49 protein-coding genes and 7 pseudogenes (1 of these 56 cut by a window edge) are annotated in these 57190 nt (G+C 55.5%); 35 read left to right on the forward strand and 21 right to left on the reverse strand.

What is annotated here, in order from left to right; genetic code table 11:
• Nucleotides 1–296: 296 nt before the first annotated feature.
• From AC2FLZ_RS05175 to AC2FLZ_RS05190, 4 genes and pseudogenes are all read left to right on the forward strand, one after another.
• Nucleotides 297–1678 (forward strand): annotated as a pseudogene (locus tag AC2FLZ_RS05175) (IS1182 family transposase).
• A gap of 326 nt (nt 1679–2004) precedes the next feature.
• Nucleotides 2005–2952, forward strand: a complete 948-nt coding sequence (locus AC2FLZ_RS05180; RefSeq protein WP_480555852.1) for a DMT family transporter — start codon at nt 2005–2007, stop codon at nt 2950–2952.
• A 266-nt stretch (nt 2953–3218) separates the two neighbouring features.
• The gene (locus AC2FLZ_RS05185; RefSeq protein ID WP_496881908.1) at nt 3219–5246 is read left to right on the forward strand and encodes an oxidoreductase; all 2028 of its coding nucleotides are present in this window, start codon (nt 3219–3221) and stop codon (nt 5244–5246) included.
• A gap of 168 nt (nt 5247–5414) precedes the next feature.
• Nucleotides 5415–6250: pseudogene (locus tag AC2FLZ_RS05190) on the forward strand (IS5 family transposase).
• Nucleotides 6251–6318: 68 nt separating this feature from the next.
• Here AC2FLZ_RS05190 and AC2FLZ_RS05195 read toward each other — a convergent pair.
• The gene (locus tag AC2FLZ_RS05195; RefSeq protein ID WP_496881909.1) at nt 6319–6678 is read right to left on the reverse strand and encodes a winged helix-turn-helix transcriptional regulator; all 360 of its coding nucleotides are present in this window, start codon (nt 6676–6678) and stop codon (nt 6319–6321) included.
• 224 nt (nt 6679–6902) lie between these two features.
• Between AC2FLZ_RS05195 and AC2FLZ_RS05200 the strand changes: the two genes are divergently transcribed.
• From AC2FLZ_RS05200 to AC2FLZ_RS05210, 3 genes are read left to right on the forward strand one after another with little or no spacing between them, the layout of a single operon-like run.
• The gene (locus AC2FLZ_RS05200) at nt 6903–7679 is read left to right on the forward strand and encodes an SDR family NAD(P)-dependent oxidoreductase (protein ID WP_496881910.1); all 777 of its coding nucleotides are present in this window, start codon (nt 6903–6905) and stop codon (nt 7677–7679) included.
• 54 nt (nt 7680–7733) lie between these two features.
• On the forward strand, nt 7734–8885 hold the full coding sequence (locus AC2FLZ_RS05205; RefSeq protein WP_496881911.1) for a glutathione S-transferase N-terminal domain-containing protein: 1152 nt from the start codon (nt 7734–7736) through the stop codon (nt 8883–8885).
• A gap of 18 nt (nt 8886–8903) precedes the next feature.
• The gene (locus tag AC2FLZ_RS05210) at nt 8904–9683 is read left to right on the forward strand and encodes a methyltransferase domain-containing protein (RefSeq protein ID WP_496881912.1); all 780 of its coding nucleotides are present in this window, start codon (nt 8904–8906) and stop codon (nt 9681–9683) included.
• A gap of 79 nt (nt 9684–9762) precedes the next feature.
• Here AC2FLZ_RS05210 and AC2FLZ_RS05215 read toward each other — a convergent pair whose 3' ends face one another.
• Nucleotides 9763–10149 (reverse strand): DUF2267 domain-containing protein, encoded by a 387-nt coding sequence (locus AC2FLZ_RS05215; RefSeq protein ID WP_496881913.1) that lies wholly within the window; start codon nt 10147–10149, stop codon nt 9763–9765.
• Nucleotides 10150–10224: 75 nt separating this feature from the next.
• Here AC2FLZ_RS05215 and AC2FLZ_RS05220 point away from each other — a divergent pair, with 75 nt between their 5' ends.
• Nucleotides 10225–10620 (forward strand): GFA family protein, encoded by a 396-nt coding sequence (locus tag AC2FLZ_RS05220; protein ID WP_496881914.1) that lies wholly within the window; start codon nt 10225–10227, stop codon nt 10618–10620.
• A gap of 11 nt (nt 10621–10631) precedes the next feature.
• Here the strand turns inward: AC2FLZ_RS05220 and AC2FLZ_RS05225 are convergent, their stop codons facing one another.
• From AC2FLZ_RS05225 to AC2FLZ_RS05250, 6 genes and pseudogenes are all read right to left on the reverse strand, one after another.
• Nucleotides 10632–11117 (reverse strand): SRPBCC family protein, encoded by a 486-nt coding sequence (locus AC2FLZ_RS05225; protein WP_496881915.1) that lies wholly within the window; start codon nt 11115–11117, stop codon nt 10632–10634.
• Entirely contained in the window at nt 11110–11448 is a 339-nt protein-coding gene (locus tag AC2FLZ_RS05230) for an ArsR/SmtB family transcription factor (RefSeq protein WP_480477962.1), read from the reverse strand. Before AC2FLZ_RS05230 ends, AC2FLZ_RS05225 begins: the two co-directional genes overlap by 8 nt.
• A gap of 154 nt (nt 11449–11602) precedes the next feature.
• Nucleotides 11603–12358, reverse strand: a complete 756-nt coding sequence (locus tag AC2FLZ_RS05235) for an SDR family oxidoreductase (protein ID WP_496881916.1) — start codon at nt 12356–12358, stop codon at nt 11603–11605.
• Nucleotides 12359–12860: 502 nt separating this feature from the next.
• Nucleotides 12861–12950, reverse strand: a pseudogene (locus tag AC2FLZ_RS05240) (IS6 family transposase); the annotation flags it as partial.
• Between the two features lie 9 nt (nt 12951–12959).
• Nucleotides 12960–13388 carry a transposase gene (locus tag AC2FLZ_RS05245; RefSeq protein ID WP_480607809.1) on the reverse strand — a complete coding sequence of 143 codons (429 nt, stop codon included), beginning with the start codon at nt 13386–13388 and terminating at the stop codon, nt 12960–12962.
• 265 nt (nt 13389–13653) lie between these two features.
• The gene (locus AC2FLZ_RS05250; RefSeq protein WP_480473598.1) at nt 13654–14601 is read right to left on the reverse strand and encodes a LysR family transcriptional regulator; all 948 of its coding nucleotides are present in this window, start codon (nt 14599–14601) and stop codon (nt 13654–13656) included.
• 128 nt (nt 14602–14729) lie between these two features.
• On the opposite strand from AC2FLZ_RS05250, the gene AC2FLZ_RS05255 reads away from it, so the two are divergent.
• From AC2FLZ_RS05255 to AC2FLZ_RS05295, 9 genes and pseudogenes are all read left to right on the forward strand, one after another.
• Nucleotides 14730–15734 carry a TAXI family TRAP transporter solute-binding subunit gene (locus tag AC2FLZ_RS05255; RefSeq protein ID WP_496881917.1) on the forward strand — a complete coding sequence of 335 codons (1005 nt, stop codon included), beginning with the start codon at nt 14730–14732 and terminating at the stop codon, nt 15732–15734.
• 89 nt (nt 15735–15823) lie between these two features.
• A complete protein-coding gene (locus tag AC2FLZ_RS05260; RefSeq protein WP_496881918.1) occupies nt 15824–18037 on the forward strand; it encodes a TRAP transporter permease in 2214 nt (737 codons plus the stop codon).
• A 1-nt stretch (nt 18038) separates the two neighbouring features.
• Nucleotides 18039–19277: an NAD(P)/FAD-dependent oxidoreductase gene (locus AC2FLZ_RS05265; protein WP_480555838.1), complete on the forward strand. Its 1239-nt coding sequence runs from the start codon at nt 18039–18041 to the stop codon at nt 19275–19277.
• 28 nt (nt 19278–19305) lie between these two features.
• Nucleotides 19306–20049: an aspartate/glutamate racemase family protein gene (locus AC2FLZ_RS05270; RefSeq protein WP_480555837.1), complete on the forward strand. Its 744-nt coding sequence runs from the start codon at nt 19306–19308 to the stop codon at nt 20047–20049.
• A 156-nt stretch (nt 20050–20205) separates the two neighbouring features.
• Nucleotides 20206–20607, forward strand: a pseudogene (locus AC2FLZ_RS05275) (IS110 family RNA-guided transposase); the annotation flags it as partial.
• Between the two features lie 145 nt (nt 20608–20752).
• Nucleotides 20753–21652 carry a sterol desaturase family protein gene (locus AC2FLZ_RS05280; protein WP_480521439.1) on the forward strand — a complete coding sequence of 300 codons (900 nt, stop codon included), beginning with the start codon at nt 20753–20755 and terminating at the stop codon, nt 21650–21652.
• 91 nt (nt 21653–21743) lie between these two features.
• Nucleotides 21744–22142 (forward strand): IS110 family transposase, encoded by a 399-nt coding sequence (locus AC2FLZ_RS05285; protein WP_480521441.1) that lies wholly within the window; start codon nt 21744–21746, stop codon nt 22140–22142.
• A gap of 441 nt (nt 22143–22583) precedes the next feature.
• The gene (locus tag AC2FLZ_RS05290; protein ID WP_480607824.1) at nt 22584–22961 is read left to right on the forward strand and encodes a SnoaL-like domain-containing protein; all 378 of its coding nucleotides are present in this window, start codon (nt 22584–22586) and stop codon (nt 22959–22961) included.
• An 88-nt stretch (nt 22962–23049) separates the two neighbouring features.
• Nucleotides 23050–23895 (forward strand): universal stress protein, encoded by an 846-nt coding sequence (locus tag AC2FLZ_RS05295; protein WP_480555836.1) that lies wholly within the window; start codon nt 23050–23052, stop codon nt 23893–23895.
• 123 nt (nt 23896–24018) lie between these two features.
• Here the strand turns inward: AC2FLZ_RS05295 and AC2FLZ_RS05300 are convergent, their stop codons facing one another.
• Both AC2FLZ_RS05300 and AC2FLZ_RS05305 read right to left on the reverse strand, forming a co-directional pair.
• A complete protein-coding gene (locus AC2FLZ_RS05300) occupies nt 24019–24540 on the reverse strand; it encodes a flavodoxin domain-containing protein (RefSeq protein WP_209508037.1) in 522 nt (173 codons plus the stop codon).
• Between the two features lie 335 nt (nt 24541–24875).
• A complete protein-coding gene (locus AC2FLZ_RS05305) occupies nt 24876–26180 on the reverse strand; it encodes a ferredoxin reductase family protein (protein WP_496808255.1) in 1305 nt (434 codons plus the stop codon).
• A gap of 280 nt (nt 26181–26460) precedes the next feature.
• On the opposite strand from AC2FLZ_RS05305, the gene AC2FLZ_RS05310 reads away from it, so the two are divergent.
• The gene (locus AC2FLZ_RS05310) at nt 26461–26964 is read left to right on the forward strand and encodes an Hsp20/alpha crystallin family protein (RefSeq protein ID WP_480555835.1); all 504 of its coding nucleotides are present in this window, start codon (nt 26461–26463) and stop codon (nt 26962–26964) included.
• 1099 nt (nt 26965–28063) lie between these two features.
• Nucleotides 28064–28471: a c-type cytochrome gene (locus AC2FLZ_RS05315; RefSeq protein ID WP_480521453.1), complete on the forward strand. Its 408-nt coding sequence runs from the start codon at nt 28064–28066 to the stop codon at nt 28469–28471.
• Nucleotides 28472–28486: 15 nt separating this feature from the next.
• On the opposite strand, the gene AC2FLZ_RS05320 is transcribed toward AC2FLZ_RS05315, so the two are convergent.
• Nucleotides 28487–29644: a cation:proton antiporter gene (locus AC2FLZ_RS05320; RefSeq protein WP_480555834.1), complete on the reverse strand. Its 1158-nt coding sequence runs from the start codon at nt 29642–29644 to the stop codon at nt 28487–28489.
• Between the two features lie 121 nt (nt 29645–29765).
• Between AC2FLZ_RS05320 and AC2FLZ_RS05325 the strand changes: the two are divergent.
• The 4 genes and pseudogenes from AC2FLZ_RS05325 to AC2FLZ_RS05340 form a co-directional block, all read left to right on the forward strand.
• Nucleotides 29766–30014: pseudogene (locus tag AC2FLZ_RS05325) on the forward strand (transposase); the annotation flags it as partial.
• A 192-nt stretch (nt 30015–30206) separates the two neighbouring features.
• Nucleotides 30207–30656: a phasin family protein gene (locus AC2FLZ_RS05330; protein WP_496715647.1), complete on the forward strand. Its 450-nt coding sequence runs from the start codon at nt 30207–30209 to the stop codon at nt 30654–30656.
• Nucleotides 30657–30713: 57 nt separating this feature from the next.
• Nucleotides 30714–31121: a universal stress protein gene (locus AC2FLZ_RS05335; protein WP_209508050.1), complete on the forward strand. Its 408-nt coding sequence runs from the start codon at nt 30714–30716 to the stop codon at nt 31119–31121.
• 114 nt (nt 31122–31235) lie between these two features.
• On the forward strand, nt 31236–31691 hold the full coding sequence (locus AC2FLZ_RS05340; protein ID WP_496881919.1) for a hypothetical protein: 456 nt from the start codon (nt 31236–31238) through the stop codon (nt 31689–31691).
• Nucleotides 31692–31834: 143 nt separating this feature from the next.
• Here the strand turns inward: AC2FLZ_RS05340 and AC2FLZ_RS05345 are convergent.
• The 4 genes and pseudogenes from AC2FLZ_RS05345 to AC2FLZ_RS05360 all read right to left on the reverse strand — a co-directional run bounded on the left by AC2FLZ_RS05345 (nt 31835) and on the right by AC2FLZ_RS05360 (nt 35719).
• Nucleotides 31835–33106, reverse strand: a pseudogene (locus AC2FLZ_RS05345) (IS3 family transposase).
• Nucleotides 33107–33158: 52 nt separating this feature from the next.
• A pseudogene (locus AC2FLZ_RS05350) lies at nt 33159–33320 on the reverse strand (IS5/IS1182 family transposase); the annotation flags it as partial.
• Between the two features lie 178 nt (nt 33321–33498).
• A complete protein-coding gene (locus AC2FLZ_RS05355) occupies nt 33499–34788 on the reverse strand; it encodes a nucleotide disphospho-sugar-binding domain-containing protein (protein WP_496881920.1) in 1290 nt (429 codons plus the stop codon).
• 7 nt (nt 34789–34795) lie between these two features.
• Nucleotides 34796–35719, reverse strand: a complete 924-nt coding sequence (locus AC2FLZ_RS05360; protein WP_480474650.1) for a GntR family transcriptional regulator — start codon at nt 35717–35719, stop codon at nt 34796–34798.
• 178 nt (nt 35720–35897) lie between these two features.
• Between AC2FLZ_RS05360 and AC2FLZ_RS05365 the strand changes: the two genes are divergently transcribed.
• From AC2FLZ_RS05365 to AC2FLZ_RS05400, 8 genes are all read left to right on the forward strand, one after another.
• Nucleotides 35898–36968: a polyamine ABC transporter substrate-binding protein gene (locus tag AC2FLZ_RS05365; RefSeq protein ID WP_496881921.1), complete on the forward strand. Its 1071-nt coding sequence runs from the start codon at nt 35898–35900 to the stop codon at nt 36966–36968.
• 78 nt (nt 36969–37046) lie between these two features.
• The gene (locus AC2FLZ_RS05370) at nt 37047–37901 is read left to right on the forward strand and encodes an ABC transporter permease (RefSeq protein ID WP_480556018.1); all 855 of its coding nucleotides are present in this window, start codon (nt 37047–37049) and stop codon (nt 37899–37901) included.
• Nucleotides 37901–38683, forward strand: a complete 783-nt coding sequence (locus AC2FLZ_RS05375) for an ABC transporter permease (protein WP_496715651.1) — start codon at nt 37901–37903, stop codon at nt 38681–38683. The genes AC2FLZ_RS05370 and AC2FLZ_RS05375 overlap by 1 nt, the downstream gene beginning before the upstream one ends.
• Before the next feature lie 44 nt (nt 38684–38727).
• Nucleotides 38728–39741 carry an ABC transporter ATP-binding protein gene (locus tag AC2FLZ_RS05380; protein ID WP_496715652.1) on the forward strand — a complete coding sequence of 338 codons (1014 nt, stop codon included), beginning with the start codon at nt 38728–38730 and terminating at the stop codon, nt 39739–39741.
• 24 nt (nt 39742–39765) lie between these two features.
• Entirely contained in the window at nt 39766–41052 is a 1287-nt protein-coding gene (locus AC2FLZ_RS05385) for a glycosyltransferase (protein WP_496881922.1), read from the forward strand.
• On the forward strand, nt 41049–41414 hold the full coding sequence (locus tag AC2FLZ_RS05390) for a cupin domain-containing protein (protein ID WP_480556022.1): 366 nt from the start codon (nt 41049–41051) through the stop codon (nt 41412–41414). Before AC2FLZ_RS05385 ends, AC2FLZ_RS05390 begins: the two co-directional genes overlap by 4 nt.
• Complete coding sequence (locus AC2FLZ_RS05395; RefSeq protein WP_480474664.1) at nt 41411–41755, forward strand: cupin domain-containing protein; 345 nt, start codon at nt 41411–41413, stop codon at nt 41753–41755. Before AC2FLZ_RS05390 ends, AC2FLZ_RS05395 begins: the two co-directional genes overlap by 4 nt.
• A gap of 34 nt (nt 41756–41789) precedes the next feature.
• Complete coding sequence (locus AC2FLZ_RS05400; protein ID WP_480556023.1) at nt 41790–43307, forward strand: aldehyde dehydrogenase family protein; 1518 nt, start codon at nt 41790–41792, stop codon at nt 43305–43307.
• A 410-nt stretch (nt 43308–43717) separates the two neighbouring features.
• On the opposite strand, the gene AC2FLZ_RS05405 is transcribed toward AC2FLZ_RS05400, so the two are convergent.
• A complete protein-coding gene (locus AC2FLZ_RS05405; RefSeq protein WP_496715654.1) occupies nt 43718–44602 on the reverse strand; it encodes a LysR family transcriptional regulator in 885 nt (294 codons plus the stop codon).
• Nucleotides 44603–44692: 90 nt separating this feature from the next.
• On the opposite strand from AC2FLZ_RS05405, the gene glyA reads away from it, so the two are divergent.
• Nucleotides 44693–46000 (forward strand): serine hydroxymethyltransferase, encoded by a 1308-nt coding sequence (gene glyA / locus AC2FLZ_RS05410; RefSeq protein ID WP_496715656.1) that lies wholly within the window; start codon nt 44693–44695, stop codon nt 45998–46000.
• Between the two features lie 41 nt (nt 46001–46041).
• Here glyA and AC2FLZ_RS05415 read toward each other — a convergent pair whose 3' ends face one another.
• From AC2FLZ_RS05415 to AC2FLZ_RS05435, 5 genes are read right to left on the reverse strand one after another with little or no spacing between them, the layout of a single operon-like run.
• Complete coding sequence (locus tag AC2FLZ_RS05415; RefSeq protein ID WP_496881923.1) at nt 46042–47061, reverse strand: Ldh family oxidoreductase; 1020 nt, start codon at nt 47059–47061, stop codon at nt 46042–46044.
• A gap of 11 nt (nt 47062–47072) precedes the next feature.
• On the reverse strand, nt 47073–47702 hold the full coding sequence (locus tag AC2FLZ_RS05420) for a DUF3726 domain-containing protein (protein ID WP_496715658.1): 630 nt from the start codon (nt 47700–47702) through the stop codon (nt 47073–47075).
• Nucleotides 47699–49387, reverse strand: coding sequence for a hypothetical protein (locus AC2FLZ_RS05425; RefSeq protein ID WP_496715659.1), 1689 nt, complete (start codon nt 49385–49387; stop codon nt 47699–47701). The genes AC2FLZ_RS05420 and AC2FLZ_RS05425 overlap by 4 nt, the downstream gene beginning before the upstream one ends.
• Nucleotides 49388–49391: 4 nt before the next feature.
• On the reverse strand, nt 49392–50366 hold the full coding sequence (locus AC2FLZ_RS05430; protein WP_496881924.1) for a membrane dipeptidase: 975 nt from the start codon (nt 50364–50366) through the stop codon (nt 49392–49394).
• Nucleotides 50366–51808 carry an aldehyde dehydrogenase family protein gene (locus AC2FLZ_RS05435; protein ID WP_496881925.1) on the reverse strand — a complete coding sequence of 481 codons (1443 nt, stop codon included), beginning with the start codon at nt 51806–51808 and terminating at the stop codon, nt 50366–50368. Before AC2FLZ_RS05435 ends, AC2FLZ_RS05430 begins: the two co-directional genes overlap by 1 nt.
• Nucleotides 51809–51911: 103 nt before the next feature.
• Between AC2FLZ_RS05435 and AC2FLZ_RS05440 the strand changes: the two genes are divergently transcribed.
• The 3 genes from AC2FLZ_RS05440 to AC2FLZ_RS05450 all read left to right on the forward strand — a co-directional run.
• Nucleotides 51912–52817, forward strand: a complete 906-nt coding sequence (locus AC2FLZ_RS05440; RefSeq protein WP_480555321.1) for a LysR family transcriptional regulator — start codon at nt 51912–51914, stop codon at nt 52815–52817.
• Nucleotides 52818–52913: 96 nt separating this feature from the next.
• Entirely contained in the window at nt 52914–56189 is a 3276-nt protein-coding gene (locus AC2FLZ_RS05445; protein ID WP_496881926.1) for an ATP-binding protein, read from the forward strand.
• 20 nt (nt 56190–56209) lie between these two features.
• Nucleotides 56210–57190 carry the 5' portion of a hypothetical protein gene (locus AC2FLZ_RS05450; protein ID WP_496881927.1) on the forward strand. The gene runs 183 nt beyond the window's last position, so the window shows 981 of its 1164 coding nt (coding positions 1–981); it begins with the start codon at nt 56210–56212; its stop codon lies beyond the right edge, outside the window.

The raw sequence follows: 57190 nt of genomic DNA on the forward strand, positions 1-57190 counted from the left end.
CAGCGACGCTTGCGCTTCCTGTCTCGGTCCCATCATGGCTGATCCCTCCCTTTAGGAAGAATTGAATCAGCAACTTACCAACCGATCAAGCCCGAGTTTTTCAACAAAATAATCCCTTTCCCCCGACTTCGCCGCCACAGCCTGCCGCTTGCATACATGTTTTACGGAGTGAGGGATCTGGGTTGGTAGTTCCCGAAACTCCAATTTTGACAAAGAGCTGATTCCGTTGAGAAACTCTTCCTTGATCGTGGGGCAACTGGCTGATTCAATTTCGGTATTGATGGAGGCGGATCACGATGATGGGACCGAGGCAGGAAGCGCAGGCGGCTCTGTTTTACGAGTTTTCGCTGGAGGATCATGTCCCGCAAGATCACCTTCTGCGATCGGTTGACCGGTTTGTCGATTTGGGCAGCATCTGCGGTCACTTGTCGGGCTTCTACAGCCACACGGGCCGTTCTCCGGTCGATCCGGAGCTGCTGATCCGTATGCTCTTGTGGGCTATTGTTTTGGTATTCGCTCCGAGCGCCGTCTGTGCGAAGAGGTTCATCTGAACCTGGCATATCGCTGGTTTTGCCGCCTTGATCTGACCGAGCGCATTCCCGATCATTCAACTTTCTCAAAGAACCGCCATGGCCGGTTCCGCGAGAGCGACCTGTTGCGCTACGTATTCGAGGCGACCGTCGCGCGGTGCATGCAAGAGGGGCTCGTCGGCGGCCAAGGGTTAGCGGTGGATGCCAGCTTTATCGTGGCAGATGTCCAAAAACAAAATTCCAGCAATCCGGAAAACTGGGCGGCCCGAGAGATCAACCCCAATGATGCGCCCCGAGCTGTGCGCGAGTATCTCGAAGTGCTGGACGACGAAGCTTTTGGTGCGGCCAGCGAGGTGAAGCCAAAGTTCACCGCCCATGCAGATCCTTCCAGCCAATGGACGGCGGCCCGCAAGGGACCGGCGTTCTTTGCCTATTCCGACAACTACCTCATTGATACCGATCACGGGATCATCGTCGACGTGGAGGCCAGCCGTTCGGTCAAAACCGCCGAAGTGGGTGCCCTGCGCAAGATGATCGACCGGACAATAGAACGCTTTGGACTGAAGCCCGATTGGGTGACCGCCGACACCGCATATGGCTCTGGCGAGAACTTGGCCTGGCTTGCTCTAAATCGGCAAGTCCTTCCGTTCATTCCCGTGTTCGACAAGTCCGAACGCAAGGATGGCACCTGGTCTCGATCCGACTTCACCTGGGACCCGGACAATGACCGTTACCTCTGCCCCGAAGGCAAGGTGCTGAGGCGCACGCGGCAATATCACAAGGACCCGCACAACAAACAGCCACGGACAGGACGCCGTAAATATCGGGCTAGCAAGATGGTCTGCAGTATCTGTCAATCCAGGCAGAAATGTTGCCCCAAGGTAGATGCCCGATCTGTTACGCGAGGGCAGTTCGAGGAGGTCCGTGAGTTTACCAAGCTCTGCGAGGCTTCACCTTTCAACCCGACCGCACAGAGGAGGCGAAAGAAGGTTGAGATGCTCTTCGCGCACCTCAAACGTATCCTCGGGCTGGGGCGTCTTCGATTACGTGGCCCCAGCGGCGTTCAAGACGAATTTACCCTCGCAGCAACAGCGCAAAACCTTCGGAAACCGGCAAAGCTCAAGCCGATGGCGCCCGCAACAGGTTGAGTGGGTGGGCTGGAAGCGCATTGCCGCAAGAAATCAGACCAGTCGCCCCGGTAAGGTCAACAAAACCAACGAGTTCTTCAACGCAATCAGCTCTCAACTTCCATCGGATGCGGCGCAGCATCTGGTCAGTCTCAGCTTTGATTGGTGGCACGCCGGCCCATTCCCGCCATTCCCATCACTTTCCGCACGCTGCAATGCGGCCTGCCGAAGGAGACGTTAGCTGAAGGCGCAAAATCCAATCCAACCAGAGCTCGGGGATTTTGAGACTTTCGCCTGGTGTCGCATTGAGAACAGACACGCATTTGGCGACATTTCTACATGATCAAATGACCACCATTGCTTCCATACCTCAATCTGCGGATCGCATCCTTGCAGGCGTTTCGCTGATGCTTGGATTTTGCCTGACTGCTCCTTTGCTGGATGTGGCTGCGAAACTCGCATCAGCCAGCGTTCCAATTGGGCAGATTACGGCTGCCCGCTTTTTAGTGCAGTGCGCGTTGATGGCACCGTTCATCTGGATAATGGGGCTGCCGTTGCGTGTGGCGCGAGGTGACTTGATGGCACTCGCAATCCGCTCACTGCTTTTGCTGTTTGCAACTTTTTGCTTTATTGCGGCAATCCGTGTGATGCCACTTGCCGACGCTTTGGCTATCGTATTTGTGGCCCCGTTCATTGTCTTGCTGGTCGGCAAGTTTTATTTCGGCGAGGATGTCGGCCCTCGTCGAGTGGGAGCGGCTCTTGTGGGATTTGTTGGGGTTTTGTTCGTTATCCAGCCCAGCTTCGCGGCCTTTGGCGCTGTTGCCATAATCCCTCTTGGTACCGCGGTCGCCTTTGCTTTCTACATTCTTGTGACGCGGGGATTGTCACGCCGGATGCACCCCGTGGCTCTGCAATTCCACACTGGCCTGATTGCCAGTCTGTTTTGCATTCCCGTACTGATAGCTGCCCAAGGTTCCGGCTCCGAGCTGTTCGATCCTGTCTGGCCGGCAGGCCTCGCGCTGTTGTGGCTTCTGGGGGCGGGCTTTTTCGCAACGGTGAGCCACCTGATGATGACCTATGCCCTTTCCTTTGCACCTTCGGCTACATTGGCTCCCCTGCAGTACTTTGAGCTGCCGGTAGCGGCCCTGTTTGGCTATCTTGTCTTCAATGACTTCCCGAACATGCTTAGCCTGCTTGGTATTGCCATCATCATCAGTGCCGGGCTGTACATGATCCATCGCGAAAGGGTCATAGCTAGACAGTTGGTCACTGAGCGCGCAGCACCTCCAATCTAAGACTACACGTGGTCGTGGCCCTTAGCTGACCCTGGTGGATTGAGAGGCATCTATCAGGTCCCCGTCTCTGCTCAACGAGTTTTCCACATAGAAGTCTCTTGGCCGGGTCGCCTTTTCACACAGCTATGTCGGAAGCTGCGAATTCTTGCGTGTTGCTTCCCATGTAAAATACTTTCGAAAACAAACTTCATCGGGCGTGAAATCTGACCAGAGGGCCCGACCTTGAACGGTTCTCTGTCAACAGATTTGGCCGAAGGGATACGAAAGTGGCAAACCTACTTGATCCGTTTCAATTGAAACATCTGGCTTTGCGCAATCGTATCGTAAGCACTTCCCATGCACCGAATTTTGTCGAAGATGGCCATCCCCGGGACCGTTACAGATTGTACCACGAAGAAAAGGCCAAGGGCGGAGTCGCCCTGACCATGGTCGGCGGGTCAACCAATATCGCCCCTGACAGCCCATCAGTGTTTGGCCAGCTCTATGCCGGCGATGACAGTATTATCCCATGGTTCCGGAAACTGACGGATGGCGTACACGAACATGGTGCCGCCATCATGTGCCAGATCACCCATATGGGGCGGCGCACAGCCTGGGATGATGGGTATTGGCTTCCGGTTCTGGCTCCGTCCGGTATCCGAGAGCGCGCGCACCGCGCCTTTCCAAAAGTAATGGAACAAGAGGATATCGACCGGGTGATCCGCGATTTCGCAGCTGCCGCGCGACGCTGTCAGCAGGGCGGGTTCGACGGGATCGAGCTTCTGTCCCACTCACACCTTCTGGGGCAATTCCTGTCCCCACTTACCAACAAGCGCGACGATGACTATGGCGGGACGTTGGAGAACCGCATGTGCCTGAGCCTGCAGGTGCTTGACGCGGTGCGCGCTGAAGTCGGCCCCGAGTTCATCCTGTCGATGCGCATCACCGGTGATGAACAAACCGAAGGAGGGCTGAGTGCCGAAGATTGCATAGCCGCCGCCCGGATGCTGGAAAATTCCGGCCATGTCGACCTTCTCAATATCCTTGCCGGCGCACCCTACGATGATCTTGGTCTGGCCGAGTGGGTGCGCCCCATGGGGTTGCCTGCGGCCCCGCACGTCACCGTGGCCGGACGCATACGTGATGCGGTCGATCTACCGATCCTTCACGCAGGAGGGATTGCGGATATTGCCACGGCCCGTCACGCGGTATCTGGCGGCCATGTCGATCTGGTGGGCATGACCCGCGCACAGATAGCCGACCCCTATTTGGTAGAAAAACTCGCACGCGGGGAAGAAGAGCGTATCCGCCCTTGTGTCGGCTTGGGCTACTGCGTGGACCGTGTCAATCAGGGCAAACCTGCCGTGTGCGGACACAATGCTGCGACGGGACGTGAGCAGACCTTGCCTCATATCATCATCCCCAGCGACACTCGCAAAAAAGTGGTTATCGTCGGTGGCGGGCCCGGAGGGCTGGAGGCCGCGCGGATTTGTGCCCTGCGTGGCCACGACGTGGTGTTGTTCGAGGCGTCGGATCGTCTGGGCGGACAGTTGGGTCTGGCCGCCAAGGGGATGACGCGCAGGCAGGTCTGGGGCGTTGCTGACTGGTTGATTTCAGAAGTGACGGTGCTTGGGGTCAATATCCGCCTGAACACCTATGCCGAAGCCGAAGATGTGCTGTCCGAAGTCCCTGATGTCGTGATCATTGCGACAGGTGGTTGGCCCGGTACCTTAACCATCCCCGGCGGTGACCTGGCAATCTCCAGTTGGGACGTGTTGTCCGGTGAGGTGCGTATCTCGGGCGAGGTGCTATTGTTTGACGAGATCGGCGACCACCCTGCGGCCGTCACGGCTGACGTGCTGGCTGGTAACGGTTGCAGTGTCAATCTGGTGACCCCAGATCGGGCTCTTCTGCATGACCTTGGCCCAACGACCTCTGCTGTCGCATTACGCGATCTGGCCGCTAATGGAGTCGCCTTCACTTGCCTCCAGGAGCTCACCTGCCTTTCGCACGAAGGCGATCGGGTTCTTGCCAGCCTACGTCATTCGTTGACGGGGGGCGTCATTGAACGTCTTGTAGATCATGTGGTCGTTGAACATGGTCTGTCCCCTATGGCCGAACTCTATCACGACCTCAAACCAATCTCGTGCAACCTTGGGCAGGTTGAACACCAAGCGCTCATTGGCGGGACGCTTCCATTTCCTGATACCAATCGGAGCGGTCAGTTCTATTTGGCCCGCATTGGCGACGCGGTTACAAGCCGAAATATGCACGCCGCAATTCTCGATGCCTTGCGTGTTTGTGCACCGATCTGAAAGAAACCAAGCCGCTCTGCCGATTAAGGATGGGAGCGGACTATCAGTTCTGGCTCAACTTATGACAGGAAAGCATCCACTTTCATAGATATCGAACGGCCCTAGGCTCAGGATTCGTTGATTTTCAAAGCTCTGCATGATTCACGGTTCGAAAAACGGAGCGGTGATATGAGCGACCTTTTCTGGCGGACTGACGAGCAGATGGCCAGACTTTCCCCTTTCTTCCCGCGGTCGCATGGCAAGCCGCGGGTCGATGGCAAGAGGGTGCTGAGCGGGATTATCTTCATCAATCGCAATGGGTTGCGGTGGCGTGACGCACCCAGAGAAAACGGGCCGCACAAGACGCTTTATAGCCGGTGGAAGCGTTGGAGTGAGAAAGGTATCTTCGCTCGGGTGATGGCCGGCCTGGCCGGCGAGCACGGCGAGGAAAAGACCGTGATGATCCCCTCTCATCGAAACTGCGTTTCGACTGCCGGGCAGTGGACGCGACCTATCTGAAAGCACATCGTACCGCGACCAGCATGGCCGCGCAAAAGGGGGGCGTGGCCGCCTGATTCACTGCCCGGCAGGCGCATCCGAAGGATGCTGCCGAGAGGGGCCGAACCAAGGGCGGCATGAATACCAAACTGCATGTTATCTGTGACAGCCAAGCGCGACCGATCAGCCTTTTTGTCACCGCTGGCCAAGTCAGTGACTACATCGGTGCGCGAGCGCTACTAGGCAGTATTTCAGATGTCGACTAGCTGCCCAGGGATCGCGGTTATGATGCCGATTGGTTCCGGGACGCGTTGAAAGACAAAGGAATAAGTGCCTGCATCCCAGGTCGAAAGCAACGCAAGACAACCGTGAAGTATGACAAGCGCCGATACAAACGGCGCAACCGTATTGAGATCATGTTTGGCAGGCTCAAGGACCGGAGGCGCGTAGCGACACGTTATGATCGGTGTCCAAAAGTATTCCTGTCCGCAATCGCACTCGCAGCAACCGTCATTTATTGGTTATGAATCCTGACACTAGTTTTTGGCGAAATGACGATCCGTCAATCCCGTAGCAGGCCACCATTGAGCCAATCTCATCTCTCACATTCTAGAAGCCACCAATCGTGCATTGCGTGAAACATCTTGGTCAGGGCTATCGCCTTTTGGGTCGCCGTGTATTCTACCCGTGGCGGCACCTCTGGAAATATCTCGCGCGTCACCAGCCCATCTTCCTCCAGCGCCCGAAGCTGCCCAGTCAGCATGGTCTGCGTGATCCCGTCCACGTCCCGTTTGAGTTCGCCGAAGCGCTTCGTGCCCTGGAAGATCAGAACTTGAAGAATGATCAGTTTCCACTTGCCGCCAATCAAGCGGGCGATATCGGGCATGGGGCAGCGCTCGGCAAAGGCGTCGTTCGATGGCCGTGATTCGTCCGTGACGTTTTTCATGACATTCATGGCAGCCTCCCTAGTACTAATTTGCTACCAACCATTATTTTGTAAGTTTTCTCACAAATCAAACCATTTGTGTGGAAATTCATCGGGTTGCCCCAAGGCGCGACCAGAGAATCGCCGCCAATAGTAGCAAAAACCTGACCAAGTAAAGAAAAACTGCCTTCTTTTCAATAAGTTGCAAAATCCCATATTGATGCAGCGCACACAGGAACAGGGAAGATCAAGCCATGCTTTTGGAAGGGAAAACCGCAATCGTCCTCGGTGTAAACGGGCATATCGGACGCCATGTCGCCGAGCGTTTTTTGCGGGAAGGGGCAATCGTGTTCGGTGCCGGTCGAAACGGCGCCCACTCACGTATCGCTGAAAAACTTGCCGACTACCGAGATCTTGACGCCACCGACACTTCGGCGGTGTCCGACTTTGTGGACGCGGTCTGGGAAAGGCAAGGCCGCATCGATATTGTCGTGAACCTCGCAGGCGTACGACCGTTGGACTATCATCACGGCAACCCAAGCGTCGAGGTTTCCTCCGAGCAGTTCCTTCTGCCACTGTCCGTCGACACCTGCGCTCAGTTCATCTCGGCCAAAGCGGCTTATCCTCACATGACCCGGCAGGGGTTTGGTACGGTGATCTTCAACACCTCGACACTGGCCAAGGTCGGAGCCCCGTGGTCGGCGGCGGCTTCGGCCTCTCATGCTGCGACTGAGGGGTTGATGCGTGTACTGGCGCATGAATGGGGACCGGCAGGCATTCGTGTTCTGGGTGTGCGGTCCGAAGCGATGCCAGAATCGTCAACCATCGATTACACGTTCAAGACGATGGGCGGGCAAATAGGTCTCGACTACGCGGGCATGAAGGATTTTGTCGAGCAGAACAAGACCGCGCTCAAACGCCTGCCATCTGCCGAAGATACCGCCGGGGTCTTTGCTTTTGCGGCGTCCGATCTCGCCTCTTGCATGGCAGGCACCATGCTCAACCAGTCGGCGGGACATATCCTGGAATGATGATATCCGTGCCGCCCCGTAACAATTTCGCACTTGAGGATTAGGACCTGAACCATGACATTGACCATCCACACAATCAGCGGCGCACCGCGACCCTGGCGAGTGCTTGTGGCACTCGCCCTAAAAGGCATCCCTTGGGAACAGCACGTTCTGCAAGCCTCCGCCGGAGAACACAAATCCGAACCCTTTCTGTCGCTGAATCCGCGCGCCACCGTCCCGGTGTTGGAAGCCGACGGCATCGTCATCCGCGATTCAATCGCCGCCCTTGCCTGGCTGGATCGGCGCTATCCCGAGCCTCCACTCTTTGGCGCAACACCGGACGAGGCCGCGCGAATCTGGCAGGTCACCATGGAAGCTTGCGACTATGTGCGCGAGGCCAATCGCGCCGTACTGGTTCCAGTCTTGCTGCAGCGGCTCGACCCGCAGCCGGGCAGCGAAGAAGACAAGGCACTGGTCGGAGCCAGTGAAAAGCTGCATGCTGAATGCCGCTGGCTTGAGGGTCTGCTGGCAAATAGTTCCTATTTGGTTGGGAATACGCCGAGTGCGGCAGACGCGGTCGTTTTCCCGGAAATCCGCCTTATCCAGCGGGCGGTCGAGAACCACCACAAGGTAATGGACCGGCTTGGTTTCGGCTATCCGCCTGATCTTTATCCACGGGTATCCGAGTGGAAAGCCCGGATGAGAGAGCTTCCCGGTATTGAGGACACGTTGCCTCCGCATTGGAATGAACAGGAGGCAGTACCTTCCATGCGAAACTATAAAAAGTCTCTCACGGTCGCGGCCACCCCGGAACAGGTCTTCGAAGCACTGACGAAAGGGTTCGAACACTGGTGGACCACACCTGATCAGCCGATCCGGAAAGAGGGCGACCGGGCCAAGTTCACCTTTCCGCCGGGCCGGTCGTACTGGACTTTCGAAGCCAGGCGGCTTGTTCCCGGAAAACTGGTCGAGTTGGAATGCGTCGAGGCGCTGCACCTGCATGAAGGCAAGCCCAAGGAGATCGAGACAGAATGGCTCGGCACGCGGACGATCTGGACCATCTCGCCCGAAGAAAACGGCGCGCGAGTTCGTTTCGAACATGTGGGGCTTTCACCAAGCCTTCTTTGTTACGAGGTATGCGAGGCCGGATGGGACAGGTTTTTTGTCGACAGCTTAAAGGCCTATCTCGACACCGGTACGGGTATGCCGCACCGCCCACCGGTTTGAGTTTCGGCCGTAAGGACAATGGAAACTGGCTGTTTGGCAGTGAACAACGTTGACCAGATGACTATGGGGCTGCTCGAAGCGGCAGGTATCGGTTCGGGCATGCGCGTGCTTGATATCGGCTGCGGCACCGGCGCGGTGTCATTCATGGCGGCCGAACGGGTCGGATCGCACGGTCAGGTGATCGGTCTTGATCGGGACGCAGGCGCATTGCAATTGGCACGCGCCAGACGGGCCGAGTTGGGTTTGCGCAACGTCACATTCTCTGAAGGAGGTTTTGACGCGACTGGAATCAGGGACGAGACCTGCGACGCCACTATCGGACGGCGTGTGCTGATGTATCAGCGAGATCCCGTGGCAGCGGTAAGCAGCCTTGCCCGCGTCCTCAAGCCGGGTGGTCGCGCCGTGTTCCATGAGCATGACCTGGCCACAATCGAACAGGTCGGAGCGCCTTGGCCGCTGCATGATCGGGTCCGTGGCTGGCTTCGCGATATGCTGTTGGCCGAAGGCGCCGACATCCACATGGGCAGCCATATGCACGCCGTTCTTTCGGAAGCGGGACTGGAGGTGGAAGCGATCCGTGCCGAAGCGAACCTTTTGACACCCTCGTCTCGCTATCCGGTTGCTTCGATTGTCCGCGCGGCGCTTCCGCGCATTGAACGATACTCGATTGCATCGAAGACTGACATCGACATCGATGCCCTTGAAGACCGGCTTGCCAACGAGCGGCGGCAGTCCCGTCCAACCTGTGTTTGGGAAATCGTTTATTGCGCCCAGGCCCGGAAACGACGTTCTGCTTGATGGCCTGAAAGGTGGGGTCGCAACCTAGTGGCCCTTATACGCGACTCTGGGTTCCTCTCAAAGCCGGGCGACTTTTTGCTTAGATAATACGCTGTTCCAGTTCAGATGGATCCGAGACTTCGACGTACCAGAAATCACGGGCCTCTGGGGGCAGCTTGTCGAGCACCCGCTGGAAATTACGCGCGTTTTTGTGCCGCCGCAATGCCCAGGCGGCCGCTTGGATGGCATTATCGGGAGTGAGGTTGTGATGTTTTCGGACGGCCTTGACTTCTTCGACAAGAGAGGCGCGGTCACCAAACGGAAGCGGTTGATCCGAGATGTCCCAATCCTTCACGAAAATCGCCCGGGGAACGCACGGGAGCACACTGGCGAAATCTAGCTCCTCCTGGGCGGTTAAGCGCCCTCGAAACACCTGAAATACCACATCAAGTGCGGTATATGTGTTGTTGTCAGAATCCAGGTACATTCTTCATCGCACAAACACCATTGTTCACTTAATGCTCTCATCAAGGTTGTCTGTTTGATACGAAGGAATCGTCTTATGATTCAGGGAAGCTGTTGCTGTGGGGCGGTAAGATTTGAGCTTTCGTCCGAGCCGTCGATGATGGGCACCTGTCATTGCTCGCGCTGCCGCAAGGTTGGCGCCAGCGTCATCGTCTTCGTGAAGAAGGAAGACCTGAACTGGCTGCAGGTAAAGGAGCATGTGGCGACCTATCGGCCCGCTCCGCCCTACAAGTACGCGCGGTGCTTCTGCAGGTTCTGTGGCACGTCGCTTGGGGAAATCCTCTCGGACGATAACAGTTTTCCGATTGCCGCGAATGCTCTGGATACGGAGTTCGGCGTCAGAAACCAGTTTCACGAATTCGTCTTTGAAAAACCGGACTGGTATGAGATTTGCGATGACGCCCCGCAGTCTGATGGCCATCCACCGTCATAGTCTGGATCGAGTCAGGGCGCGCCCTCAACGAGCGTCATGAGCTTCTCGAATGCCTGGGTCCAGCCGCTTTCGCCCGCTGATCCCTCGGGCACACCGATATGGATCATTGTCATGCGTGTCTTGCCGTCCGCTTCCGCCAGGTCCACAATGACGTCCGTCACGTCCGGCGTACCCTCGGGCATTCCCATGCTGGAGGGCGGAATGAGGATGCCGTCGGCATCACACATGCTCTCGGTATAGACCAGGCGGGTGGGCGCCGTGACCTCTTTGTAGACGCCGATGAACCACATGGACATGGTCCGGTCGGGCGTCTTCATCTCCATGCAGATCTTGCGCTGCCCGCCAACGACGACATCCATTTCCGCAAATGGCACGGTCATGCCCATCGGGCCATACCATTGTTTGAAGAGCGCCGGATCGGTCCACATATTCCAGACCGCATCGATTGACGCCGCAAGCTCGCGTTCGATGCGAACCCATCTTTGAACTTCATTCATCGGAAATCTCCCCGATTTGCTTCAGGACGTCGGCCATGGCATCGAACCTTGCCGCCCAGATATGACGGTATTGTTCTGTCCATTCGGCGATGGCCTCCAGCGGTCTTGCATCCATCCTGCAAGGTCGAAACTGAGCGTTCTTACCGCGTGAGATGAAGCCTGCGTCTTCCAGAACCCGGATATGCTTCGATACGGCCGGCAAACTCATTGCGAACGGTTCGGCCAGTTCGTTCACGGTCGCCTCGCCCTGTGCTAACCTCGCAAGTATGGCTCGCCGTGTCGGATTGGCGAGGGCCGAGAAAGCCGCATCAAGCTTGGTCTGGTCAGTCATACGTACTTTATTAAACCAGTAGGTTAATAAATCAACTGGTAAAATAAGAAATTCGGAGTGACCGGCCTTGGCAACAGGCGTCACGCAGCAACGCAATCCCCACCGAACGGGCCGAATTGAAGCCGTTGGCCATAAGAAGGCCAACGGCAAGATCTCAGAGCAGCCGGACCGACATGCCGCCATCGGCGACGAGTGGCGTCCCGGTTACGAAACTCGCCCGGTCCGATAACAAGTAGAGTGCAGATTGGGCAATCTCCTTTGGCTCGGCAAGGCGTTTTACCGGATGCAGGCCGGCGATGAATGCATGCGTGTCGGGATCGTCGCCAGCCATCGCCGTCATCGTTCCCCCGGGAAGCACGGCGTTGACGCGAACCCCATCCCCGGCATGTTCCGATGCCAGCGCCTGTGTGAAGCCGATCATCCCTGCCTTGGATGCGGCATAGGCGGCCATCCCCGGCATGCCACCATTGCTGAACCCGACGAATGAGCTGGTAAAGACTATCGACCCTTTTCCTTGCGCGGCCATGACCGGGATCTGGGCTTTCGCCGCGTAGAACGCGCTGGTCAGGTTCGCAGCGATTACCGCGTCCCAGTTCGCCGTGCTCATCGTGGAGACCGGGCCCATGTCGCCCATGATGCCCGCATTGTTGAAGGCACCATCGACCGCGCCGTATTTGTCCAGCGCAAGCGCCACCAGCGCCTTCGAGTGAGCTTCGTCAGTGACATCCCCGGCAAGGCAGGTTGCCCTGCCATTGCTTTGAGTGATCTGCCCGACCAGCTGGTCCAGTTCGGCCTGCCGCCGCGCACCGAGGATGACGTTGGCGCCTTCGGCGGCAAAGAGCAGCGCCGCGGCTGCCCCGATGCCATTGCTTGCGCCGGTGACAATGACGGTCTTGTTCTTCAGTTCCATGATCATGCCTTTCAACTTATTTGCATGACCATGGGTCTATCGGGCCGACCGCCGGCCAATCGACCCGTTTCTTGCTACTGGCACGGGTGTGGGACCCAATGCGCAAGAACCGGGTCGTGGGGTGCTGAGGATCGGGCGGGCACGAGACGATGGCGGGCGGCCAGCGCGGGGCCGCCTGCGCCACGGCCCTGCCGGGCTTTCCCGGCTCGCCCTAACTGGCTGGACTTAAATCCAAAGCCCGGTGCGGTATGCCTCGCACGGTATCGAGATAGGCTTTGAGGCTTTCGACGACGAAGCGGTCCCAGCTGGCCTCGCAGACCTCGTGGCTGTGGAGATTGGGCGCAAGACGCACATGTTCGAAGCGGACCACGGCACTGTTCTCGGTACGAGAGATGTTCCAGATCGCGCGAGTGCCGAGCCATTCGGTCTCGGTTCCTCTGGGCTCGCCTTCGTGTAGGTGCAGGGCCTCGACACGTTCCAACTCCACCAGTTTGCCGGGGACAAACCGATGGTATGTCCTAACCGCGTAGGCAATGACCTCGCGAGGGTAGCGAAAGCCCTTCAGGCGCAGCATGCCGGACGGAATGTTCATTCATTGCCTTTAGTCGTCGTCGAAACGCCAGACAACTTGGCAATACCGGATCAACAGATCTCGTGCTTTGAAGGCCAGGGCCACTGCTTGATTGTCTTCGCTGCGGACCTGCACAAACTGCATCGTTGATCGCAGCGCTGCCTCGTACATGGCCTCAGCGTCAATCGCATCACTCTTGCTGCTTTTCACAAACGGTTTGATATATTTGGGCGCGATCAAACGAAACGTATGTCCGAGGGCTGCAAATTCTCGCCCCCAATAGTGGCTCTCGGAACAAGCCTCCATGGCAATGGTGCACGTCGGTAGTGTAGCAACGAACAATAGAAGGTTGTTGAGTCTGAGTTGTTTGCGAAAACTACTTCGCCCGAGGAACTTGCACCCGTGAAGCTGAAACACATTTTTCGCCAGATCTATGCCAACAAGCTCCAAGTCCGCCATTTTGCTAACCACTTGGTGGAATCCATCTCCAAAACCTATCAGATGAGAGATCAGGGGATGTCCATTCCATCAGATACCTATACAATATCACAAGATGCGGCATGCTGCTCGAATGATAGTGAAGCGCAGGAAGCGGACGTTGCTAAGCGTGGCGGTGGGCCCATTGCGGGGTTTCGTGATTTACTGCAATTGATCCAAACCGGAGTTCCGTCTCGACAGTATCGTTTTGTAACGTCCAAGCTATCCAGTTCTGTTAGCTACTCGCTTAATCTATCCCCACTACAATAGGTTTGGCTTTCACCTCTTCCAACATCGACAAAACTTCGGCTTTCCAACCCGCTTTGATCTTCAAAGCCAATTGAGACGGTGGTCGGTGGTCGGGCACAAGGGTTGCATACTCGTATCTTAGCGGTTTTTCGAACGGTAAGAATACAACCTTTCCATTAGACAGGTTCAGCTCTTGTTCAGTGGCAACGGTCAATGGGTCCATGATCGAATAACACTGTCCTGAACTCACAAAGGGTATCAAGGGAAGAAAGTACTGACAGGTCACCGTTGGATTGTAATTCGCGGATACATCCTGAAACTCTTGCCGAATTTTGCGCTGAAACGGGTGCGCGGCATGCAATCCCCCCATCGGGGCTCCGTCAAGATCGGAAATGGAAACGGTCATGCGCGAAGCAAGCGGGCTGTCACGATCAACGGCGCAAAAACAATCTGCCTGGATCAGTTCTGTTGAATACTGAGGCTCTTTCCCGGCCGAATACTCGAAGTCAGCGAAGCCGAAATCAATATTCTGCGTGCCCGCAAGCTCCATGATCTGAGGCGAACTGCGCGTAGATAATGTGATACGTATCTCGGGGTTCTCGCCGACCGATTGGCTGATGAAACGCGGGAAAAGAAAGGCGGACGGGCCTGGCATTGTCGCGATATTCAGGCTGCCGGAATGCCCCTTGATCAATCCTTCCATCGTGCTGGAAATTGTCGCAAGGCGGTCCAGAATGCCTGCGGTTTCGGCCAAAAGGTAATGTGCTTCGGGGACAGGTACCAATCGCCGTCCCTTTCGCTCGAACAGTGTCAGGCCAAGGGTCTTTTCAAGATTTTTCAAGGCCAGACTGATCGCAGGCTGGGTGCGGTTCAGTTTCCTGGCGGTTTGAGAGATGGAGCCGGTCTCCATCACCTCACGGAAAACGGTCAGTTGCGTAAGGTTCATGAGTCATGTATAAGCTAAACTATAGTTTTGTGAAATATAATAAATTTGTCTTTATGCAATTTGCCTCTACGCTTGCAGGATCGAAATTCGGCCAAACCGAATCTGACCATCCAAAAAGGGAGATGATGATGAAATTTGTGAAATGCTTGACCGGACTGGCTCTGGCGGGCGCGCTTGCCGCCCCTGCGCTGGCGCAGGACCCAACGTTTTTCCGCATCGGGACCGGTGGTGCAGGCGGAACCTACTTCCCTATCGGAGGTACCATCGCAAACGGTATCTCCGCCCCTCCGGGCTCGCGCCCCTGTGAAGAAGGCGGCCAGTGCGGTGTTCCGGGCCTGATTGCAATCGCACAATCCACCACCGCTTCGGTCTTCAACAACGCCGCTGTTCAGAACGGAGAGCTTGAGGCCGGTCTGGCCGCTGCAGACGTCACCCGTTCGATGTATCTGGGGGAAGGCAAGTTCGAAGGCAAGCCGCATCCCAAGCTGCGCATTGTGGCAAACTTGTTCCCGGAGGATCTGCATCTGGTTCTGCCTGCAGGACAGACGATCAATGATCTGGGCGATCTGGAAGGCAAGCGTGTAGGTATCGCGCAAGCCGGTTCCGGTACACAAGTTGCCGTGCTGCAGATGCTGGATGCCTGGGGCGTAAACCGGGACAATATGGATGAGGCCGAGCTGAATAACAGCCAGAGCGCAGAGCGTTTGGCGGATGGTCAACTGGACGCCTATTTCTATGCCGCAGGTTGGCCCGTTGCGGCGATGGTTCAACTGTCATCGACCAAGGGCATGAACTTGCATTCCTTCAGCGACGAAGATCTGGCGAAGATCAACGAGATCATCCCGGCCTATATCCCCTCGGTCATTCCGGGTGGCATCTATGATGGGATCGACACCGAAACCAAGACCCCTGCGGTTAGCGCGATGCTGGTTGTCTCTTCGGACCTGTCCGAAGATCTGGTCTATCAGCTGACCAAGGCGCTTTGGAATGACAACACGCGCAAACTGCTGGACAACGGCCATGCCAAAGGCAAGCAAATCACACCTGATACGGCACTGGACGGCGTAGAGGCACTGGGTGTTCCGCTGCACCCGGGGGCCGAGAAGTTCTACAAAGAAGCAGGCCTACTTTAACCTACCACTCACAAAACTGACCTGCAGACGCGATGCCTCAATGGGGGCATCGCACTGTCAAAATGCACCAATATGACAGGGAGGCCATCATGTCCGAGACCCAGCAACCTGATGACCGCGAACTGACGGCCGAAGAACTAGCTGCAATTGAGGAACAGTTCGACGAAGGTGCCGCTGTACGTGAAGTTTCGCCCACCACGGGCAAGGTATTGCGCGTCGTCGCCCTGATCTTTGCGTTCTACGAGTTTTTCACCGCCGGGTTCGGCCTGCCTGCGGACCATTGGCACATGGGTATCTACTTGGCCCTGCTGTTCATCCTGGTTTATGCCACCATCCCTATTTTCGGCGCCAAGAGCCTTTATGCACTCAAGGTCAGCCGATTTCGCATTGGGAATGTCCCTCTTTACGATTTGGTTTTCATGGCGCTTGGAATCGTTGCTGCGCTTTATGTTGGCGTTGCATGGCGCGGCATTCCCTTTCTTGGGATCGAGGAACAGACATTCCGCATGGGTAACCCCAACACCTACGATGTGATATTGGGTGTGATCATCATCCTGCTGGTACTGGACATCGCGCGCCGCACTTTGGGCTGGGTGCTGCCGCTGATCATCTGCGTCTTTATCTCATATGCCCTGCTTGGGCCGTACTTCCCCGGCTTGTTGCAGCATCCCGGTGTAAACTTCAAAACCTTCGTGTCGTCGATGTACTTTCCGCAGGAAGGCATCTATGGCGTCACGCTTTGGGTCGTTTCGACTATCGTCTTCCATTTCGTTTTGTTTGGTGTGATCGCGCAGCGCACCGGGTTGGGAAAGTTGTTTATCGACAATGCCACCATTCTGGCGGGTCGCTATACAGGTGGTCCGGCCAAGGTGTCGGTCGTATCATCGGCTTTCTTTGGAACGATCTCAGGGTCCTCGGTCGCCAACACGGTTTCAACCGGCGCGCTGACCATCCCGAACATGAAACGCCTGGGCTACCCCGGCCATTTCGCGGGCGGGGTCGAGGCTGCTTCCTCGGCGGGCGGCCAGATCACGCCGCCCATCATGGGGGCCGCGGCCTTTATCATGGCCGAATTCCTGGAGGTGCCTTACACCACTATTGTCATTGCTGCGATCTTCCCAGCGCTTCTGCACTATATTGGCGTCTTCGCGGTTGTGCACTTGATGGCGCGCAAGCTGAACCTGAAGGGTCTGACAAAGGAACAATTGCCGCAACTCAAGGCTGTCTGGGCTGAAGGTTGGGCTAATATCGTGCCCTTGATTGGCCTGCTGGTGGTGCTGTTTACCGGTTACACGCCATTCATGTCTGCCTTCTGCGGCATATCGCTGGCGGTGATCGCGGGTATGTCGCGTATCAAGCAGCCACCAACGCTGATTTACGCGGCGGCGTTTCTGGCCTTTGTGTTATGGAAGTTCTCGGATGGCGGGTTCGACCTGACAATGACCGCGATACTCTGCGCGCTGTCTGTGACTGCCACACTGAACCCGCAAAAACGTATCGAAGTGCCCGAGATGCTAGCTGCTGTCGAACTGGGCGTAAAATACTCGCTGGCGGTGGGTGCCGCTGCCGCCGCTGTGGGTATCGTTGTGGGTGTGATTAACACCACTGGTATCGGCTTTCGTATCGGATTTATGGTCACGCAAGGGGCAGGTAATCTGGCGGCGGATCTTTATAATATGATCTCGTTCGGCAGCTTCCAGCTGTTTGCAATCGAAGACCTGCAACTGTTCATCTCCCTGATCTTCATCGCTGTCGTCTGCATTTTGATGGGGGCGGGTATTCCAACCACCGCGCTTTACATCATGCTGGTTTCTGTCGCGCAGCCCGCGCTGGCCCAGTTGGGTGTTCCGCCCATCGCAAGCCACCTGTTCGTGCTCTACTACGGCGTGGTGTCCGAAATTACGCCTCCGGTCTGTACATCGGCTTATGCGGCGGCTGCGATCGCCAACTCAAATCCGTTCCGCACCGGGCTGTCCGCGTTTACGCTCGGGTTGGGCAAGGTGATAGCGCCGATGGCATTCGTCTATGCACCGGTTTTGTTGTTCGTATCCTCCACCGGGTTCGATTTTTGGGAGTTCACATACACTGCGGCAAGCTGCATAGCGGGGGTCATCGCCCTGTCCGCGGCGGTCGTCGGTTATTGGCTGCAACCGCTCAACGTATTGTCTCGTATTCTGATGGCTTTTGCCGGGATCATCTTCGTAGCGCCCACGATAACGGCTGACCTGATCGCGCTGGCAGTAGCGTCACCCGTGATCGTTACGCAGTTGATCGCCCGCACCCGAACTCAAGCAACGGCCTGACATGTCTGAACGTGTAACCATTATCGGCGCCGGGATCGTCGGCATCTGCTGCGCCCTGTCATTGCAGGAACGTGGCAAAACCGTGCGGTTGATTGACCGGGGAGAGCCCGGGCAGGAGACCTCATTCGGCAATGCAGGTGTGGTGTCTCCCTGGTCGATCATTCCCCAGGCCGTTCCCGGCATTTGGAAGAAACTTCCTCAAATGCTGTTGGATCCGAAAAGCGCGTTGTCGGTCCGGACATCCTTCTGGCCGAAGATGATCCCGTGGGGGCTGCGCTTTCTGGGTAAGTCCAGCGAAAAGACTGTGCGCGAAGTTTCGGATGCGATGGAGATTTTGTGCCGTCCGTCCATTGATCTTTATCGTCGGCACTTGCAAGGCACTGGGCACGAGAACCTGATCGTCGACAGCTACTACATTCACGCGTTCCGCAATCCGGAAGAGGCCAACCTAGACGGGCTTGGCTATCTGATCCGTCGGGAAAAAGGTGGTGAGTTGGAGCGTGTTGACGGTACTGAACTACGGCGCCTGGAACCTGCACTGTCCAATGAGTTCAAGGCTGCAATCGTGATCAAAGGCCAAGCGCGCGCAACTTCACCGGGGCGTTTAGGCGCTGTTCTGGCCGAAAAAGCGCGTACCCAAGGTGCCGAATTCGTGCGGACCGAAGTCACCAAGATTAGTCGCGCCGGGGAAAGCGGATGGCAGATTTCCACGTCGCAAGATTCGTTGCACGCGCACCATGTTGTACTTGCCGCCGGGGTGTGGTCTGCCGACCTGCTGAAACCCCTCGGACTACCGGTACCGCTTGTGGCTGAGCGGGGGTATCATATCGAGTTCCCGAGCCCTTCGGCTGTGCTGAACAATTCCGTCATGGATGTGGATGCAAAGATCGTCGCAAGTTCGATGTTGGGCGGACTGAGGGTTGCCGGCACGGCCGAGTTTGGCAGCGTAGACGCACCAGCCAACCCGCGAAAAGAAAAGATACTGACCGATCAGGCCAAATCTTTGGTGCCGGACCTTGATACAGGTGGGGCGAAGTTCTGGATGGGACGGCGCCCCTCATTTCCTGACAGCCTGCCTGCGATTGGGCCGCTCAATGGCAAAGACGGGCTCTACGTTGCGTTCGGGCATTCTCACTACGGCCTGATGATGGCACCGAAAACGGGGGAACTAGTGGCGGATCTCGTGTCTGACCGCAGTCCAAATATCAGTTTGGACCCATTCTCGCTGGCCCGATTTTAGATCTCTAAGTCAAAAGGACCCAAGTACCATGCCAATTTACGAAGGTGGTCAAAACATCTGCGGGGCTTCGATCGGGGTTTTGTGCCTTGAAAGCTATTTCCCCAAACCGCCCGGACACATCAAGAATCCGTCCAGCCTTCCGTTTCCCGTGCTCTACGAAATGATCGACGGCATCACCGTCCCGACCCTGCTGAACAACCCATCGCCTGAGTTGCTTGCCCCCTTTGTTGAGGGCGCAAAACGCCTTGAGGCCGAGGGCGTTCGCGCCATTACGGGAAGTTGCGGGTTTCTGGCTTTGTTCCAAAAGGAACTCGCCGCAGCCGTTTCCGTGCCTGTCTTTGCATCGAGCCTGATTCAGGTGCCCCTCGCCTTCCATATGACCGGAGCCAAGGCCCCGGTGGGCGTGCTGACTGCAAATGCGTCAGCCTTGACGCCAAAGCATTTCGAAGGCGTCGGAGCCGCCGGTATACCCGTCGCGGTGCAAGGATTGGAGGACACCAGCGAATTCGCTGAGGTGATCTTGCGGAATACACGGACCCGCATGGACACCGATGTGATCGAGGCCGAAGTCCTTGAAGCAGCACGGCGACTAAAACACCAAACACCGGAAATCAGGTCGCTGGTACTGGAGTGCACCGATTTGCCGCCATATGCCGCGCGTCTTCAGGAAGAGCTGCAGCTTCCCGTTTTTGACCTTACGACATTAGCACAAATGGCGCATTCTGTAGCGGTCCGGGTACCTTACTCTGGAATGATGCCATGGCAACGCTGACTGCGTCGTGCTTTTAGTGGCGAGAAATGAATTGGATCACCGTTTCGTCAAAAGACGAATGCGCCCGATTCTGGGCTCCGGTTCTGAAGGTGTAGACGCCCGCGCTGGCCTCGGTGTGCCATTTTAGGTTTGCAAACAACCTGAATGGAGGCGTTTATGGAAGATATTAGTATGATTGGCCTGGATTTGGCGAAGAACGTTTTCCAGGTGCACGGAGCGGATGGATCAGGTCATCCTGTTTTTCGGAAGAAATTGCGCAGGGGTCAGGTCCTTGAGTTCTTCGCAAAGCTGCCGCGTTGCGTGGTTGTAATGGAGGCCTGTGCCACTGCGCATTATTGGCCGCGCAAGATCAGTCGCTTGAGTCACGAAGTCAAGCTGATCCATCCGGCCTACGTGAATCCATTCGTCAAATGTCAAAAGAACGATACGGCCGATGCGGAAGCGATCTGCGAAGCCGCGAGTAGACCAACTATGCGCTTTGTTGCCGTGAAAAGTGAAGAGATCCAGGCGTCCGCAATGGTTCTGCGGGCCCGGGAGTTGCTGGTTCGGCAGCGGACGTTCGCTGAAATCTGCTGAACGGCAGAGTTGCGGACCCAAGCCGCCCTCTGATGGTATCGCTTGAATGTCTGCGTTACATTGGAGCGGTCGTCGCCTAGAACAGCTTGCAATTCTATTGCGACAGAAACCCGAATAGTGGATGTCCATGTCCGACACAATCCTTGCTGCTGAACCAACTATCCGCCTTATTGCCTTCTTATCCGTCCTGGCGGCGATGGCACTTTGGGAAGTGGCCGCACCCCGGCGAAGACGGGATATTCCGCGCGTTATCCGATGGACAAACAACCTTGCGCTCGTGGTGCTCGACACCGCCATCCTGCGGCTGACCTTTCCAATCCTCGCAGTTGGTCTCGCAGCTATGTCCGAGGATCGCGGATGGGGGCTCTTCAACAACATCGAGGCGCCGGTTTGGGTTGCCATCGTGGCCTCCATGCTGCTTCTCGATCTCGCAATCTACCTTCAGCATGTGATGTTCCACGCCGTACCGGGGCTTTGGCGTCTGCACCGGATGCATCACGCCGACCTCGATTTTGACGCGACCACTGGCTTGCGTTTCCATCCGGTGGAAATTCTCATCTCGATGGGGATCAAGCTGGCGGTTGTAGCAACCTTGGGGCCGCCCGCTGTCGCCGTGCTCCTGTTCGAGGTGATCGTGAACGCTACTGCGCTCTTCAATCACGCAAACATTGACTTGCCGCGTCCGGTGGATCGAATACTTAGATGGATCGTCGTCACTCCAGACATGCACCGAGTCCACCATTCCGTTGATCCAAGCGAGACCAACTCGAACTTTGGGTTTAATCTACCGTGGTGGGACCGACTTCTAGGCACTTACGTTGCGCAACCCGAGATGGGGCATAAGGGCATGGAAATCGGCATCGAGCAGTTTCGCACACGCCGAGACCTCTGGCTCGACCGAATGCTGATTCAGCCGCTGCGCGGCCCGGCGAGCGGAGGTGCCCTCGACACCCCGAGCCAACGGAAGCGATCTTCATCTGTCTCGTCCGGGCAAACCAAGCTTGGCACTGACCAAATAGACCAATAGCGTTGAGACTGTAGCGCGTGGCGTCTGTCCCGCTGATCCCCAGGGCGTCGCGGGCTGGTTTCGCAACCGCGAACTTACGCCCCGACGGATCGTGCATGAAAGCGGAATGTTGTCGATCTTGTTGCAGCGCGGCCTCGCCGGTCTCGGTCTGCCTGCGACCTGCATTGTTGCCCTCAAGGCGCACAAGAGCTTGTCGGCACGGCTCAACAAGTCTGACGCCACCTATGCCGAAGGATTGGCGCAGCTCGCCCGAACCGGCTGGTTCACTGCGGTGCATATCCGCAGCGAAGAGGTCGACCGGCTGCGATGCCTTGTCGGTGCCCTTGAAAGGCTGATCCGGCAGCGCAAGGACCTCGAAGGTCACATCCGTGGCGTCCTCAAAACCTTCGGCATCCGTATGATCGGTATTGGCCATTCTCCATCGAATTTGGGTCGATGGCACCGTATTCCGGCTCGACGCTGCACTGAACATGGACTGATCGTCTGTTAATCCACCTGTTGCCTGCCTGATAGCAGGCCTTCGAGGTCTCGCAGGGACGTGGTTCCGATGATGTCGTGGTCTGGACCGTCGCTGAATCTAGTCATGCACGCCTATGAGATGGGCACATCGGAAATACATCGAACCAGCATCATGTTGGCAGCCGTCGCGCTGACCACGACCCGAAGCATGTACCCCAAGGATCTCAATCGAAGGCCGTGACAGAAAGCAGAGCGGACACTAACAAGGTAAAGTTACACCGCCATGGCGGATCAATCATGCTACGCAAAACAGCTTGACTGGGACGGCTCCGTTACCGAAGTCCTGACCCTAATGGCTTCGCAGAGGTGAGTGCGAGTTGGCCGCATTACATTTACCCAAATGCTCATTGATCCTTGTCAAGATTTGCGTGGGCAAGAAGTGGTACAGTCACTGGTAATTAAGGGGGTGCTCATGGAAGAGTTGGTTGAATTCGGAAGATCATTCGTCCAGGCCATGCGTAAGCGCAGGGGCCTTGGAAGTGTTGATGAAATGTATGCTGAAAACGCACAGTCGATAGAGGCAGTTGTGCCTCCAGTTCGCCAATTCCGCGTTACAAAGGGTCGAGAAGCCATAAAGGGAAAAAGAGGGGATTGGTTGGCATCGCACGAAATTCAAGAACTAGACGTGGATGGCCCCTACGTCCACCCACCCAACCGCTTTGGAGTGCGCTTCAGGGCTGAAGTGGTTCAGAAGGCTACGGGTGAGCGTATGACCCTGCGCGAGATCGCAATGTATTCGGTGGCAGAAGGCAAGATTGTGCTGGAAGAGTTCTTCATGCTGCCTAAGTAAGAAGAGCGACTAACAACATCGTCTATTTGTTGGTTTAATCAGTGCGCATGGCTCTTGGGCGAATTGAAATTCCGGACGGAGGTCGGGAATGCAACACAGAACAGTGGCATATTATGTAGGAGTTGATGCTGACGACGCGTCGATTTTGGAATGCGCTGAAACTGCCCGTATTCAGAACGGCCACTTGATTTGTGTAATGATCGCGGCTTTACCTAACCTGCCTTACTTAAAGTATGGATCAAACAGGTTCGTTGAGGGGGGTCTTCCCTCAAACTGGTTGGATGTTCTTAACGCGCAAAATGCCGCCTTGATGTCCCGCGCCACTGAAGTTGAAGCGTTTCTGGTCGAGCAGGGCGTACCGGCAAATGTAATCGCCTTTATGGGATCTGGAGCAGAGTTACAGCATCTTGTGGCAGGACAAGCAAATTGCTCTGATATCGCTTTTCTAGACGCTGAGTTGCGAAAAGACCCCGATTTATTTCACAAGATCGCGTGCGGAGTGTTGTTTCATTCGCCGGTCCCCCTGATGATCAATGGAGATCCGTTTGCCCAACGCGACTGCATTTTTTTGGCATGGAATGATAGCCTGCCTTCGTCTAGGGCTGCGCATTTAGCTTTACCCTATTTTCTGGCGGCCAACGAAGTTGTGATTGGGTGTTTTGATTTGCCGTCGCCTGATGACGTAAAAGATCAAGTGCCCGGAACTGACATTGCTGGATGGCTCAGCCATCACGGTTGCAACGCGACCGTGTCGCAGTTCCCATGTGGTGGGGCTTCGATCGAACACTGCATTCAAGAACGCGCAAGAGAATTGGGGGCCGACCTCGTTGCTATGGGCGCTTATGGGCATTCTCATTTGCGTGAGTCAGTTTTTGGGGGAACGACGCAAGCAATGTTAGAGCAGACGAGGTTGCCAGTGCTTTTCGGACACTGATTAAACGAACCGGCGACTGTGATTTGCTGGGAGCCATAGCTAAAAATGTTCACCTGCAGATGCGGGAGCAGCCAGTTGTTATTAGGAAATCGCTTGAGATTGATGCTGGTTTGCCCGACTGTTTCAGCCAAGGAAATCTATTACAATTGACGTCAGTTCGTCCCAGTCAGTAAATTCCCGTGCCCCATCTTGTGGATCGATTTTTCGACCTAGCAAGACAACGTGCTTAAGGACCTCCCTCTCAAAATACCCGTAGTTCTCGGGCCTCACCGCGCCTGCGATCAACGCCGTCGCATTCGGTTCAAAACCTGTTCGCATAAACATTTCGTTGAGATAGTCGCGTGCTTCTTCTCGACCTGACGCGAAAGAAGCTTTTAGACCAACGGAAAGCACGAGAGACTTTCGTTTAGTTAGGGCATCTCTGTTTGAAGTGACAAAAGCCTCGAATGACTCGGGGTGCCTACGTTCGTGGACAGGGGCCAGAAGAACAACCTTGACCACACCGTCAAGCGATACGTGGCCAGAGAAATCATCGGTATTGATCAGGTTTGTTTTGAAACCGGCATTCTTCGCGACATTACAGATGAAACGCGCAATCTTTGCTGTGTGGCCTTCGACGGTAGCGAAGGCGATGAGTACGGTCATTCCGATCCTCCCAAAATCGGCCTGAATAGATTTTTTATTATGAGTAAGTGGCGAGCGTTGCCCTTGATCTCCATCAAAGGCGTTTCTTGGGAGCATATCGGGATAGTTGTGGTACGTAATTGCTGTCCAAGCGGAGAATGATTTTGAGGAAGTTCGCGACGACAGCTATTTCCAAGAGAACTTGCTTGTTTCGGCTGACAATTTTGAAACTAGCAAGGCCAAATGGTCCGTTTTGCTATCTTAAGGAAAAGGTCAAGGCAGCGGTGAAAATTGTAAAACTGATACACCACACCGAGAACTTCACCTGTTGGCGCGCGGGCAGGTTTCTGAGCAATCTAATCATAGTCAAACCTTTCAGACAAAATCCGGTAGGACGCGGTGCCCCGTGCGATTAGATGATCTTCGACGACGTCCATCATGGCAGGGGGGCCGCAGAGAACATAAAGCCAGCTTTCAAATTGCTTAGAAGATAAATTGCGGTCCAATAGGGGACCGTCGACCAAACCTGTTTCTCCGCGCCAATCCTTTGGCGGTTCGGATAGAACAAATACTGTATCTTCCTTGGATAACTCCTGGCGATAAGCAATCTGTTCCACGACCCGGTTGCCATAGATAAGCTTGATATCCTGCCGTGTCCCACTCGCCCTTGTCTGACGCAAAATGCTCAGCATCGGCGCGATCCCGACGCCACCTGCGATCAGTACAATGCCTTTCTCAGGACGGTGGTCGATCGACAGATTTCCGTATGGGGCGTCCAGATAGACCGGGGTTTGCGGAGCGATCTTTCCGAGGCCGCATGTGAAATCCCCAAGCTCCTTGATCATGAATGAAACTTCGGGTCCTTCGGCCGGTGCAGAACTAATCGAGAATGGGTTCTCGTGTAGCGAGAAGGCACTGTGGCCGACATTTAGCCAAGCAAACTGCCCTGCTTTGAAGGTCAGTCCGTTGTGACCATCGGGCTTGACGCGCAACTCCCATTGCCTCGGTGTTAGTCGACACACAGAAGTGACGTGCCACGGCCTTTTCCTCTGACACAAAGGACGAACGAGATAGACATACAGTGAAGCTCCAACTGCAATACTGGTCAGGGCAAGCCAGAGATACGTCAATAGCGGATGCCCACCGTAGCGCCCAGCATATACCGTGTGGTGCAATAGCAGGCAGGCAATCACCAAGGCTCCCAGCCCGTGTAAGAGGCGCCATGTCTCGTATTTGTAATCAAGGGATTTACGGGCAATTGCCGGGGCGACCAGAATGAACAGTAAAAAATAAGCGCCGATGCCAGATACCAGCGCAGAAAAGTCGGTCGTAATCGTAAGTTGGTGTGTTTCATCCCACGGGCGGCGTCCGCCAGAAGGCGTTCCCTGATACAGCAGCGGGTGTATAAGCGCAAAGCCGAGTGCGGTACGCGCCATCAACTGATGCACCCGCATGGTCACATCCATACCCAAACTACAAGAGATGAACCGGAACCGCCCAGACAGGACGAACTCCACCAGGATTATTGAAAATGCAAGCATTCCAAGCCCGGACCCGAGATCTTGATGAAATGGTCGCGGTGGCCATCCCAAGGACCAAGAAAAACCCAAGGGAGCCAAGATCAGCAAAACGTAAATCAGCGCCAGATACGGCCATTTCATACGGCTTTGTTCCACTGTGCTAAAGGTAGGCAACTCGGGCTCATTCAGGATAAACGCTAAGCTGACCTGGGACTCCGATCAAGCCTACTGAGATTGGTCTTAATTTCAGCACGACATGGCAAGTTTGTTGGCTGACGGTTCTTGTTTCTGTTGGCTCAGCCGGTTCGTGCGATTTGGCAAAAGCTGAAGCTGCATGCTTGCGCAAGATCAAGGTTCTTAACCGCGTTTTCTGTCATAATGTTACGCGCGCGAAATCCGACCAAAGGAGGAGGTTCAAAAAATGTTAGAAGACAAAAAGTCCCCGCAACTTTTCACTGGAACGCATCCGCTCTCAGACAATTTTCGACGTGAAATGGAAACCCTGATGTCGCGTTTTTTTGGAGCAAGATCACCTTTCCTACCAATGGAAACGGCTGCGCAACGCACGGGTTTTCCGTCTCTTGATATGACGGGTGCAATTTCACCGGCGATTGATATCCAAGAAACGGATTCTGCGATTGTTCTTACGGCTGAATTGCCGGGGCTCGAAGAGGATGACGTCGAAATTGAAGTCAAGGACCGCAGGCTAATCCTGCGCGGTCAGAAGAAGATTGCGCATGATGAAACGGGCGATCTGCGTGTCAGCGAAAGAAGCTATGGCAGCTTTTCTAGAGCCATGACGCTGCCAGACACCGTGGAAATCGACAAGGTTTCAGCAACATTCGACAAAGGCGTTTTGCATATCGAAATGCCGAAGACTAAGCCTCGGGATCCAAGTCGTAAGATAAAGGTATCGTCGAAATAGACGGCCTGCTGGTTCGCAGCTGTCCTTAAACATGACAGCACTGAGGGCCGATCATCGGTCGGCCTTTTCGAGTTGCGGACCTATAAGTGTTATTGGTTGAATCCGGGCAGACATCGTAAGTGTTTGCAATTATGCTGTTTCTGAGCACTCGTACGTGGCCATACGTTCGGTGTTGCAGCGTGGTAGAATGTCTTCACGCGATTGGATAGGCTTAGTGCTGATCCTGCTGTTCGCTAAACCGTCCGCCAGACTTGTCGAGGCGCTGTTACCCGACAGAGGTGCAGAGTTAACTAGATCTCTAGATCCTCTCATTCCTGGGATCCTAGAAATAGCTGTGGAAACAACAAAAGCTAAAGTCGAACAAATTGTAAGGGCCGAAGTGGCACACCTTCGGTCATGTATGGGGACATCTCAGCCAAACGGAATCGACTTTGTGGGGGGACAACGTTGAGACTGCTGTGTCCGAAGCGCGCTCGTACATAGACAAGATGAAACTGTTCAGCAGGTCCGATTTAGAGATATCCAGTATCAAGGGTATGTACCATATCCTCGGTCATCTTGATTGGCTGCTCTACCGGTGTAGCCAAGATTATCGGATAATCGAGTTGCCGAAGGACCGGCGTTTGAAACGGCTTGCTTCGATGATAGTTCCAGAAACTGACAGTTACTTGGAAACCGACTATCCAGAGAAACGTGAAAACACGCTGAACCGTGTTCGCCGTTTTCTACGACGGAAAAGGAAGCTTCGCAGAGACTTGCTCATTTCCGACGTTGCGACTGACAGCCTGCCAGACGGAGTGGTATCGGCTCGGTTGCGTGCTCTCAGATGGTTGCATTGAGTGTCTTATCACCTTTGGCAGAATTCTCAGGCATATGAACGTATCGGAAGGAGCATCATCTGTGGACGCAGGTGGTGAGGTCAATGTCGAGATGGCGCAATTGGATGTTCGCCTGGATTAGATTTGGCGCGTGCTCAAACTCTATTCCAATGAAACGCCAAAGTTCTTACTGGAGTGAATAAAATGAGCAAGGTCAAAGAAGTTTCCTTGGGATACTGTTTAATTGAATCTTCATCAGAGGTAGGGAATTGGAGGAGCATATGCAGTTTTTTCTAGGAATTTTATTGGCTTTGTTCACCACGGCACCTGCACTGGCGCAGGACGTCAATGTCAGTGCCGGAAGTGATTTGTACCGGAAGTATTGCTGGCAATGCCATGGTTTCGAAGCAACTGGGGATGGGCCGATGGCCGAAATGCTTGCTATTCGAACACCCGACCTCACCAAGCTGGCGAGTGAAAACGATGGAGTGTTTCCTATAGGCCGAATAGCTGAACAGATTGATGGTCGTTCACAATTGCTCGCCCATGGGGGCGAAATGCCAATCTTTGGTGCGGTGTTTGAGACAGACCAACAAATCGCGTTAGCTTTGCCTAATGGGCAACCAATGATGGTAGGCCTGCCGTTGGCGAATTTGCTCGCCTTTCTTGAATCGATCCAGGCTGAATAGTCACTGACTAATCTGCTAATCTGTATCAGCCGTGTGTTTGATAGACATGAGAGTCAATGGCGGCCCTACCACTTCGAAGGCCACAGTACTGGCTAAGGTAAAGGCCAAGATGGACGCGGCCCAATTCGGAAATTGCTCTCCGGCTACAAGGGCCATTCCAACCGCGACACCGGCCTGCGGCAGCAACGCGGGACCATACCAGGGGGCCTGACGGCGAGGCAGGCCCCCAATTCTTGCCCCGCAATAGCCCCCAACTAGGCGGGACACTATGCGCAGGATCAGGAAAAGTGCACCGACCCAGCCCATCAAGCCAAAGGCTTCAATATTCAACGTTGCGCCAGCCAGCAGGAAGAAAAGGATCATAAATGGCCACTGAATGTGCTCGATTTCATGAAAAGCACGGTCATGATGGCGGGCCAGATTCCCGATAACTGCGCCCACAACCATGCCTGTTAAAAGGAACGAAACTTCCAGCCATAATGAAAGACCTGCTGTAAGAAAGACGATTCCCACCGCTTCGGCTTGCATTGGCTCCCCCGGGTTTAAGCGACCAGTTAGGTAAGCGGACGGTACGCCTAGTGCTGCACCCAATAAAATGGCGCCCCCAAAATCCCACATCGCCGTGATCGTGACCGTGGCCAAACCGTCATAATGACCGGCCAGAACCAAGGCGATGCTGAAAACGATCAGACCCCAAGCGTCATCAATTGCGACAACGCCCTTTAAGGTCTCGGTGAAGCTGTTGGACACTCCAGATTGTTTGATTACGTCAGTCATGGCGGCCGGAGCCGTAGCTGTGGCAATTGCCGCCAGCACCAACGCTAACCCGAAGGGTACGCCAACTGCAGTTAGTCCAGCCGACACGATAAGAAAGGTCGCAATTACAATCGATATCGAAATCGTCAGAATGGCACGGCCATGCCGAACCAGGTTCTCTCGGGTTAAAGATCCTCCAAGAAGAAACGCGACCATCGTCAAGGCCACAATGGATACCTCGTCGAACCAAATGGCAACGTCGAGTGGGATCAACCCCATCCCGGCGTTCCCTGCGATCAGACCGAGGAAAAGTAAGGTTGTAACACGAGGAAGATGCGTGGCCCTGCCAAGCTGGTCGGCCGCCAATCCGGCAAGGAAGAGGACACCAAGGGTAATCAGAAAGCCGGCAACGTGCATAGAAAACCAAGCGTTAAGTTCATGTCTAGACTACTCTAACTCCAACTCCGCCTACTAGGGTCAGGATGCATTGATTTCCCGAGCGCTGCGTGATTCACGGCGCCGAAAACAGAGCGGTGACATGAGCAGTCTTTTCTGGCTGACCGACGCACAGATGGCGCGTCTGAAACCCTACTTTCCAAAGTCGCACGGTAAGCCAAGGGTCGACGACCGGCGGATTCTGAGCGGGATAATTTTCATCAACCGCAATGGGTTAAGGTGGCGCGACGCTCCTGAAGCCTATGGTCCACACAAGACGCTTTATAGCCGTTGGAAGCGCTGGAGCGAAAAGGGCATATTCGCGCGGATGTCCCAAGGTCTTCCTCTCGGCCATCGCGCTCGCAGCCGTCGTCATCTACTGGTTATGAATCCTGACCCTAGGAACCGATGTCGGAGAGATTGCGAGTGTCCCGTCGCAGCTTTAGCCGAAGGTCCTAAAAATAAGGGATATTGATCTGTATTAAGGCGAAAGCGCGCCGCAGGTGGCAAAATAGCTCATTCAGAAAATGCGGAGGAATTTTTGATGCCGACAAAGAAATCCAACACAAATAGCCCGACCTCACTTTTGGATGTTTTCAAGCAAATGCAGCCGCCCATTTCTGGCAATCCGGCCTTCGGTGCCCAGATCGAACAATTTTGGGACGCGCAAGAGAAATTGCTCGAAGAAACCGAGGCCTTTGCGCAGCATTGGTTCGAACGGCGTCATGAGGCGGTCCGGACGGCTCTAAAAGCTGCACGCAATGTGTCTTCCGCGAACCCGTCCGATCCTTCTAAAGCCTTTCAGAGCATGGCGGAGTGGCAGCGCCATTCGGCGGAGCGGTTGGTTGCTGACGCTCAGGAATGGTTCGAAACCGTGTCCCGTTGTGCATCTTATGTCGCTGAAACCGAAGCTGAAGCTGTTGAGAAAACAGTTGATGATGTTGTAGCCGCTACAAACGGCGCGGGGAAATCTTCAAAGTCTGAGCCTGTGTAGGTTTCCTGCTGCCGAGGAACCAAACTGGAATCATTGGAGCAGTAGATAGGAGGTCAAATGTACAAGAATATCCTGATCCCGGTTGCTCTGGACCAAGAATACGACACACAAGCGTCGTTTGAAGCCGCGCGCCAATTGGCTGATGCGGACGCTGTATTCACTGTGATACACGTCCAAGAGCCAATTCCGGCGTATGTAGGGTCTCAGATTCCCAGCGAAGTACTTGCCAATACGCGGCATGAAATCCTGGAAAACCTGCATCAAACTGCTTCTGAAATTCCAGGCGCGAAGGCTCGGCTCATCTCTGGGCACGCGGGTAGGGCTATTGTAGACTTCGCAAATGAGAGCGACGCGGATTGCATCGTCTTGGTTTCGCACAAGCCTGGTTTTGAGGACATATTCTTAGGTTCCACTGCGAACAGAGTCGTGCATCACGCAAGGTGTTCGGTTCACGTAATTCGTTGATCCAAGGTTAGCGACACAACCATATAACTGTATTCTACCGTAGGCTACATCCTATCATCCCGAACCAAACGCCATCTCCATTTTTGTATCGATAACCAAAAATGGAGTTGGGAAATGTCACAGTTTCGGAAACTGATTTCTCTTAGAGGAACGTATCCCTCCACTACAGCATCTACTCAAGATCTCTTTTTGCGTGCAGCTGACTTCGCAAGACGCAAAGACCACCCACTGTGGATCGATGTGAATGGCGTTTCGAATGCATACGTTGCATTTGAGCAGGCTCTTGAAGTTGCATTGATAAATGCAGCCTGCGAGACAAATGAAACTAGCCCAGAGAGATTACGCAAATTCTTCGGCGATTTCGTTTCGAAATTTGCCTTGGCTTGCCCTCGCGGGGAAGAGTTTTTGCCCGACATCGCTCGCGTCCTTTTTAAAGATAGCGAACTTAAAAATTCATTGGCTGCAACAGCTATATTGAAAGTTTGCGGCCGCGATTGCCAATTTCAGGAAGACTTTCATAGCGCCGGGCGCCAAGTCTATGGGGGCTATGATCCGCAGTTCGGACAGTGACGCAAGCGATGCAGTCTCTGGAACTACCTGCAAGTTACGTCGATTTATGGGTCACAATTTTATTGAAGCCGTTACTAGTGCGTTTCCAGACGGTTCAAAAGGGCTGAACCGCCTCGGTTTTCCCGGAGACCGATTACTCTGTTTCAGGCGACTTTATCGGACTCATTGCACTGTTCATAGAATGTCTCCTCGGCTTCTACTGGCGAGATGTTTCCGATGGGTTGCAGCAGGCGGCGGTTGTTGAACCAGTCGACTCATTTGAGGGTTTCCCATTCGACAGCATCGGCGGTTTTCCACAGCCCTAATCGGTGGATGCCCTCGGCTTTGAACAGGCCGATGATCGTCTCCGCCAGAGCATTGTCGTAACTGTCGCCGGCGCTGCCGACCGAGGGCCCGATCCCTGCCTCGGCCAGCCGCTCGGTATAGCGGATCGACACATATTGGCTGCCCCGGTCGCTGTGATGGATGAGATCGTCACCTAGTCGCCGTTCATAGAGCGCCTGTTCGAGGGCATCCAACCCGAACAGGGTCTGCGGGGAACGTGACGCTCGCCAGCCAACGATCCGGTTGGCGAAGGTGTCGATTACGATGGCCACATAGACAAATCCCTGCCAGGTCGAGACATAGGTGAAGTCACTGACCCGGAGCGTGTTTGGGGCCGGTGCCCGGAATTGCCGGTTCACCTTGCCGCGCGGGCATGGCAGCGCCTTGCCCGGCCGCGTTGTTTTCTGGGCCTTGCCGCGAACAACGCCCTGTATGCCCAACTGTCGCATCAGCCGTTCCACCGTGCAGCGTTCCACATCGAAGCTTTCGCGGCGCATCTGATGCCAGACCATGCGCACCCCGTAGACCTTGAAGTTCTGATCCCACACCCTGTGCACTTCGCACCGCAGGACGGCATCCCGTTTGGCGCGATCAGATGCACGATCCGGATCACGGACAACGGCCAGATGGTCGTAGAAGGTCGAAGGGGCGATCGGCAAAACCCGGCAGATCGGCTCGACCCAATACTCGGCCCGGTGATCGCCCCCACTCGGGACATTGCGTCCCGCAATGCCCAGCCGGGCAGTGGATAAACCCGATCATCGTTTCAGTGGGCGGTCGAGCTCAGCCTGAGCAAGATACGCGCTGGCCTTTTTTAGGATCTCATTGGCCTGAAGCAGCTCCCGCACTTCGCGTTCCAGTTCCTTGATCCTGGTCCGCTCTTCCGACGTCACACCATCCCGGCGGCCAAGGTCAGTTTCCTCCTGCTGAACCCAACGCCGCAATGTGTCCCGGCCACAGCCGATCTTCGGCGCAATCGCCTTGATCGCTGCCGCCTGACTCTCATAGCTGCCTTGATTGTTGAGCACCATCCGCACGGCCCTTGCGCGCGTCTCAGGTGAATGGCGGTTCGCTCTGTTGTCTCTTTCCATGGCTCCAATCCTTCCTCGATTTGGAGCCTCCGGAAAACCCGGAGCGGTTCAACGGTCGGCTAGTCGAATTGTAGAACGGAGCAAGGTGCCGACGGATACCAGACAGCTTGACGAACCGGTCTATACCTCGAAGAATATGGTCTTGCGGAACATGATCCTCAATCGAGAACTCGTAGAACTGTGACCCTTGTGTTTGCTGCCTTGGCCCCTTCATCGCTCATTCTCCCGTTCAGTACGGAAACTGAATCAGCGACTTGTGCGTCAATCAACGAAGAGTTTTTCGCCAGAATAAGCCCAAAACCTACACTTTAGGTTCAGTGATTAAGAGTTCGTTGCGATGTTCCCTTCCATCCTTAATTACAAAACGGATGACCGACGGGACAAAACTAGATTCAGTTAGGTTTTACACAATCCAGAATTTTCTGAGCAGCTAACTGAACCGACTTTCTCAACCGCATGAACTCTGAGTTCGCAGCCAGCCGGGCCTTTAGCTCAGCGTCCCCAAGTAGTCGGTTAATCGCATTCTCCAGCTGCTCCGGCGTCCAATCCCACCGATTCAACCTGAGCCCGACACTGGTTTCAACTGCTCGCTGGGCGTTATCGTGCCCGTCCCAGCAATAGGGGAGGATCAGCGAAGGGGCCCCGAAATACAACGCTTCGCAAAAGCTGTTGTTACCACCGTGGTGAATAAATAGATCGCATTGTTCAACCACGGAAGGCTGCGGGAACCATTCCTGCAGATGAACATTGTCTGGTACTCTGGAATAGGCATCGATCTGGGCCCCGACATTGACCAGAAACCTCATGTCCATTGTCTTGAATACGTCGAACAGGCTTTCAAAGAATGTGACATCCATAGCACCCAGGCTACCAAAACTCACATACACCAGAGGCCCGTCGTTACGGGGCATCTGAGGTACACGGTAGGGACCTTCTTGGCGTACGCAGCCTTCGAGAAAGGTGAATTGTCCAGGACTCAGCGCCTGATCACGATCGTGGCGAATTATCGATGGCGCCAAAAGAAGGTTTTGATGCGGCGATGTTTCTAGGAACTCACCATTAGGCAATAGCTCAAGTCCCCGATCCTGGCGAAATTTGTTGTAGCGAGCATGAATTGGGCAAAGGGTCTCCAGGTACTGGTCCCGGAATGCCGCGCACCCGGCCACGTCAGATGCCGGCAGGCCGGACAGGTACGGCGGTAGGCAGTTGTCTGGCAACTCGGTTTCCGCGCAAGAAATGACCCTGACCCATGGGCGCTCGGATCGTACGATGGCTGGGAACATGATGACGTTGTCGAGAACGACGACATCCGGGTTGATCCGCTCTAGCGCCGTTTCCAACCCCTGCTCAACCGATTCCGCAGTCTCGACGATTGCGCTCCAAACGGGCTCTACATAGGTGGCCAGTTGGTCAGTTGGGAGCATGCTAAAATGCGGTAGGTGATGACTCAGGAATTCCTGCCAATAGGTCTGGGTTTCCTCTTCTGTCAACTTTGATTGAACTGGGACGGCGAACTCGTCAAAACCGTAATCTGCGAATACGCCACCAAAGCCACCGTGGGTCAGGAAAACGGGGAGTGCGCCCATTGCGCGAAGCTCCTGAGCGATCCCCACACAATTCAGTGCAGCCCCAAAACTAGCTTCAGGGAAAAAAGCGATTAAAGGTGCTTCCTCGCGGTTCATCATTCACTCATCGGATTGACCCACGGGTCGCTTGGACAAGCGCTGGCGCGCCACGATTGGCGACGCTGGGTCTTTGGTTCATTGAAAGCCGCAAATGAACCCTCATCTGATCCGCCGCAAGATCGAAATGACCCTGCTCGATGAAATCAAGTATGCGCAGATGTTCCTCAAGCGCCTGCCTCATCCGAAAGTCGATCATACCGAACGATCCGCCTGGCAGGTGGCGCAACCCATGATGGGCAATGAGAGCAGAAGCTAGATACTGGTTGCCGGACGAACGAGCGATAAGCTTGTGAAAGGCAAGATCCGCGTCTTGGAATTCCTGGCTGTTGAAGGAGTTTTCCGACTGCGCCAGAAGCGCTTCGGTTTGGGTGCGGACCAGATCGGCGCGCTTGGTGTCCAACTTGAAACCGTCGGACAGAATGGCCTGCGGTTCCAGTATTAGACGAAATTCGTAGCTCTCAATCCGTCCTGAACGGTCTCCGGGCATGCGAGTGAACACCCAGGATTGGCCTTCGGCTTTCTGAATCACGCCTTGGGCTAGGAGAGCTTCGAGCGCACGCTGTGCAGCGCTGCGGGAAACTGAATATCGCCGGATCAGGTCTGTGACATTGATGGCGCCGTCCAGGCGTCGGGCTCCGCGATCTCGTAGGATGTCACCAGCGAGATCGGCACCTGCTCCAACCGAATGCTGGTTGAGTATCGAATGCCCCTTTTCGGGTTCGCATTCTAGGACAAACCCACCTTCTGCCGCTTTGCGTGCCATCCCCTCTTTTTCCAGTAGCCTCAATGCGGATCTAACTGGAGTGCGAGAGACGCTGCACGAATCAGCAAGGGTTTTTTCCACCAGCCTGTCGCCCTGATGCAGGTCGAGATCCATCGCAACGTCCAGTATTTTTTGAGCAAGTTTCAAGTGTTTGCTTGGCGACATAACAAGGCGGCTTTCGTCATACTTAATTAATATACAATAAAAACGGTACTTTAAATGTCTTCACCGGGCCACACAAAAATGATTCAAAAAATTGTTGAGTTTTATTTAATCAAAAAATACCGTGATTGCATCACATATCTCGCCCCAGAAGCGAGCGCGGATGTCAAGGGAGGAAGACATGACCAGCAAGTTCACCAATTCGTTCCGTTTGCCATTTGCTTGGCTCACAGCCGGGGCGGTTTGCGCTCTCAGCGTATTCGCCGGAGCGGCCCAAGCAGAAAAAATCGTGATCTCGAACTGGGACGGTTACATGCCGCCGGACCTGCTGGAGAATTTCACCAAGGAAACCGGAATCGAGGCCGAGCTTTCGGTGCATGGCACCAACGAAGAAATCATGGGCAAAGTCGTAGCCGGTGGGGGCAAGGGCTATGACGTTCTTTTCGTCTCGTCGCCATTTGCCGAAGCATTAAACAACTTGGGGCTGGTGGCTGCTATCGACCACGATAAGGTTCCGAATGCGGCCAACTTGTATGACGAAGCTAAAGAACTGGCTCATGATCCGGGCAACAACTATTCAATGCCATACGCTTGGGGCACGACGGGCTTATGCTACCGGTCAGACCTGATGGCAGAGCCGACTTCGTGGAATGATCTGCTCAAACCCTATGATGACCTGAAAGGCAAAGTAACAATGCTTTCGACGGATCGTTGGCTGATGGGGGCTGCCGCGCTAGCCCTCGGAAAGTCGCTGAACGATACGTCGGATGAGACGTTGGCGGCTGCAAAGGACCTGCTGGTTGCGGCGAAGCAGGATCTGCTGGCCTACGACGATGCAACTTTTTATCTGAAGTTGGTATCGGGCGAGGCAACGATGGTTCACGCCTGGGATGGCTGGTGTAACTACGGCATCGGTGAGAACGCAGACATCAAGTATACGATCCCATCAGAAGGATCGGATCTGTGGGTAGATGCGCTAGTTATCACGGATGCATCTGAAAACAAAGACGCGGCGCATGCCTTTGTGAACTATGTCTTGGGCGCGGATGTCGGTGTCTGGGTTGCCAGTAATATCCTTTACAAAACGCCGAACAAGGCTGCGATGGAGGCGCTGGACCCGTCCTTGATAGAAACCTTCCCGAACATGGGAATGTCGCCTGCAGACCTTACCAAGTACGAGCAGTTGCGCGATCTCGGCAACGGCCAGAAACCCTTTGCACGTACTGTGACCGAAATTATGGCCGCACAATAAGTGATCAAACCCTGAGCAAAACCCGACCCGAACAAAGGGTCGGGCCGATACGATATCACTCCACAGATTGCCAAGTATATGACCAATCGACTGAAATCGGTGATCTTGCTGGGGCCGGGCCTGGGTTGGCTTGCACTTCTTATGGTGGTGCCGTGTGGTCTTATTTTTACCTATGCGTTCTTTGAACGCGGTATCTATGGCGGCATCGACTACGTCTTTACGTTTGAAAATTTTGTGCGGGCCGCCGACCCACTATACCTCGGAATCTTCCTGCGCTCGGCCAAGATTGCATTTCTGGCCACCATAATCGCGATCCTCATCGCCTATCCGGCGGCCTATGCCATCACGCTGGCGCCGCGCCGTTGGCAGACCGGCTTGCTGATCTTGGTGATCCTGCCGTTCTGGTCCAACTACCTAATCCGCACTTACGCCTGGATCGTGATGCTGAACCGCGAGGGCTTGATCAATAATACTCTCCAGGGGGCAGGCTTGATCGATGAGCCGCTGTCTCTGCTATATAACAATTTCGCGGTGATCGTTGGACTTGTCTACAACTACACACCCTTTGTGGTTCTGGCGATCTATTCATCGCTGAGCCGCATAAATGTCGAAACCATAGAAGCCTCGGAAGATCTTGGAGCGCCCGCTTGGATCACTTTCTACCGGGTGATACTGCCACAGACCGTTCCCGGCATCGCGGCAGGTGGTGTTTTTGTTTTTGTGCTGTCGATCGGCAATTTCATAACGCCCGATTTGCTTGGTGGCGGGCGACTTCAGATGGTTGGAAACCTGATCTATGACCAGTTCCTGAGCGCCCGCGACTGGCCGTTCGGAGCAACGCTGTCGATGTTCCTGATTGCGATTATGATGGGGCTTTTGTTCGCACAGGCGGTATTGGCCAATCGTGCAGCGGGACAGAGAGGGCAGGACTGATGCGGGGCCGATCCAACATGGGCCTGAAGCTGCACCTGGTATTGTTTTATACCTTTCTCTATGTGCCGATCCTTGTGCTCATGGCGCTAAGCTTTAACCGGGCCGGACTTCCAACTGTATGGACCGGGTTTTCGTTGGAATGGTACGGCAAGTTGTTTGCCGCGGATCCAATACTGTCGGCGGCGCGCAACACGCTAATCGTGGCCTTAATCTCGACCGTTCTGGCGACAATAATCGGCACGCTTTTGGCGGTCGGTGTCGAGACACGGCGTAATTCTTCGGTTCTAGACGCGGTTCTGTTCGCGCCGATGATCATCCCGGACATAGTTTTGGCCATCGCGCTGTTGTCCTTTTTCACTCTGCTCAACATGACGCTCGGGCTTCATTCGATCATTCTGAGCCATGTCGTGTTCAACATTGCGTTCGTTGTCGCCGTGGTGCGAACGCGGATGCGCAATTTCGACCATTCGATACTTGAGGCCAGTGCCGACCTTGGGGCCAGCGAATTCACCACCTTTCGTCGCATTCTGCTGCCCGCCATCGCGCCGGGGGTTATCGCCGGGGCGCTGTTGTCTTTCACCCTGTCTGTGGACGAATTCATTATTGCCTTTTTCACCGCCGGTGCCGGGCAATCCTCGACCACATTGCCGATGCAGATTTACGCAATGATCCGCTTTGGCGTAACGCCGGAAATCAATGCGATGGCTACCATCGTCATGTTTGTATCGTTCACGCTGGTCTTCTTCGCGCAGCGTGCCGACAAAGAGGTTTTCAGCCGATGAGCCAAGCGATTCAACTCAGGAATATAACCAAGAGATACGGTTTGGTGACTGCGATTGACAACGTTTCGCTGGATATTCGCGACAACGAATTTTTTGCACTTCTGGGCCCATCGGGTTGCGGCAAGACCACACTGCTGCGGACGCTGGCCGGGTTCGAAACACCACAGGAAGGACAGGTAATCGTTGCCGGGCAGGACGTGACAAACATACGCCCCAGCAGGCGGCCCCTGAACCTGATGTTCCAGTCCTATGCCTTGTTTCCGCACATGAGCGTCGAAAAAAACATCGCCTATGGGTTAGAAATGGAGAAATTGCCCAAGGACGAAATCGCCACGCGAGTGGCCGAGGTTCTGGAAAGTGCGAAGCTGTCGGGCTTTGCCGGGCGCAAGCCGGATCAGCTTTCCGGTGGGCAGCGACAGCGGGTTGCTTTGGCGCGCGCGCTGATCAAAAGGCCAAAGGTCCTGTTGCTGGATGAGCCCCTTTCAGCTCTGGACAAGAAACTGCGAGAAGAGATGCAGCTGGAGCTCAAACGGTTGCAGCACGAGGTAGGGATTACATTTCTGATTGTGACCCATGACCAGGAAGAGGCCTTGGTCATGGCCGACCGGATCGCTGTCTTGCATGACGGTAAGCTGGCGCAGGTCGGTACTCCTCACGAGCTCTACGAACAACCCGGATCGCGCTTTGTTGCAGATTTTATCGGCGTGATGAACTTTCTGGACGGAAACGCCGTCGACGGCGGTGTCGATGTCGACGGGGCGGGAATGCTGAGGGGTGTTTCCGAGCTGCGCGGTGCTGCCACAATTGCTGTGCGCCCGGAACGGGTCAACCTGATGCAGACCGCCCCTCAAGATGGACGCAACTGCCTTCCCGGCATTGTCGAAGAAGTCGCCTATCACGGGTCAGACCTGGGTGTGCATGTACGCGTTCGCGGCGGGAGGAGCATCCTTTCCGCCCGCGTGCCCGCCAGCCAAGCCGACCGTGAAAGTATCCAGCCGGGTCAGGATGTCCACTGCGTATGGGACGCCAAACATTCCCGCATCCTGCCCAACTGCTAAGCCAAATCTAACCGGAGACCTACAATGTCACAGAAAACCATCGCCTTCTTCCCCGAAGCTGCCTTTGGCCCTGCGCTGAATTCGGTTGGCATCGCGCAGGCCTGCGAGAAACTGGGCCATAAGGCCGTATTTCTAAGCGATCCCGGCTTTGTCGAGGTATATGAAGGTTATGGGTTTGAGGCGCATCCTGTTGCCCTGTCCGAGCCGATGGAACCCGAGGCGATGGCAAAGTTCTGGGAAGATTTCATCAACGGTCACATCCCAAATTTTCGCAAAAGCCCGATTGACCAGATCGATAACTACGTAAAGGATTGCTGGGAGGCGATCGTCGACAGCGCAAAATGGGCGCAAAAAGATCTGCCCGAGGTACTGGCAAAAATCAAACCAGATATGATCTGCGTGGATAATGTCATTATGTTCCCAGCCATCAAGCAGTTCGGCGTACCGTGGGTGCGGATCATCTCATGTTCCGAAAACGAAATCCCAGACCCGATTGTGCCGCCGCACTTATCGGGCTGCCGGGTGGATGACCGCGAGGGCATGGAGGCCTATGAGGCAAAGTTCCACGAGGTGATCAAGCCGATCCACGACGACTACAATGCGTTCCTGGCCAGATGCAACGAAGACGCCTATCCGATCGGAGAGTTTTTCGAAGCGTCGCCCACAATGAACCTTCTGCTTTATCCCGAGCCGGCAAAGTACGAACGGCAGAACCCACTGGACCCGAACAGGTTCCAGTATCTCGAAGGTTGCGTACGCGAAGAAGAACCCTTTGAGGTGCCAACGTTTAAGTCCAACAATGACAAACCACTTCTCTATATATCTTTCGGGTCGCTTGGTGCAGGTGACACCGACCTGCTAAAGAGGATCATTTCGACCATTTCCAAGTTGCCCTACCGGGCGCTCGTAAATGTCGGGGATTACATGGACGAATACACAGACATTCCCGACAACGTGCACATACAGAGCTGGTATCCCCAGCCTTCGGTAATTCCGCAGGTTGACGCGGTGATACATCATGGCGGTAACAACTCGTTCACCGAGTGCATGTATTTCGGTAAAGCAGCAATCATCATGCCCTATGTCTGGGACGGCCACGATAACGCCACTCGTGTTCAGGAAACAGGCCACGGATTCGGGTTTCACCGATACGACTGGACCGATGATGAATTGGCTTTTGCCCTCGACAAATGTATCAACGATCCAGGAATGCAGGCGAAGATGGCGGCAACCTCTGCTCACATGCAGTCACGGCATGGTCCGACCAAGGCAGCTGGCATTCTCGACGACATCCTGAAAGCCGCGGAATGAGCAGCGCCCCGCATCTTTCCGAAATCTCGACCCGCACCGACCTTACGGACTGGGGGTTACAGCCGGACATGATTGAAGGCCAGTCGCATTCATCGGGCTTGCTGGTTCACAAAGGCCCGGACAATCGGCCGGAGATCGGCGCATGGGTCTGTACTCCAGGCCGTTGGCGCCTAACGATCCCGCGTGACGAGTTTTGCTATTTTGTGCAGGGCCGTGCGCTGTATCAGTCGGATGCAGGCGAAAGCATCGAAGTTACGCCCGGAACGGCCGTACTATTCCCCGCCGGTTGGGTAGGGGAATGCACGGTCGTGGAAACATTGCGCAACACTTACTACCTAACGGATCGCGAACCTGAATCATGACCACGCCAAGTATGCAAAACCCGCTCCAGCAGACTGACCTTGTCGATTGGGGGGTAATCCCGACGATGATTGAAGGGCAATCCCGCACGTCGGGAAAGCTGATCCACAAGGGGCCTGACGGCCGGTCCGAATGCGGCCTTTGGGTCTGCACTCCCGGTAAGTGGGAATGTCACGTCACCAAGGACGAGTTCTGCCATTTTCTGGAAGGCCGCTGTACCTATGTCCATGAAAACGGAGAGGTAATTGAGATTACGCCCGATACGGCGGCCTTTTTTCCGCAGGACTGGAAAGGCGTATGCACTGTCCACGAGACGGTCAAGAAAGTGTACATGATCCGCTAACGGCGCAATGCCTGTTAAACAAGGGGGCTGCCCAATGCGTGACCCGTTCAAATCCAGCTACTACCTAAACCCTAGGCATGTCCTATTGGAGGGTAGTGGGACCACGCTAGTCAACCCGTCTACCTTGCAGCCCGTCGGGGTTTTTGGTGAACCGTCGCCGCAGATCGTGGACCAGGTTCTGGATCGGGTCAATGCGGCGCAAAGGAAATGGTCTGCAACGGACTGCAAGTCTCGCGCGCGGGTATTGCATCAGATCGCCAACGAGATCGAAAGCGGCGACATGACTGAGGTCGCCCGTTTGATGACATTGGAAACGGGCAAACCTTACCCTGAATCGATCGGCGAGATTGCGAATATCCCGCCGGTTTTCCGGTACTATGCCGAGATGGCGCGCAATGACGCGGGCAAGATCGCGGGCACCATGCAAACTGGATCTTTTCAGTATCAGACATACGAGCCCTACGGCGTGTCCGTGCATGTGGTTCCATATAATTTCCCCCTCATTCTTGGCTGCTGGTCGATGGCCGCATCACTTGCGGCAGGTAACGGTGTTGTGTTGAAAGCCTCACCCGCAGGAACTTTGTGCACGATGGCGTTCATGGAGTTTTTTCAGGCGCTGCCTCAAGACCTTATTGCTTGCCTGTCGGGCGGGGCAGACGTGGGTAAACAGTTGATTGCCAGCCCCAAAACCCATGTGGTCGCCTTTACAGGGTCCGTGCCGACAGGTCGTGCAGTCGCAGTGGCCGCAGCAGAGAGTCTAAAACCGGCAATTATCGAGGCTGGCGGGAGCGATCCACTTATCGTCAGTAAACACGCCGACATCGCGGTCGCTGCTGCCGGAGCAGTGACTGCTGCCTTTTTGCAGTCGGGTCAGGTTTGCACATCGTCTGAACGGATTTTTGTGGTCGATGATGTATATGACGATTTTGTCGACGAGTTCGTGGCCAGAACCCGGAAACTGCGCATCGGCGACGGCATGGGGGTGGCGGAAATTGGACCTCTGGCCTCCAAGGAAGCGCGAGATAAGGTCGTGCGGCTGGTGCGCGATGCAACGGAGAAAGGCGCGGTGGTTGAAGTAGGAGGCTGTATCCCGGATGATGCAGGGCCAGGTTGGTTTTTCGAACCAACGATCCTGACCGGCGTGACGGCGGACATGTTGCTAACTCAGGAAGAGGTCTTTGGGCCGGTCGCTTCGGTCATTCGGGTTAGCGACTTTGACCAAGCACTTGAACTGGCAAACGCGTCGCAGTTCGGCCTTGGCGGATGCCTGTTTACCAGCGACTTGGAGGAGGCATTTCAGGGGGTGAATGAACTACAGGTGGGGATGGTTTGGGTCAACAACCCGCTGGTGGACAACGATGCCTTGCCTTTTGGCGGTATCAAGAATTCTGGACTTGGACGCACGCTAGGCCTTCAGGGACTCGAGGCATTCAGGCGATCCAAGATGGTCGTGATCGACCCGAAGGCGAAGGAGGCGGACTGGTGGTATCCATATCCCGACGACTGGTTCTATTCAGATGACGTACAAGGCGGGAGAAAGCACACCGGCTAGGGTGATCGGTGCGACCTGATCGACTCTACAACGGATGATGAGCTAACGGCAGGTTTGTCCCGCCAACCGGAACTGCAATGTCTATTTTAGATTGTCCAGTTCGGGTAGTCCGCGGCCCTCCGGCACAAGCGGGCCAATGGCTGAAAAATCCGCAAGACATCTTCAGCGCTTTTCTACTGTGGGTCTGCCATCCGTCCCAATAAGGTCATTTATCTAAACAACCGGGGCATGTGTACTGTTTGTCCGTTAGATTAATAGTTCCTCTGACATTCGACATAGGCCAAATCCGGCTCCCGCAACCGGGTCGAATAATCTCAACACAGGCCGTTCAGACTACAATTGATCCACTCGATCAATTGCTTAACGTCCTCATCTCGTCAGCCTCATAACCCGAAAGTCAGTGGCTTCGGTCAACGGGACAACCAGGCAACAATCTGGTCCGTTTCCAGTCTCCTGCGCGTGCGTTGTGGCAATTGAATCACCAGTCCTCGGTTGGTTTGAAACGACTTGGTATGCGCAACGATCAGCTCGCCCGTGGCCAGGGCGTCTTCGATCAGGCACAGGTGTCCCATCAGTATTCCTGCGCCCGCCTTGGCTTCCTCTACGGCCAGACTGTAGAGGGAGAATTGAGCACCACCTTTGGCATTATACAGGTCATAGCCAGAGTGCTGGGCCCATTTGGTCCAATCTTCACTCCACACCAGATCGTGCAGCAACGGTAAATCCCGAAAACCGTTTGCGCGGCATATTTGGTCCTTAAGTGTCGGGGCACAAACCGGCACGATTTCGTCCGGGCAAACAACCACCTGATTTGCCGTGTCGTTCGGTGGAGCGAAGAAGATTGACAGGTCGAACAGTTCGCGCCCAAGGCTCGGCGGCGCTTCCAGCGCTGTGACGGAAAAACTGATGTCGGGAAAATGAGATCGGATCTGGCGTAGCCTTTTGGGGAGCCAGAGTTGAGCAATGGCCGGCAAGGCAGCGATATGAAAATCTGCATTGGGTTTAAGGTTGCGCAGCGCCTGGGTCGCGTCGGCCAATTGGTCAAAAGCCCGGGTAAATCCAGCAACCAGCGATTGCCCCTCGGGCGTGAGTTCTACGCCTTGTGCGTTGCGTCGGAAAAGGGGTGCACCGGCCCAGCCTTCCAGCGTTTTGATGTGTTGCGAGATGGCGCCCGGTGTGACGTTCAACTCTTCGGCCGCGGCGACAAAGCTGATGTGGCGCGCCGCCGCCTCGAAAGCGCGCATTGCGTTCAGTGGAGGCCCTTTGGGGCGCTTTGGGGAAACGCTCATCATCATAGCCTTAGTTTTTCTACGCCAAGAAATAACAATTCTGCTTTGCGAAGTCACGCAGCAGCGGCCACAGTGGAAGAAAAAGGAGGATGTCAGATGACACTTGCACATAGAGACTGGGTGCCCGCCGCAAGCGAAACGCTGGTTCAGAGTATCTCAACAAAGACAGCATCAGCATCGTCCGGCGACCTACTGGGCCGGATCGTGCATCTGGCAGAGAAAAACCGCCGCATTCACGAGAAAGAGTGTTTCAACCTCAACCCCGCGACAAATGTCATGAACCCCAAGGCCGAGGCGCTTTTGTCGTCGGGTATCGGATCCCGGCCATCGCTGGGCTATCCCGGTGACAAATATGAAATGGGGCTGGAAGCAATCGAAGAAATCGAAGTCATCGCGGCCGAGCTTTGCGCAGAGGTCTTTGATGCCCGGTTTGCAGAGGTTCGCGTGCCGTCGGGCGCAATTGCAAATCTTTATGGTTTCATGGCGACCTGTAAGCCAGGGGATACAATCATCGCTCCGCCTGCAACGATCGGCGGCCATGTGACCCATCATACTGCGGGCTGTGCAGGGCTGTTCGGGCTGCGCACGATCGAGGCTCCGGTAAACACAAAAGGTTACACCGTCGATCTGGACCAGCTGCGCGATCTGGCGCGGGTTGAGCGCCCCAAGCTGATTACGATCGGCGGAAGTCTGAACCTTTTTGAACACCCTGTTGCCGAGGTGCGGGCCATTGCGGACGAAGTTGGCGCGAAAGTCATGTTCGATGCCGCGCATCAGTGCGGGATAATCGCGGGGCGTGCATGGTCGAACCCGCTGAATGAGGGCGCGCATTTCATGACCATGAGCACCTATAAAAGCCTTGGTGGACCAGCAGGTGGATTGATCGTGTCGAATGATGTCGACATCGCCAAAGCATTGGATGCCATTGCTTTTCCCGGGATGACGGCCAATTTCGATGCCGCCAAAACGGCCGCGCTTGCGGTTACGATGCTGGATTGGATAGATTTTGGCCAGGTGTACGCAAACGAGATGATTGCACTGTCAAAAGCACTTGCCGCCGCGTTGGATGCGCGGGGCGTTCGCGTTTATGCGGGTGCGGAAGGCTTCACCAATTCGCATCAATTCGCAGTTCTGGCAGATCCCTATGGCGGAGGGCAGGCCGCATCAAAGAAACTTCGCGAAAGCGGGTTCCTTGCGTGCGGCATCGGATTGCCTGTCAAGCCGGTTGAAGGGGACTTGAATGGGTTGCGGATCGGCACTCCTGAATTGGTTCGCTGGGGCATGACCTCTCAAGATGCCGAGCGCCTCGCCGATTTGATCAGGCGAGGTCTGGACGGCGAGCCTGTTGCTTTGGAAGTCTCTGCCTGGCGCAGTGAATTCGACACGCTGCATTTCGTGAACTAGGCGCAAGCGGCCACCACAATCGCCCGGTCTGGTGGCTGCTCTTAACTGTTTTCCTGAATAATCGCCTCAATTCTGGCCAATGTAGCAGAGTTGACGGCGACACCTTTTTGACCTGCCGCAAGGCGACATGCACGGCGCCCATCTCCGGGCAGGTGCGCGCCGTCCTGATTTCTGATCGACGCGACCAAGTCCGAAATTGCGTTTGAAAACAGTCCATTTGACGAAACCGCAGGGTCAATAGCGATGAAGAACTGCCCGGTTTTCGGTGGACCCCCGACCGTCCCCGAGAACGGAGAGGCATGCAGCCCAAGTGTAGACCCCGTCAAAGCGGCCGCCATGATTTCAGTCAGCAAAGCGATACCCACACCTTTGTATCCGCCGGATGGGGCCATGCTTCCTTTCAGACCGACATTCGGGTCTGTTGTCGGGTTTCCATCCGGGTCCAGCGCCCAGCCGACCGGAATGGCTTTGCCTTCTCTGGCGTGTTTCATCACTTCGCTTTTGGCGATGGTGCTGGCGCTCTGGTCGATCAGCAACGCGGGTTGTCCGTCTGGACCCGTTACCGCAACAGAGAACGGGTTGGTGCCGACAACGGGCTTCGATCCACCCGAAGGAGCAATGGATGCAGGTGCATTGGTGAATCCAAGACCAACCAGGCCCGCCTGCGCCAGTCGATACGTGTGATAACCCAACACACCGCAATTGTAGCTGTTGGTGATCGCAAGAGCCGCGATGCCCTGTTCGCGTGCCGCCGTGGTTAATGCTTCGAAGCCCAGGTCAATGGCTGCATGTGCGAACCCGGTCGCAGCGTCTACACGGATAAGGCCGGGGCGCGGGGTTTCCAGCGTCGGTACTGCCTGACCGTCGACCTTCCCGCATTGTACATGTTCACAGTAAATCGGGATATAAGCCAGGCCGTGGCTGGCCACCCCATCCGCTTCGGTTGCCGCCGTGGCCACGGCCAGAGGGCGCGCGTTTTCTTCACTTGTGCCAGCGGCAACCAATGCGATGAAGGACAGCTTTTCGATTTCGGCAAGCGACAGGGTTTGGGTCTCGGTCATCTGATGATCCTTCAGTCATTGTCCGACAGGCCAGAACCAGCGCCAAGCAGTCGGGATTCTTCGGTTGCAGGGGCATATGTACGGTGCGCCATGGAGTCGAGGATCTGCCACACCTCTGCATTTGGAGCGGCACGGCTTTGCAGAGGACGACTGTTTTGAATGTGGCCGCCCTCAGTTATTTCAACATGATCAGCGCGGTCTAAATTGCAGTCTGCGCAGCTTAAATGAACACCATCAGTTATCGCAGCATACCCGTCAAAGGTGACTTTTACTGTCGTTCCCAGTTTTTTGGCCCCCGCAGCGACAAAGGGCAGCAACAGCAGTGGTGCCGCGAGATTTGAAATCGAAATGGTGCCTTGGGACAGGACGGTCGGTGAATCCGATATCGCAGCTCCGGTCATCAGGGGGCACAGGTCTTGTTGGCCAACCCATACTCCGTTCTGAAGCACAGGAATGTGGCGTTCCAGACAGGGCGCATATTCACGTTTGAGCAGTTGGGCCAGAATGGCGGGCCCGTCGAACCCTTGGGCGTTTAGCCACCGGGTGGCTTTCGCAGCCTCTTCCGCCACGCCCCAGGCATATCCGGCCCCACGAGTTGCGCGTTTGGCTGTTGCTTCGACTTCGTTCAATGAAAAGGTCATTGCGCAACCTCCGGATAAACCCACAAATCTGCGTTCGCGGTATTTAGCTCATCGGGGTAGGGGGCGCCGGCATACATGCAGATGCGGACCCAGCGATCTGAACGAGGGTCGAAATGCGTCGCGCCAAAGAAGGATAGTTTTGCGCGCAACATATCGATGGGCATCACGTTTGCGCCGATTGTGTTGTCATGGATCTCACCATATGGCGCGACACGGCTGATTTGTGCGCGGCGTACGGTGTGGCGGTGCTCAGGGTGGCGCATAAGAAACTCTGCTATCGGCGCATCATCCGGCCACTCTTGCAAAGCCTTGAAAGCCAGTGCCGCATCACGCGCGGGCGCGAGCGGTTGTTCATAGTCTGCAATCGGTTCTTCAAACCGTTCACCCAGTCGGGGTTCCAGTTTCTCTTCGGAAACGTACCATGCCCGCGCGCAGTTTTTCGGATCACTCCAATCAAGGTCCAGCGCCCAGTCAAAGCTTTGGCGGATCAAGTCGCGCACATCGGATACCCGCGTCGCTCCATCAATCACCTGTGCAGCCGCATTTGTGTCCGCCATGCAGCTAGACAGCCCGTCCACGACATCTCCGTAAGGCTCAAGGATCAGCGAGGCCAGCAACTCCTGGCCTTCTTCGCTGAGCGCAGTTTCCGACCATCGGATCATTCGATCCCACGGATGGTCTTGTGTCAGGTCGTCCGTAGCCAGAAATGCGCTGATTGAATTCAGGTCGTCCTTTAGCGCAGCGAGTTTTTCAACCTGTATCGGGTGTTCAGATTGCCACCACGTGATTGACTGTTTGCTGCGCGCGAAAACGTCGCGAAAGACACGCGCGTCTTTTTCGGTTGCTGTCTCAATTGACCGCACGCGCGAGATGGCCTCTTCCCGCGCCATGATCCAGTTGTTGAACAGAACGGGATGGTTCACGATGAACGGCGCCATTCCCAGTCCTGTGGAATTTCCGATGCCCAGCCAGCGTGCGATTTCAGGATTAAGCGCAGAGGTCTGATCCCCGCCTTTGACCTGCGCCATACATTGCACCAGATCGCGTACAAAAACTCGGGTCAGATAGACTGACAGCATTTCGATCTGGAAGGGACCACTGACCTCATTCCGGTCCGCCGTTTTCTCACGATCCGCAGCGCCGAATTTGCCCGACCCGTAAACAGCCGTGGTCCTCATCAGATAGCCGACCTGATAAATCTGTTCCAGGTCCGGTTGCTGGCCCGCAGCCAGACGATCCACCACATGAGCCCAGAGTCGCACGGAACGGTTGGCGCGTGACAGTGACAATTCGGTTTCGCTGACACGCCCTGCCTCTTGCAGCGGTACGTTCAGGGACAGGCGATCTATGTCTTCTGGCGTGGGGATGCCATCGAACAGCGCAAAGGTGGCGTCCCACGCTTCGGCAATAACCCGGTCTGACCGTTGATCGGCAGGCAGGTCATGGGCAAAGGCGACCAGCGAATAGGCGCGATCGGGGCCTTGCGCGGTATAGACCGCATGCCCGACACCTTTGTCGTCAATTTCAAATGCAGGGCGCGAAAATCTCCAGTTTTCATCGGCCATGCGGCGTGTCAGTTGCCGCATAAAGCTGAGCCGACATTGGTGTAGTGATCCCAGTCGTGACAGTCGCATGACCATAGCGGGGTCACGTCTGGCGATCTCTGTCTGCGCGTGTGGTTCCATTTGGTTACCTTTGTGGGACGAAGTTCTCGGCAAAGAACCGATACCAGTTCCTGCCCATGATCCCGGCCACTTCGTCATCGTTCAGGCCGGTCGCGCGTAACCCTTGTTCGATGTTTCCAAAGTCTCGGTTGTCCTGAAACCAGCCCGGCATTGGTGGAAACCCCGGGGCCGAGGCCGAGCCTTCGCCATAGTCGATTTCTTTTGTCCACCGCCCCACACGCATCCATTCAACGATGCTGTCAGGCTGATCCTGGCACAGGTCAGTGCCGATCCCCAGATGTTCGGCCCCATATTTGTCCGCAGTGCGGGCGATCATCTCGCAAAAGCTCTCCAGAGTGCAGTCGGACTTGTCCTTCAGGTGGTGAGGGTAGACCGAAAAACCCAGCATCCCACCGTTTTCAGTCACGGCGCGGATGACATCATCTCGCTTGTTGCGCAGGGCCGGGGACCATTCGTGCGGATTGGCATGCGTGATTGCGATGGGCCGGTCCGAAATCTCAGCCGCTTCGATTGTGGACCGGTCTGCCGAATGGCTCATATCCACCACAAGGCCCACGCGGTTCATCTCTTTGATCACCTGCTTGCCCATTCTGGTTATGCCGGTGTCTTCGGCCTCATAACAACCGGTCGCAAGCAGGGATTGGTTGTTATAGGTCAGTTGCATGAACCGCGCGCCCAAATCATGCAGAATTTCAACCAGCCCGATATCGTCTTCAATGGGCGACGGGTTCTGAAACCCGAAAAACACTGCGGTCCGGCCCGTTTTACGGGCTGAGTCTATATCGCTGGCCCACCGGCCCTTCATGATCAGATCTGGGTACTGCTCGAACCAACGGTTCCATTTCTCGAAATTCAGAACCGTTTCGCGAAAGTTCTCATGATAGGAGATGGTGACATGGATCGCGTCCACGCCCCCTTCGTGCAGCTGGCGGAAGATCTTCTCCGACCAGTTGGCATATTGCAGGCCGTCGATCCGCATCAGACCGGGCCTGCGCTGATATAGGCGGTTTTGACGGTTGTATAGAATTCGGCTGCCGCCTTGCCTTGTTCGCGCGGCCCGTACGAGCTGTCGCCCCGGCCACCGAATGGTACGTGGTAATCGGTGCCAGCGGTGGGCAGGTTAACCGTCACAACACCGGTGCGCGCGTTGCGGCGGAAATGGGTGGCGCGGGCCAATGATTTGGTCACGATGCCTGAGGTCAGGCCGAAATTGGTGTCGTTGACCACGCTCAGCGCCTCGTCATAGCTGCCGACCTTGATGACGGATGTAAGCGGTGCGAACATTTCTTCGCGGTTGATGCGCATGTCGTTGGTGGTGTTCAGGAACACGCCCGGCGACATGTAGAACCCGTCATGGGGCATCTCCAGGCGCTGACCGCCACAGGCCAGCTCGGCCCCTTCGGATTTGCCCAGGTCGACATAGGTGAGGTTTTCATTCAATTGCTGCTGACTGACGACGGGACCCATCTGCACGCCCGCTTCCAGCGCGTGACCCACTTTCATTGCCTGCGCACCGGCAACCAGTTTCTCGACAAAGGCATCATGGATGCCCGCGTGAACCACAAGACGCGACGAGGCGGTGCATTTCTGACCGGTGCCACCAAAGGCCCCGCCCAGAGCCAGCGTCACCGCCAGATCCAGATCGGCGTCGTCCATCACGGCCAGCGCGTTTTTGGACCCCATCTCCATTTGCACTTTGGTCAGGTTCTGGATTGCTGCGGCGGCGATACCTTTGCCTACGGGCACCGATCCGGTGAAGGAAATCGCATTGACCTTGGGGCTTTCCACCAGACGTTGCCCAACCGAACGGCCCGAGCCCATCACAAGGCTGAACAGACCTTTCGGGATATCCTGCCGTTCGATGATTTCAGTCAGGGCCACAGCCGAGGCGGGGGTGATGTTGGCGGGTTTCCACACAACCGCGTTGCCATAGCACAACGCCGGGGCAATCTTCCACGAGGCCGTTGCAGTGGGGAAGTTCCACGGGCTGATGATTGCGACAACGCCAACGGCTTCGCGGCGCACATCCACTTCGATATCGGGGCGTACGGAATCGGCGTTTTCACCGATCTGGCGCAGACACTCGGCAGCGTAATACGTGAAGAACTGACCGGCCCGGTAAACCTCACCCTTGCCTTCGGCCAGCGGCTTGCCTTCCTCGCGGCTCAGCAATGTACCCAGTTGTTCGGCGCGGGCCATCAACTCGTTGCCGATGGCGTTCAGGACGGCCTGTTTCCGCTCCAACCCGTAGGCAGCCCATTCGGTCTGCGCGACGCGCGCCTGATCCAGAGTCGCCTCAAGCTGATCGGCGCTGGCCTGTGTGAACATGCCAACCAGATCGCTTAAATCCGAAGGATTGCGGTTTTCAATTTCGCTTTCGCCCGCCAGCCATTCGCCGGCAATCAGGTTCAGTTTGGTCACGTCAGGCCCCAAATTCGCAAATTTCGATTTGGGTAAGGATGGAACTTTCGACTAACATCAGTCAAACTCAAATAACTTTAGTAAACTTCAGAAAGTTTGAAGTATGGCGATGAAAGTCGAGATGCTGCGGTGTTTTTGTACCGTGGCCCAAACCGGAAACCTTGCCGAGGCTGCCAGCCGTCTGGGTCGGACACAATCCGCCGTCTCAATGATGCTGAAACAGTTTGAAGATCATCTGGGCAAGAAACTGTTTGAAGGTGAACGGAAAAATCACCTGTCGCCGCTGGGTCAGCAGGTTCTGGACCTTGCGCTCAAACAGGTGCGCGATTTTGATCAGACTGTTCAGAATATAGAAATGGCGGCGCAGGCGGAACATGGGTTGATCCGTATCGTATCCGTGCCGTCTGTGGGGGCTTTGGTCTTTCCCGCCTTGCTGGGACATATGGCATCACGCTTTCCCGGATTGAAGATCGAGTTGCGAGACGGGGATTCGCAACAGGTTCTGGACGCCGTTGCCGGGGATAAGGCGGATATCGGCATTGCATCCGGCCATCATCCCCTGAACGGGGTCAGTACCGAGCCTCTGTTTCAGGATCAGTTCGGACTCGTTGCAGCTTCTGATCATCCGCTTATGACACAGGCCAAACCGCCCGAAATCCGTGACCTGATGGCGGCACCCTTCGTGCGAAACGCCTTGTGCGACATCATTGAATCATCCTCGTTCAAAAAGATTCTGGACCGGGCCGAGGTTACTATTCACAACACGCACTCGCTGATCACAACGGTCAGGGCAGGCCAGTGGATCACGGTCCTGCCGCAGACCGTCGCGCAATTCATCCCGGACGCGGTCGCCTTTCGCCCGATTTCAGATTTGCCGGACAAGCGAGAGGTATACCTTTACCGTCGAGAAAGAGCCCGCTTCCGCGAGATCACCCAGGCCTGCTGTTCGTATATCCTGTCCAGCGGTTTCGGAAACACTGGCTTGGTGCAGGAGCCAGTTTTGGATTAACCCTGCTCAAAAACACAAATTAATTAGGTTCTAGCAGACTCGAAGCGGCTCACATGCTAGGTTCCAGGTTGAAGCGGGGGACTTCAGATGGGAAACATGTCTCAGGACCTTAGGGGCTGGCTGAGCGCAATTGGATTAAACGAGTACGCGCAGGCCTTCGCAGACAACAAAATCGATTTCTCCATCCTGCCTGATTTGACGGCCGAGGATTTGATCGAAATTGGGGTGACGGCCGTCGGTGATCGGCGGCGGCTGCTGCGCGCCATCGAACAGATTGATACCAGCCAAACATCAGCAGAGCCTGAACCTGCTGCACAGCTCGAGCCCGCGCGCCGACAGGTTACAGTGATGTTTGCCGATCTTACCGCATTCACGAAACTATCCAGTGAGCTGGATGCAGAAGATCTGCATGCGCTGCTGAATCAATTCTTCAGCAAAGTGGACAATGTCGTCGAAAAGTATGGTGGTCGTATAGACAAGCATATCGGCGATGCGGTCATGGCCGTTTTCGGAGCGCCGATTTCACATACCAATGACACCGAAAGGGCGGCGCGTGCTGCTGCCGAGATACATGCAGTTCTACCGACTTTGTCACCACCGCTTTCCTGCCACATCGGTATTGCGTCAGGTCAGGTCATTGCCAGTACGACCGGAAGTCAGTCGCATACAGAATACACTGTCACAGGGGATGGGGTAAATCTGGCGTCCCGTCTGACGGATATTTCCGCAGGCGGCGAGACTCTGGTTTCACATGACATTCAGCGCGCGTTGGGACCGCTATTCGTGGGCGAATCCCTTGGTGTGAAGGCCATCAAAGGGCTGAATGATCCCGTTGAAATTTGGCGTCTGGATCGATTGGCCCGGAACATTCGCACACGGCGTCATAAGTTCATCGGGCGCGAGCGGGAGTTGTCGGTGTTCTCGGCCACATTTGACCGATGCAAACGCCACGGCAAGGGCGAAGTCCATGTGATTCTGGGTGAGCCCGGGATCGGAAAAACCCATTTGTCCGAGCAAGTCGCTGAACTGGCATCCGGCCAGTCCTACACGATCCACAACGGTGTCGTGATGGATTTCGGCGCGCGCGAAGGGCATTCGGCCATTCAGATGGTCGCCCGCAGCATTCTGGGTCTTGACCCGTCGGATGGCGCGAAAACGGGTGCCGCAGCGGCCAGGGACGCAATCGCCAGGGGCTGGGTCAGCCCCGCGAACGCCGCGCACCTCAACGCGCTGCTTGAGCTGGAGCAGGACGCCGGTCTGGCCGAGGTGTTTGCGGTGATGGACAACAAGACCCGCTTGCGCGGAAGGCGGCAGGTCATTGAAGAGTTGCTGTCGGCCAGCAGCCGGGAAGCCCCCCTGCTGATCCAGATCGAGGACATCCACTGGGCCTCGCCCGAGATCCTGGTGACCTGCTCTCATATTGCGGCGGCGACGCGGAATATCCCTTGCGTGTTGATGATGACCAGCCGGGTTGAAGGCGACCCGATTGACCGGGACTGGCAAATGGCAACCGATGGCGCGTCGGTGTCCAAGATGGAACTGGCGCCGATGGGCGAGGAACAGGCCAGACTGTTGGTCGAAGAATTCACGGCCATCGACCCCGAGTTGCTGGAAACCTGTGTCAAACGCGCCGGGGGCAATCCGCTGTTTCTTGAACAGTTGTTGCGCAATACAGATGTACTTACCCAACAAAGCGTGCCCGGCAGTATTCAGGGGATCGTTCAGTCCCGACTGGATGCACTGGATCGAACCAGCCGCGCCGCCATTCAGGCAGCATCGGTACTGGGGCAACGGTTCTCGGCAGAAGTGCTGAACTTCATTCTGGGTGAAGGGCATCTGGATACGACCAGCCTGATCCGGTCCGCGCTGGTCCGAGAGGCAGGGCCTGACCTCATGTTTGCCCATGCGCTGATCCGGGATGGATCCTATGCAACGTTGGTCAAATCCGAGCGTGCGCGCCTGCACAGACAGGCCGCCAAGTGGTTCGAGGATCGCGATGCGACCCTATGCGCACAGCATCTGGACCGGGCCGGGGCGAATAACGCCGCACAGGCGTATCTGGACGCGGCGGAGAAACTGATCCAGGCCTTCAGATTTGACGATGCCAGCCCATTGATCGAACGCGCCCTGGAATTGCCGTCCCCCGCAGGTGTCCGGTTCGATCTGCTTTGCGCTCGGGCTGAGACGCACAGGCTTCAGGGTCTGTCTGGCGACGCACTGCGTGAATTTCAGGAAGCTGCTCGCGTTGCCGAAACCGATGAGCAAATCAGCCGCGCGCATATCGGGCTCGCGCAGGCTGCGCGGCAAGCCAGTCTGTATCAGGACGCGCTGGAGGCACTCGATATGGCTGAAACGGCCGCCGAGCGTTGCAGGTCAGAGCGGGATGTGGCGCAGATCAATTATGTGCGCGGTAATGTCTTTTTCCCTCTGGGCCGGGACAAGGAAGCGCTAAGCGCCAATGAACGCGCCCTGACGCTTGCCCGCAAACTTGGCTCTGCCCGCCTCGAGGTTGGGGCGCTAAGCGGATTTGGTGACGCAAACTTCATGAATGCCACCATGAAGACAGCGACAGGCTTTTATACGCAAGCTGTTGAACGAGCGCGCGAAAAAGGGCTGGTCCGCGATCTGGCCGCCAATCTTCACAATCTCAGCGTCGCGCGCAGTTACACCGGGGACGTAGCACAAGGCAAGGCGGACGCCATTGAGGCCATCGAAGTCTCGCAAAGGTATTTTGCCTTTGTTCCGGAATGCGTTGCACAGACCTGCCTTGGCGTGGCCGAGACCTTTTTGGGCAACCTTGATCAGGCGCTGGAAGCGTTCAGTGTTTCAGCTGAAATTGCGGAACGCGTCGGTGCAAAACGCCTTGAGGCGCAGGCCCTTGAACATCTGGCCCGAACGCAGGTTTATGCCGGAAAGTTGGACCACGGTCGGGAAACAGGTCGTCGCGCGGTTGAAATCGCGCTTGAACATGGGCGGAACTTTGTAGGGCCCAAGGCCTTGTCGGCCCTGGCAATGGCCGAGTCCAACCCTGATGAGCAAACGCGCTTGTTGAACCTGGGGTCTGAGATCATTTCCGAGGGATGTGTGGGTCACAGTCACCTTCACTTTTACTCGGACGCCTGCGCCGTCATGCTGGCGCGCGGCGATTGGGACGCAGCAATTGAATATGCGGATGGGCTTGCAGCCTTCACGACTACCGAGCCTTTGCCAATGGTCGATTTATCCATTTGTCAAATACGACTTTTGGCTGAAAGCGGACAGCAGAACACTCCGCCAATACAACACGGGGGGTATGCCGATCTGGCAACGCAGTTTGCCGCTATGGGTATCACGCAATCCCTTCTGGGTTCAGTGGGGTTTCTGGCTGATTAGGTGACACGGCAGGAGGCTGAATGAGCGTTGAAAGAAAGGTGTGGCTGATTTCTGGCTTGTTGACCCTTGGGCTTGGGGGTCTCTTGCTCAAACTTTGGATCGAACTGAATCATTTTGAGGGTGATCCCACTCAACTTCCGGATCAGGCATCAGTGGACGCGTATCTGGAAAAACTGGATGCCGTGCCGGATTACCGCGTTAAAACGGGGATCTTCTTAAAATCATTCAGCTTTCTTGGTGCCAGCGACGTGCAGGTCACCGGTTACGTCTGGCAGCGCTACATCACAGGTGTTCATGATGAGATCCGTCCGGCCGAGGGTGAGATCGGTTTCCTTCTGCCGGAAGCGGTCGATACAGCAAACGGACTGATCGAAGAGGCCTATCGGCTGCCGCAACAAGATGGGTTGCTGATCGGGTGGTATTTTGAACAAACCCTTCGGCAGAGTTTTGACTACACCCGCTACCCCTTTGATCACAAAACGGTCTGGGTGCGCTTCTGGCCCGCATCTTTTGACATCAATGTTGCGCTGGTTCCTGACTTTGAGGCTTATTCCGCGACCGGCCCGGATGATATTTTCGGCATCGAAAGTCAGATCGTGATGGGTACGTGGGAACGTGAGAACACCTATTTCGACTATAAGTTGTCAAGCCTGGATACGACGTTGGGCATCGCTCAGAACGCCTATCAAACCAACATGCCCGAGCTGCATTATAACTTTGTCATCAAACGCAATTTCGCAAACGCGTTCATCGTGCACATGGTCCCGCTGCTTGTCGTGACAATGCTGCTGTTTGGGGCGCTGATGACCGTCACGCGCCGCGAGGGGCTGGCCGATCGGCATGACTTCAGCACGTCCAGTGTAATCGGAACCTGCTCGGTTCTGTTTTTCGTGATCCTGTTGGCCCATGTGCAGCTGCGTGAAGGGTTCGCAGGTTCTCCTGTGATCTATATGGAGTCGTTCTTTTTCCTGATGTACTTCATGCTGCTGGCAGTTTCGGTC

The organism is Ruegeria sp. YKSF131, assembly GCF_059612645.1.

Bases quoted from the DNA above. Each gene is read 5' to 3' on its own strand.
- AC2FLZ_RS05180 (WP_480555852.1), top strand. From the start codon at position 2,005: ATGACCACCATTGCTTCCATACCTCAATCTGCGGATCGCATCCTTGCA.
- AC2FLZ_RS05195 (WP_496881909.1), bottom strand. From the start codon at position 6,678: ATGAATGTCATGAAAAACGTCACGGACGAATCACGGCCATCGAACGAC.
- AC2FLZ_RS05200 (WP_496881910.1), top strand. From the start codon at position 6,903: ATGCTTTTGGAAGGGAAAACCGCAATCGTCCTCGGTGTAAACGGGCAT.
- AC2FLZ_RS05205 (WP_496881911.1), top strand. From the start codon at position 7,734: ATGACATTGACCATCCACACAATCAGCGGCGCACCGCGACCCTGGCGA.
- AC2FLZ_RS05210 (WP_496881912.1), top strand. From the start codon at position 8,904: ATGGAAACTGGCTGTTTGGCAGTGAACAACGTTGACCAGATGACTATG.
- AC2FLZ_RS05215 (WP_496881913.1), bottom strand. From the start codon at position 10,149: ATGTACCTGGATTCTGACAACAACACATATACCGCACTTGATGTGGTA.
- AC2FLZ_RS05220 (WP_496881914.1), top strand. From the start codon at position 10,225: ATGATTCAGGGAAGCTGTTGCTGTGGGGCGGTAAGATTTGAGCTTTCG.
- AC2FLZ_RS05225 (WP_496881915.1), bottom strand. From the start codon at position 11,117: ATGAATGAAGTTCAAAGATGGGTTCGCATCGAACGCGAGCTTGCGGCG.
- AC2FLZ_RS05230 (WP_480477962.1), bottom strand. From the start codon at position 11,448: ATGACTGACCAGACCAAGCTTGATGCGGCTTTCTCGGCCCTCGCCAAT.
- AC2FLZ_RS05235 (WP_496881916.1), bottom strand. From the start codon at position 12,358: ATGGAACTGAAGAACAAGACCGTCATTGTCACCGGCGCAAGCAATGGC.
- AC2FLZ_RS05245 (WP_480607809.1), bottom strand. From the start codon at position 13,388: ATGGCGGACTTGGAGCTTGTTGGCATAGATCTGGCGAAAAATGTGTTT.
- AC2FLZ_RS05250 (WP_480473598.1), bottom strand. From the start codon at position 14,601: ATGAACCTTACGCAACTGACCGTTTTCCGTGAGGTGATGGAGACCGGC.
- AC2FLZ_RS05255 (WP_496881917.1), top strand. From the start codon at position 14,730: ATGAAATTTGTGAAATGCTTGACCGGACTGGCTCTGGCGGGCGCGCTT.
- AC2FLZ_RS05260 (WP_496881918.1), top strand. From the start codon at position 15,824: ATGTCCGAGACCCAGCAACCTGATGACCGCGAACTGACGGCCGAAGAA.
- AC2FLZ_RS05265 (WP_480555838.1), top strand. From the start codon at position 18,039: ATGTCTGAACGTGTAACCATTATCGGCGCCGGGATCGTCGGCATCTGC.
- AC2FLZ_RS05270 (WP_480555837.1), top strand. From the start codon at position 19,306: ATGCCAATTTACGAAGGTGGTCAAAACATCTGCGGGGCTTCGATCGGG.
- AC2FLZ_RS05280 (WP_480521439.1), top strand. From the start codon at position 20,753: ATGTCCGACACAATCCTTGCTGCTGAACCAACTATCCGCCTTATTGCC.
- AC2FLZ_RS05290 (WP_480607824.1), top strand. From the start codon at position 22,584: ATGGAAGAGTTGGTTGAATTCGGAAGATCATTCGTCCAGGCCATGCGT.
- AC2FLZ_RS05295 (WP_480555836.1), top strand. From the start codon at position 23,050: ATGCAACACAGAACAGTGGCATATTATGTAGGAGTTGATGCTGACGAC.
- AC2FLZ_RS05300 (WP_209508037.1), bottom strand. From the start codon at position 24,540: ATGACCGTACTCATCGCCTTCGCTACCGTCGAAGGCCACACAGCAAAG.
- AC2FLZ_RS05305 (WP_496808255.1), bottom strand. From the start codon at position 26,180: ATGAAATGGCCGTATCTGGCGCTGATTTACGTTTTGCTGATCTTGGCT.
- AC2FLZ_RS05310 (WP_480555835.1), top strand. From the start codon at position 26,461: ATGTTAGAAGACAAAAAGTCCCCGCAACTTTTCACTGGAACGCATCCG.
- AC2FLZ_RS05315 (WP_480521453.1), top strand. From the start codon at position 28,064: ATGCAGTTTTTTCTAGGAATTTTATTGGCTTTGTTCACCACGGCACCT.
- AC2FLZ_RS05320 (WP_480555834.1), bottom strand. From the start codon at position 29,644: ATGCACGTTGCCGGCTTTCTGATTACCCTTGGTGTCCTCTTCCTTGCC.
- AC2FLZ_RS05330 (WP_496715647.1), top strand. From the start codon at position 30,207: ATGCCGACAAAGAAATCCAACACAAATAGCCCGACCTCACTTTTGGAT.
- AC2FLZ_RS05335 (WP_209508050.1), top strand. From the start codon at position 30,714: ATGTACAAGAATATCCTGATCCCGGTTGCTCTGGACCAAGAATACGAC.
- AC2FLZ_RS05340 (WP_496881919.1), top strand. From the start codon at position 31,236: ATGTCACAGTTTCGGAAACTGATTTCTCTTAGAGGAACGTATCCCTCC.
- AC2FLZ_RS05355 (WP_496881920.1), bottom strand. From the start codon at position 34,788: ATGAACCGCGAGGAAGCACCTTTAATCGCTTTTTTCCCTGAAGCTAGT.
- AC2FLZ_RS05360 (WP_480474650.1), bottom strand. From the start codon at position 35,719: ATGTCGCCAAGCAAACACTTGAAACTTGCTCAAAAAATACTGGACGTT.
- AC2FLZ_RS05365 (WP_496881921.1), top strand. From the start codon at position 35,898: ATGACCAGCAAGTTCACCAATTCGTTCCGTTTGCCATTTGCTTGGCTC.
- AC2FLZ_RS05370 (WP_480556018.1), top strand. From the start codon at position 37,047: ATGACCAATCGACTGAAATCGGTGATCTTGCTGGGGCCGGGCCTGGGT.
- AC2FLZ_RS05375 (WP_496715651.1), top strand. From the start codon at position 37,901: ATGCGGGGCCGATCCAACATGGGCCTGAAGCTGCACCTGGTATTGTTT.
- AC2FLZ_RS05385 (WP_496881922.1), top strand. From the start codon at position 39,766: ATGTCACAGAAAACCATCGCCTTCTTCCCCGAAGCTGCCTTTGGCCCT.
- AC2FLZ_RS05390 (WP_480556022.1), top strand. From the start codon at position 41,049: ATGAGCAGCGCCCCGCATCTTTCCGAAATCTCGACCCGCACCGACCTT.
- AC2FLZ_RS05395 (WP_480474664.1), top strand. From the start codon at position 41,411: ATGACCACGCCAAGTATGCAAAACCCGCTCCAGCAGACTGACCTTGTC.
- AC2FLZ_RS05400 (WP_480556023.1), top strand. From the start codon at position 41,790: ATGCGTGACCCGTTCAAATCCAGCTACTACCTAAACCCTAGGCATGTC.
- AC2FLZ_RS05405 (WP_496715654.1), bottom strand. From the start codon at position 44,602: ATGATGATGAGCGTTTCCCCAAAGCGCCCCAAAGGGCCTCCACTGAAC.
- glyA (WP_496715656.1), top strand. From the start codon at position 44,693: ATGACACTTGCACATAGAGACTGGGTGCCCGCCGCAAGCGAAACGCTG.
- AC2FLZ_RS05415 (WP_496881923.1), bottom strand. From the start codon at position 47,061: ATGACCGAGACCCAAACCCTGTCGCTTGCCGAAATCGAAAAGCTGTCC.
- AC2FLZ_RS05420 (WP_496715658.1), bottom strand. From the start codon at position 47,702: ATGACCTTTTCATTGAACGAAGTCGAAGCAACAGCCAAACGCGCAACT.
- AC2FLZ_RS05425 (WP_496715659.1), bottom strand. From the start codon at position 49,387: ATGGAACCACACGCGCAGACAGAGATCGCCAGACGTGACCCCGCTATG.
- AC2FLZ_RS05430 (WP_496881924.1), bottom strand. From the start codon at position 50,366: ATGCGGATCGACGGCCTGCAATATGCCAACTGGTCGGAGAAGATCTTC.
- AC2FLZ_RS05440 (WP_480555321.1), top strand. From the start codon at position 51,912: ATGGCGATGAAAGTCGAGATGCTGCGGTGTTTTTGTACCGTGGCCCAA.
- AC2FLZ_RS05445 (WP_496881926.1), top strand. From the start codon at position 52,914: ATGTCTCAGGACCTTAGGGGCTGGCTGAGCGCAATTGGATTAAACGAG.